Origin of the sequence: [Borrelia] turdi (assembly GCF_008828755.2) — a bacterium.
Classification (GTDB): Bacteria; Spirochaetota; Spirochaetia; order Borreliales; family Borreliaceae; genus Borreliella; species Borreliella turdi.
In genome coordinates this window covers 1-51,049 of record NZ_QBLM01000003.1, presented here as the reverse complement: position 1 = coordinate 51,049, position 51,049 = coordinate 1, and the positions used below count along the sequence as shown (strand labels likewise).

59 protein-coding genes are annotated in these 51,049 nt (G+C 26.6%); 42 read left to right on the top strand and 17 right to left on the bottom strand.

Annotation, left to right across the window (positions count from 1 at the left end; all coding sequences use genetic code 11):
• Positions 1–1,339: 1,339 nt before the first annotated feature.
• From DB318_RS04700 to DB318_RS04690, 3 genes are all read left to right on the top strand, one after another.
• Positions 1,340–2,170, top strand: a complete 831-nt coding sequence (locus DB318_RS04700) for a virulence associated lipoprotein (RefSeq protein ID WP_151073836.1) — start codon at positions 1,340–1,342, stop codon at positions 2,168–2,170.
• A gap of 710 nt (positions 2,171–2,880) precedes the next feature.
• Positions 2,881–3,366 (top strand): P13 family porin, encoded by a 486-nt coding sequence (locus DB318_RS04695; RefSeq protein WP_151060760.1) that lies wholly within the window; start codon positions 2,881–2,883, stop codon positions 3,364–3,366.
• A 235-nt stretch (positions 3,367–3,601) separates the two neighbouring features.
• Positions 3,602–4,120 carry a BBA03 family outer surface lipoprotein gene (locus DB318_RS04690; RefSeq protein ID WP_151060759.1) on the top strand — a complete coding sequence of 173 codons (519 nt, stop codon included), beginning with the start codon at positions 3,602–3,604 and terminating at the stop codon, positions 4,118–4,120.
• Positions 4,121–4,192: 72 nt separating this feature from the next.
• On the opposite strand, the gene DB318_RS04685 is transcribed toward DB318_RS04690, so the two are convergent.
• From DB318_RS04685 to DB318_RS04675, 3 genes are all read right to left on the bottom strand, one after another.
• Positions 4,193–5,038, bottom strand: coding sequence for a S2/P23 family protein (locus tag DB318_RS04685; protein WP_151073835.1), 846 nt, complete (start codon positions 5,036–5,038; stop codon positions 4,193–4,195).
• Positions 5,039–5,149: 111 nt separating this feature from the next.
• Complete coding sequence (locus tag DB318_RS04680; protein ID WP_151060757.1) at positions 5,150–6,406, bottom strand: hypothetical protein; 1,257 nt, start codon at positions 6,404–6,406, stop codon at positions 5,150–5,152.
• A 392-nt stretch (positions 6,407–6,798) separates the two neighbouring features.
• Positions 6,799–7,272: a BBA07 family lipoprotein gene (locus tag DB318_RS04675; RefSeq protein WP_151060756.1), complete on the bottom strand. Its 474-nt coding sequence runs from the start codon at positions 7,270–7,272 to the stop codon at positions 6,799–6,801.
• A gap of 171 nt (positions 7,273–7,443) precedes the next feature.
• On the opposite strand from DB318_RS04675, the gene DB318_RS04670 reads away from it, so the two are divergent.
• From DB318_RS04670 to DB318_RS04605, 14 genes are all read left to right on the top strand, one after another.
• On the top strand, positions 7,444–7,779 hold the full coding sequence (locus DB318_RS04670; protein WP_151060755.1) for a contractile injection system sheath initiator: 336 nt from the start codon (positions 7,444–7,446) through the stop codon (positions 7,777–7,779).
• Positions 7,776–8,648 (top strand): DUF276 domain-containing protein, encoded by an 873-nt coding sequence (locus DB318_RS04665; protein WP_151060754.1) that lies wholly within the window; start codon positions 7,776–7,778, stop codon positions 8,646–8,648. Before DB318_RS04670 ends, DB318_RS04665 begins: the two co-directional genes overlap by 4 nt.
• A 2-nt stretch (positions 8,649–8,650) precedes the next feature.
• Positions 8,651–9,256, top strand: a complete 606-nt coding sequence (locus DB318_RS04660; RefSeq protein WP_151060753.1) for a DUF735 family protein — start codon at positions 8,651–8,653, stop codon at positions 9,254–9,256.
• 84 nt (positions 9,257–9,340) lie between these two features.
• Positions 9,341–10,375, top strand: coding sequence for a DUF685 domain-containing protein (locus DB318_RS04655; RefSeq protein ID WP_151060752.1), 1,035 nt, complete (start codon positions 9,341–9,343; stop codon positions 10,373–10,375).
• A 23-nt stretch (positions 10,376–10,398) separates the two neighbouring features.
• Complete coding sequence (locus DB318_RS04650) at positions 10,399–10,578, top strand: BlyA family holin (protein WP_151060751.1); 180 nt, start codon at positions 10,399–10,401, stop codon at positions 10,576–10,578.
• Positions 10,575–10,994, top strand: a complete 420-nt coding sequence (locus tag DB318_RS04645) for a BlyB family putative holin accessory protein (RefSeq protein ID WP_151060750.1) — start codon at positions 10,575–10,577, stop codon at positions 10,992–10,994. The genes DB318_RS04650 and DB318_RS04645 overlap by 4 nt, the downstream gene beginning before the upstream one ends.
• Positions 10,984–11,349: a BBA14 family lipoprotein gene (locus DB318_RS04640; protein ID WP_151060749.1), complete on the top strand. Its 366-nt coding sequence runs from the start codon at positions 10,984–10,986 to the stop codon at positions 11,347–11,349. The genes DB318_RS04645 and DB318_RS04640 overlap by 11 nt, the downstream gene beginning before the upstream one ends.
• Before the next feature lie 207 nt (positions 11,350–11,556).
• The gene (gene ospA, locus DB318_RS04635; protein ID WP_151060748.1) at positions 11,557–12,378 is read left to right on the top strand and encodes an outer surface lipoprotein OspA; all 822 of its coding nucleotides are present in this window, start codon (positions 11,557–11,559) and stop codon (positions 12,376–12,378) included.
• Positions 12,379–12,387: 9 nt separating this feature from the next.
• Entirely contained in the window at positions 12,388–13,275 is an 888-nt protein-coding gene (locus tag DB318_RS04630; RefSeq protein ID WP_151060747.1) for a cell surface protein, read from the top strand.
• Between the two features lie 556 nt (positions 13,276–13,831).
• Positions 13,832–15,031 carry a plasmid maintenance protein gene (locus tag DB318_RS04625; RefSeq protein ID WP_151060746.1) on the top strand — a complete coding sequence of 400 codons (1,200 nt, stop codon included), beginning with the start codon at positions 13,832–13,834 and terminating at the stop codon, positions 15,029–15,031.
• 32 nt (positions 15,032–15,063) lie between these two features.
• A complete protein-coding gene (locus DB318_RS04620) occupies positions 15,064–15,648 on the top strand; it encodes a DUF226 domain-containing protein (RefSeq protein WP_151060745.1) in 585 nt (194 codons plus the stop codon).
• Positions 15,624–16,376: a ParA family protein gene (locus tag DB318_RS04615; RefSeq protein WP_151060744.1), complete on the top strand. Its 753-nt coding sequence runs from the start codon at positions 15,624–15,626 to the stop codon at positions 16,374–16,376. The genes DB318_RS04620 and DB318_RS04615 overlap by 25 nt, the downstream gene beginning before the upstream one ends.
• Positions 16,377–16,405: 29 nt before the next feature.
• Positions 16,406–16,951 carry a chromosome replication/partitioning protein gene (locus DB318_RS04610; protein WP_151060743.1) on the top strand — a complete coding sequence of 182 codons (546 nt, stop codon included), beginning with the start codon at positions 16,406–16,408 and terminating at the stop codon, positions 16,949–16,951.
• Positions 16,952–17,730: 779 nt separating this feature from the next.
• Positions 17,731–18,171 carry a DUF261 domain-containing protein gene (locus tag DB318_RS04605; RefSeq protein WP_151060742.1) on the top strand — a complete coding sequence of 147 codons (441 nt, stop codon included), beginning with the start codon at positions 17,731–17,733 and terminating at the stop codon, positions 18,169–18,171.
• A gap of 93 nt (positions 18,172–18,264) precedes the next feature.
• Here DB318_RS04605 and dbpA read toward each other — a convergent pair whose 3' ends face one another.
• The 3 genes from dbpA to DB318_RS04590 all read right to left on the bottom strand — a co-directional run bounded on the left by dbpA (position 18,265) and on the right by DB318_RS04590 (position 20,209).
• Positions 18,265–18,828, bottom strand: coding sequence for a decorin-binding protein DbpA (dbpA, locus tag DB318_RS04600; RefSeq protein ID WP_151074373.1), 564 nt, complete (start codon positions 18,826–18,828; stop codon positions 18,265–18,267).
• Positions 18,829–18,958: 130 nt separating this feature from the next.
• Positions 18,959–19,513: a decorin-binding protein DbpB gene (gene dbpB, locus DB318_RS04595; RefSeq protein ID WP_151060740.1), complete on the bottom strand. Its 555-nt coding sequence runs from the start codon at positions 19,511–19,513 to the stop codon at positions 18,959–18,961.
• 399 nt (positions 19,514–19,912) lie between these two features.
• Entirely contained in the window at positions 19,913–20,209 is a 297-nt protein-coding gene (locus tag DB318_RS04590; RefSeq protein WP_151060739.1) for a hypothetical protein, read from the bottom strand.
• A 126-nt stretch (positions 20,210–20,335) separates the two neighbouring features.
• On the opposite strand from DB318_RS04590, the gene DB318_RS04585 reads away from it, so the two are divergent.
• The 3 genes from DB318_RS04585 (at position 20,336) to DB318_RS04575 (ending at position 24,075) form a co-directional block, all read left to right on the top strand.
• The gene (locus DB318_RS04585) at positions 20,336–20,929 is read left to right on the top strand and encodes a DUF603 domain-containing protein (protein ID WP_151060738.1); all 594 of its coding nucleotides are present in this window, start codon (positions 20,336–20,338) and stop codon (positions 20,927–20,929) included.
• Between the two features lie 3 nt (positions 20,930–20,932).
• On the top strand, positions 20,933–22,285 hold the full coding sequence (locus tag DB318_RS04580) for a PBSX family phage terminase large subunit (protein WP_151060737.1): 1,353 nt from the start codon (positions 20,933–20,935) through the stop codon (positions 22,283–22,285).
• Positions 22,286–23,532: 1,247 nt separating this feature from the next.
• Entirely contained in the window at positions 23,533–24,075 is a 543-nt protein-coding gene (locus DB318_RS04575; RefSeq protein WP_151060735.1) for a hypothetical protein, read from the top strand.
• Between the two features lie 151 nt (positions 24,076–24,226).
• Here the strand turns inward: DB318_RS04575 and DB318_RS04570 are convergent, their stop codons facing one another.
• Positions 24,227–25,813, bottom strand: a complete 1,587-nt coding sequence (locus tag DB318_RS04570; RefSeq protein ID WP_151073828.1) for a peptide ABC transporter substrate-binding protein — start codon at positions 25,811–25,813, stop codon at positions 24,227–24,229.
• 613 nt (positions 25,814–26,426) lie between these two features.
• On the opposite strand from DB318_RS04570, the gene DB318_RS04565 reads away from it, so the two are divergent.
• From DB318_RS04565 to DB318_RS04465, 21 genes are all read left to right on the top strand, one after another.
• Positions 26,427–27,080, top strand: coding sequence for an Mlp family lipoprotein (locus DB318_RS04565; protein ID WP_151074372.1), 654 nt, complete (start codon positions 26,427–26,429; stop codon positions 27,078–27,080).
• A 107-nt stretch (positions 27,081–27,187) separates the two neighbouring features.
• Positions 27,188–27,796 carry a hypothetical protein gene (locus DB318_RS04560; RefSeq protein WP_151060732.1) on the top strand — a complete coding sequence of 203 codons (609 nt, stop codon included), beginning with the start codon at positions 27,188–27,190 and terminating at the stop codon, positions 27,794–27,796.
• Positions 27,797–28,154: 358 nt separating this feature from the next.
• Positions 28,155–29,399: an anti-CBASS protein Acb1 family protein gene (locus tag DB318_RS04555; RefSeq protein ID WP_236840933.1), complete on the top strand. Its 1,245-nt coding sequence runs from the start codon at positions 28,155–28,157 to the stop codon at positions 29,397–29,399.
• An 11-nt stretch (positions 29,400–29,410) separates the two neighbouring features.
• Positions 29,411–30,010: a DUF1357 family protein gene (locus DB318_RS04550; protein ID WP_151073827.1), complete on the top strand. Its 600-nt coding sequence runs from the start codon at positions 29,411–29,413 to the stop codon at positions 30,008–30,010.
• Positions 30,011–30,067: 57 nt separating this feature from the next.
• A complete protein-coding gene (locus tag DB318_RS04545; RefSeq protein ID WP_151060730.1) occupies positions 30,068–30,679 on the top strand; it encodes a DUF228 domain-containing protein in 612 nt (203 codons plus the stop codon).
• A 16-nt stretch (positions 30,680–30,695) separates the two neighbouring features.
• Positions 30,696–31,613 carry a hypothetical protein gene (locus DB318_RS04540; protein WP_151060729.1) on the top strand — a complete coding sequence of 306 codons (918 nt, stop codon included), beginning with the start codon at positions 30,696–30,698 and terminating at the stop codon, positions 31,611–31,613.
• A 3-nt stretch (positions 31,614–31,616) separates the two neighbouring features.
• Positions 31,617–32,063: a DUF3890 domain-containing protein gene (locus tag DB318_RS04535; protein WP_151060728.1), complete on the top strand. Its 447-nt coding sequence runs from the start codon at positions 31,617–31,619 to the stop codon at positions 32,061–32,063.
• The gene (locus DB318_RS04530; RefSeq protein ID WP_151060727.1) at positions 32,060–32,434 is read left to right on the top strand and encodes a DUF1506 family protein; all 375 of its coding nucleotides are present in this window, start codon (positions 32,060–32,062) and stop codon (positions 32,432–32,434) included. Before DB318_RS04535 ends, DB318_RS04530 begins: the two co-directional genes overlap by 4 nt.
• Positions 32,431–32,850 carry a hypothetical protein gene (locus tag DB318_RS04525; protein ID WP_151074371.1) on the top strand — a complete coding sequence of 140 codons (420 nt, stop codon included), beginning with the start codon at positions 32,431–32,433 and terminating at the stop codon, positions 32,848–32,850. Before DB318_RS04530 ends, DB318_RS04525 begins: the two co-directional genes overlap by 4 nt.
• Positions 32,847–33,386 carry a DUF764 family protein gene (locus tag DB318_RS04520; protein ID WP_151060725.1) on the top strand — a complete coding sequence of 180 codons (540 nt, stop codon included), beginning with the start codon at positions 32,847–32,849 and terminating at the stop codon, positions 33,384–33,386. The genes DB318_RS04525 and DB318_RS04520 overlap by 4 nt, the downstream gene beginning before the upstream one ends.
• Before the next feature lie 33 nt (positions 33,387–33,419).
• Positions 33,420–34,490 carry a DUF787 family protein gene (locus tag DB318_RS04515; protein ID WP_151060724.1) on the top strand — a complete coding sequence of 357 codons (1,071 nt, stop codon included), beginning with the start codon at positions 33,420–33,422 and terminating at the stop codon, positions 34,488–34,490.
• Positions 34,490–34,912 (top strand): DUF1463 family protein, encoded by a 423-nt coding sequence (locus tag DB318_RS04510; RefSeq protein ID WP_151060723.1) that lies wholly within the window; start codon positions 34,490–34,492, stop codon positions 34,910–34,912. Before DB318_RS04515 ends, DB318_RS04510 begins: the two co-directional genes overlap by 1 nt.
• A 41-nt stretch (positions 34,913–34,953) precedes the next feature.
• Positions 34,954–35,445: a DUF1473 family protein gene (locus DB318_RS04505; protein ID WP_151060722.1), complete on the top strand. Its 492-nt coding sequence runs from the start codon at positions 34,954–34,956 to the stop codon at positions 35,443–35,445.
• Positions 35,438–35,656, top strand: coding sequence for a DUF1322 family protein (locus DB318_RS04500; protein WP_151060721.1), 219 nt, complete (start codon positions 35,438–35,440; stop codon positions 35,654–35,656). The genes DB318_RS04505 and DB318_RS04500 overlap by 8 nt, the downstream gene beginning before the upstream one ends.
• An 8-nt stretch (positions 35,657–35,664) precedes the next feature.
• Positions 35,665–37,071 (top strand): hypothetical protein, encoded by a 1,407-nt coding sequence (locus DB318_RS04495; RefSeq protein WP_151074370.1) that lies wholly within the window; start codon positions 35,665–35,667, stop codon positions 37,069–37,071.
• Positions 37,072–37,091: 20 nt separating this feature from the next.
• Positions 37,092–37,655, top strand: coding sequence for a DUF792 family protein (locus DB318_RS04490; RefSeq protein WP_151060719.1), 564 nt, complete (start codon positions 37,092–37,094; stop codon positions 37,653–37,655).
• A gap of 39 nt (positions 37,656–37,694) precedes the next feature.
• Positions 37,695–38,528, top strand: coding sequence for a hypothetical protein (locus tag DB318_RS04485; RefSeq protein WP_151060718.1), 834 nt, complete (start codon positions 37,695–37,697; stop codon positions 38,526–38,528).
• Positions 38,529–38,621: 93 nt separating this feature from the next.
• Entirely contained in the window at positions 38,622–38,921 is a 300-nt protein-coding gene (locus tag DB318_RS04480; protein ID WP_151060717.1) for a hypothetical protein, read from the top strand.
• Positions 38,922–38,934: 13 nt separating this feature from the next.
• Positions 38,935–39,201, top strand: a complete 267-nt coding sequence (locus DB318_RS04475; RefSeq protein WP_172964384.1) for a hypothetical protein — start codon at positions 38,935–38,937, stop codon at positions 39,199–39,201.
• A gap of 86 nt (positions 39,202–39,287) precedes the next feature.
• On the top strand, positions 39,288–40,226 hold the full coding sequence (locus DB318_RS04470; RefSeq protein WP_151060715.1) for a DUF693 family protein: 939 nt from the start codon (positions 39,288–39,290) through the stop codon (positions 40,224–40,226).
• On the top strand, positions 40,216–40,782 hold the full coding sequence (locus tag DB318_RS04465; protein ID WP_151073825.1) for a DUF777 family protein: 567 nt from the start codon (positions 40,216–40,218) through the stop codon (positions 40,780–40,782). Before DB318_RS04470 ends, DB318_RS04465 begins: the two co-directional genes overlap by 11 nt.
• Before the next feature lie 61 nt (positions 40,783–40,843).
• Here DB318_RS04465 and DB318_RS04460 read toward each other — a convergent pair whose 3' ends face one another.
• The 4 genes from DB318_RS04460 to DB318_RS04445 form a co-directional block, all read right to left on the bottom strand.
• Entirely contained in the window at positions 40,844–42,043 is a 1,200-nt protein-coding gene (locus DB318_RS04460) for a hypothetical protein (RefSeq protein ID WP_151060713.1), read from the bottom strand.
• A 491-nt stretch (positions 42,044–42,534) separates the two neighbouring features.
• Positions 42,535–42,762, bottom strand: coding sequence for a hypothetical protein (locus tag DB318_RS04455; protein WP_151060712.1), 228 nt, complete (start codon positions 42,760–42,762; stop codon positions 42,535–42,537).
• A gap of 97 nt (positions 42,763–42,859) precedes the next feature.
• The gene (locus tag DB318_RS04450; protein ID WP_151074369.1) at positions 42,860–43,675 is read right to left on the bottom strand and encodes a hypothetical protein; all 816 of its coding nucleotides are present in this window, start codon (positions 43,673–43,675) and stop codon (positions 42,860–42,862) included.
• A gap of 353 nt (positions 43,676–44,028) precedes the next feature.
• The gene (locus DB318_RS04445) at positions 44,029–44,649 is read right to left on the bottom strand and encodes a hypothetical protein (protein WP_151060710.1); all 621 of its coding nucleotides are present in this window, start codon (positions 44,647–44,649) and stop codon (positions 44,029–44,031) included.
• 249 nt (positions 44,650–44,898) lie between these two features.
• Between DB318_RS04445 and DB318_RS04440 the strand changes: the two genes are divergently transcribed.
• The gene (locus DB318_RS04440) at positions 44,899–45,096 is read left to right on the top strand and encodes an Lp6.6 family lipoprotein (RefSeq protein ID WP_151060709.1); all 198 of its coding nucleotides are present in this window, start codon (positions 44,899–44,901) and stop codon (positions 45,094–45,096) included.
• A gap of 104 nt (positions 45,097–45,200) precedes the next feature.
• Here DB318_RS04440 and DB318_RS04435 read toward each other — a convergent pair whose 3' ends face one another.
• The 6 genes from DB318_RS04435 to DB318_RS04410 all read right to left on the bottom strand — a co-directional run.
• The gene (locus DB318_RS04435; protein ID WP_151074368.1) at positions 45,201–46,121 is read right to left on the bottom strand and encodes a complement regulator-acquiring protein; all 921 of its coding nucleotides are present in this window, start codon (positions 46,119–46,121) and stop codon (positions 45,201–45,203) included.
• 167 nt (positions 46,122–46,288) lie between these two features.
• The gene (locus tag DB318_RS04430) at positions 46,289–47,137 is read right to left on the bottom strand and encodes a complement regulator-acquiring protein (RefSeq protein WP_151060707.1); all 849 of its coding nucleotides are present in this window, start codon (positions 47,135–47,137) and stop codon (positions 46,289–46,291) included.
• Between the two features lie 169 nt (positions 47,138–47,306).
• Positions 47,307–48,563: a complement regulator-acquiring protein gene (locus DB318_RS04425; protein WP_151060706.1), complete on the bottom strand. Its 1,257-nt coding sequence runs from the start codon at positions 48,561–48,563 to the stop codon at positions 47,307–47,309.
• Positions 48,564–48,710: 147 nt separating this feature from the next.
• On the bottom strand, positions 48,711–49,433 hold the full coding sequence (locus tag DB318_RS04420) for a complement regulator-acquiring protein (protein WP_151060705.1): 723 nt from the start codon (positions 49,431–49,433) through the stop codon (positions 48,711–48,713).
• An 80-nt stretch (positions 49,434–49,513) separates the two neighbouring features.
• The gene (locus DB318_RS04415; RefSeq protein ID WP_151074367.1) at positions 49,514–50,233 is read right to left on the bottom strand and encodes a complement regulator-acquiring protein; all 720 of its coding nucleotides are present in this window, start codon (positions 50,231–50,233) and stop codon (positions 49,514–49,516) included.
• A 239-nt stretch (positions 50,234–50,472) separates the two neighbouring features.
• Positions 50,473–51,049, bottom strand: a 577-nt coding sequence (locus DB318_RS04410; RefSeq protein ID WP_151074366.1) for a complement regulator-acquiring protein, incomplete at its 5' end; no start/stop codon positions are given.

Below are 51,049 nucleotides of genomic sequence, written 5' to 3'. Positions count from 1 at the left end.
AGGTGTGTTGTTAAATCCCTTAGATTATATCGTTATGCCCTTTATACTAAAACAATATAAATTAATTTATATTGTTTTAGTATAAAGGGCATAACGATATAATCTAAGGGATTTAACAACACACCTAACTCAAAATTAGATTCATTTCTTAATAATCCCATCTATTAGATTTTAAATATCTGTATGGCACATTGCTTCATCTTTTTTTTTTATTTTACAAACTACTTGCCCCAATTATCTATTATATTATATCTACCTCCACTATTACTATGAGTAACCACATAATTTTTATTATGTCATGCCCACTATTAAATTTGTCATCTGGCTAATTTAAGATTATTATAATTAGCCAGGTTATTATAAGGCCATCGGCAGTTGACGACATTCCCAATAACTCATACAATAATTTTATTATTTTTAGAATTTACTTTTTAGATTAATTTTAGCCACATACGAAATATCACAACCTATATTAATCAATAGCTTTTAAACTAGATAGATCTCTTGATTCATTTTGAATTAATCTTACTAACTTAGGAATATCTTTTTTTCTATATTATTACCTTTATTATCCTTATTATGAAAATTAATGTCTTGACTAGATTTTTTAGATTTAGTCTTGACTTCATCTGCCAATTTTAAAAGCTATTCTAAGCTCAATGTATTATTTTTGATAAGCTGCTTAATCCTTTAATTTCATTCATATTGTTTGATTAATTATTTTAGAAACTGCTAATTAGCTATTATCTACTATTAATAGACACACATATTCCTTCCATTAAAGCAATAAAAATTTGAAAACATTTTCTTTTGCATTATCGTTAAAATACCCACTAGCTAAAGTTTTCACATATACTCCTCCTTTCTACATTACTGCTAAAATAATCTATTCGTCTATAAATATTAAAGTTTATCTAAATACTATTTTTACCAACCTTAAAAAGCTTTACTAGAATAGATTTCTCTAAAAGTAATAAACATAATGTGTAAATTTATGTCAATTTTATGTTTTCTAAAGAATTGTTAAATGCCAAATCGTAATATTGATTTATGGGAATTTAATATTTGAATAATATCCTTATAAAATAAATATATAAATACATACATAAACATTGGATAATAATAACGATTTTTAAAAAACTTAAAATATTATAAAACCTCTGACAATAGAAATATTACTATTTCAATAATACATATTTAATTAAATAAAATTTTGAATTAAATATTGTATTATATTAATAATAATTTTGAATTAATATTGTATTATATTAATATTGAAATATAATTAATATTGAATTATATTTATTATTATTATTATAAATAAGGAGAGTATTTATTTATGAAATATAAAATAATTGTAAGCATGTTTGTTTTTCTATTCTTAACTGCCTGCAATCCAGATTTTAACACCAATCAAAAAGATGAAAAGTATTACTCTAATAAAAAGAGTCCAAAATCTAATAAAAATAGATCAACCCTTAAAACCAAAGCAAATCAAGGAGTAAATCAAAATCAAAAGGCAAATCAAAATCAAGAAGCAGATCAAAATCAAGAAGCAGACGATCCCAAAAACACGCTGCTTAATGATTTAAGAAGTTTCATAGAAGAAGCTAACGCATACAGAAAAAAATATTTAAAAAAAATTGAAGAAGAATCTCCAGATCAATATGGAATATTAGCCTTCAAAGAATTAGGCTGGGGAGACGGACCAGGTGAAAAGGTATCTGCCAATACCGAGAGATCTATAAAATATAGAAAACAAACTTATGCGGCGCTAAATGATATAGATACTGATAAATTCAAGGAATTTACAGAAATTGTAATGTTATCAAAAGAAACAGAAGGCCTATTTAACACATTAAACTTATTTGGGAGTAATATAGACGCAATAATTGTTTACTTATATCCTAAAAAAGACAATCTAGACAAATTAGAGATTTCGGATTTAGAAAAGCTTAAAGATTTGTTTGAAAAATTATTATCTACAAAAGAAATCGTCTCAAAAATATTAAAACAGCTTTTATTAGATTATCAAAATGATACGAATTCTATAAAAACAAATACCACTAAACTTGAACTTTATGGAAAACAAATTGTAGAACAACTTGTAAAACAACGAAAACAAGTAGAAAAGCTAAAAAGTGAAATACTTTCAATAAATAACTTTTAAGCCATATTAAAATTGTAATAATATAAAAGCCTTGTCTTTAAGAAAGACAAGGCTTAATGTTTTAACTAAAGATTGTAAAGAGCTTTAACCCTAGATTTAACTTTAACTTGGAACAAGTAAACTATTTTTTCTATAATCTTTAATTTAATAATAGTAATTTAGAAATAGATTAATATTATTAATGGTATATAATTAAAAAATTATGTTTAAGTGTAATTAATTTACATTAATTACACTTTGCCAATTTTATTTTTAATAACTGGCGGTTACAAATAAAAATTATGCAACAAATTAAAGGTTTAATTATAAAGAAATAAAAATAGATAGCACCTGCTTTCAAACATACGAATTAATTTAATTCTCAATTAATTGAAAATGCTTTAAGCAATAAAGTTGTTTAAAATATTGTCTCTTGTATAACCACCTGTTAATGACTTATTATATCCAAAAATAAGCTTTCGGGCTTCATTAATTAACTTGGGGAATTTACTTTTTTTGTATTGACTTTTTAGTGTCAAAAAATTTCAACAAGCATGTATAACTGGTAGATAGTATATCGTCATAAAAGATTTTAAATGTCCCCCATTTGTACAACTCATTAAAGAATATTCTTTATCCTTTTTTTTCTTACAATAAGACGATATTAATTTGTTATTAATTGCGCTAATATTTTACTTATCAAAACCCATTATTAGGAGATAATAATCAATATGAAAAAAATTTTCACATTAATATTAATTTTTGGTTTAACAATTCAAAGCTTTGCTACAAAAGACAAACAAGATAAAATTGAAAAAGGTATTGAAATTTTCAATAAATATGATGAAAATAAAAAAAATCCAATAGGGCCATTTCTTTTGAATTTATTTTTACCTTTTGGAATAGGCTCCTTTGTACAAGAAGATTATATTGGTGGTGGTTCAGTGCTTGGATTTAATTTATTAGGAATAATCCTTTTGGGGACTGGAATGATTATTAACGCTCATGAAACAAAATTAACCGGATCCCTGCTAATAGGAATAGGAACAAGTATAGCTGTAGCATCATACGTAACCTCATTTATTATTCCATTTACATTTGCAAATTGGTACAATGAAAATCTTAAAAAAAAGCTCAGCTCTGAACTTGTGGGGTTTGAACCTAATTTTGATATTGGAATAAGCGGATTCCAGCTGTTGTTTAAAAAAAGTTATTAAATAAACGTAAGAAAATAATTTTTAAGATCTAATATAAAAATTAATAATCTTTAACCCCTTTTGAAAAAAGCAAAAAATATTAAAACTTTTACAATATTCAACCTAATTAAGAAATTGTTGTAAATATTAAATTAATAAAGGATTTTCAATTAATTAAAATATTCTAAACATTATATTAAAATGATATAATTAATAATTATTATTAATAATTAAAACTACTTTTAAGGAGACTATTTTGAAAAAAACGATTATTATATTTATCATATTAGCATTTATGTTTAATTGCAAAAACAAAACTAATGATGACAAGTCAAATAATGATCGGGATGAAGAATCTCAAAAATTACAATCTAAATCAAATCTAGTTAATGACGATAGAATTGAATTTAGCAAAACAACACCTTTAGAAAAATTAATAGCCGGATTAAATTTAAACTATTCTGAAAAAGAAACGCTAACATTTTTAATAAGCACATTAAAAGAAAAACTAACAGACCCAAATATTGGTTCAAATTTTAAAAATGCCGATGGAAATGAGAGCAAAATAGAAGAGACTATACATAAATTCCTATTAGATCTAAAAGAAACTGAAATAAAAGAAATGCTTTTAAAAATTAAAGAAAATAAAGACAAAAAAGAAAAAAATCTTGAAGAGTTAAATACTTATAAAACCACACTTGCTGCTGGATTTGATGCAATCTTTAATCAAGCAGATTCCAAAACTACACTCAATAACCTTAAAGACGCAATATAGCACAAACTAAATCTGAAGTTTACAATTAATTAAAAAAGCTAGTGGCTAACCTACTAGCTTTTAAACAATTTTTTAGTTAATCAACGAATTAAATGCAATACTTTCACTTTTTATTTTAGGATATTTTTCAATTATTTTTTTCATAGTAACATTAAAAAGCTTAGAATCAAGTGCAATTCTATAAACTTTTTCATTTTTTGGATTTTGTTTAGACTTAATGGTAATTTCGGCAATCATATCGCTCCAAACTCCATTACTATAAAGAGCAGTAAAAGCCTCAACCACTCTTTTAGAATCACTAGAACCAAAAGGATACGCGGTTACAAGCCCGGGCTCAACTGATTTTTCAGACATTGGAAGTATTCCTAAAAATCCTCCCCTGTTGTCATTAAAATTTATATCGCTTCCCTTGTTTATTAATTTAAATTGAGAAACAGAATAAAAAGGATCACTTTCAAAAGTAGTCTCAAAAATTACTATAGGCATAGCATAAGAAATGTAGGTCCCATCAATAGGAGAAACAAGATAAGAATACTTAATCCCCTTAAGCTCTTTAATACAATTTCCGTGCTCATCGCACAAATTTCTGGCTTTAATTTTAATCCAACGAGCATGAATTGACCAAAACCCCCAAGGGATTGTTTTTACTCCTTCTAAAAACTCTATTTGGGTGTAATCAATAAATTTATTTTTATTCTCAAGCGCTTTAAAAGTATCATAATTTTGAAAATCCGACACCAAACTAGAAGAATCTAAGAATGACTTAACATTCATTGAACCTAAACCATTTTTTCCTTGACTCAGTCTATCCGATCCATTTTTTCCAACAAGCCCACTGCTCTCTTTCTCTATTTCTGAATTATTATCTAAATAACAGCTAAAAATTAAAACTACAACGGATATAATGCTTCTTTTCAAAACACTCCCCCTTAAAACTTTTATTTAATTTTTATTTAATATTTAAAATTTTTAAATTATATTATTAGAAGCAAGTGTAGATCAATTAATAAAAAAAGCAAAATAAAAAAATTAACGTCTACTAATGTCTTTTATTAAGCTATTTAAAACACGATTTATATAATCATAAAGTTTTTTATTCTTGCCAATATTGTTGTAATAAAGTTTAAAAATTTCTAAAAGAGTATTTCTAACTTTAAGAATCAATACTCTTTTATTTTTATTCCTAATAGCGCTTGATGCTTGTTTGAAAGATTGTCGTGACTTCTCCATTTCTTTTAAAAATCCATTAACATCATAATTTAATGTTATTTCTTCTAGCTTTCTCAATATCAACCTAGAATATTCCTTTCCAAGTCTTTTAAATAAATCGTCAAGATTCTCAAAATCTAATTCTCCGTCTAGCAAAACCCTGCAGAATTGCAATGTCTCGTCTTCTTCATCTGTTAAATTACGTTTCCAATTTAAATACCAATCAAGCTCTGCTTTTGTAGTAAGAGAAAAATTTTTTAATTCAAGAAGCTCTTTGTTAACACTATTAATTTGTTGATCAACTGTTTTTTCAAGAGCAACAAGAATGTCTGCATTTGAACCACCAGCATTAATCTTGGTTAGATAAAATTGCTGGCATAAATTCATATCTAAAAGAGAAATTTCATCTTCTCTATCACTTTTATCAGAATAATTTTCAATCAATCTTACTAGAATACTTATTTTAGAAGACAAATCTCCCCACCTCTTTTTTCCTATGTCAATTAAAAATTGATTAACATCTTTTTCGCTGTACTTATACTTTACTAACACCTCATCATTGTTTAAAAGCCATCCACCAAGAGCATGTCTATTCTCATCGTTTTGCAAAGATTTCTTGAAAAACTCAAAATTTTTATCCTCTTCCAAGTTTAAATTGGGAATCCAAATCTCATCCTGAGCATTTTTCAGCAAAGCTTTACTGTACCTTGATTTACCAATACTGCGCTTTGAAGAGGGGTTTTGCAAAGTTTTAGAATTATCTAAATTAGCCAAATTATTGTTGGTCTGATCTAAGTCTGTAGGCATTAAATTTTCAGAATTTTCCAAAGTTTGTAAATCCTTTTTAAGGTATTTAAATTTTTTTGAGCTTGCTTGGCTATTCTTTTTACTTTCAAAATTACTTAAATTGGAATCTTTAAGATTATTATTTTTAAACTCTAAGGATTTTTTTTTATTGCCGATTAAATTTTGTTTATTATTAGAAGTGGTGGTTTTTAAATCTTCTTCTAAAGATTTTCTATTACAATTAACAAAAAATAGAAAGCTAATACCAAATGCAATTCCTATTTTATTCATAAATTAAATTACCTCTATTTAATTATAGATTTAAATAAAAATATAGCTCACTTTGCATACACTAAATGTATACACCATTTTAATTCTTACTACAAAAGGAATTAGGCTTATAATTATTTTAAAAATAATATTTTTAAAATAAAAAACCGAATTAAAATAATGTTAACAAAGCATTAAGCTTAAATTATTACAATAATACCTTTTAAAATAAATTGGTATTAATAATCTATATTATTTTAATATCTTGTAAAATTTCACAAGTAAATCACAATCATTAATATTTGAATTTTTAAATCCAAATATATTAAAAACGTAACAGGAAAAAATAAACACAAACAAAAAGATTAACCCTCTTTTAGGGGTTAATCGAGCAATTAATTAAAATAAAAAAGTTAAAACGAAGCAGATGCATCATAGTTTTTCACAAGATTACAAGCCTGTTCAATGGTTTTAGTAGTTATAAAAGATTGTCGCAAATTCTCTATGTAGGCTCTTTCAACCTGTAGCAACTGATGCTTAGCATTACCAGCATCTACATCATTTGAACGCTCAAGGGTTATTTTAGCCTTTCTTTTAGATTGCAAACACTTAACAACAGTAGCAAGCATTTCTTTTACTTTGTCTTCATTTAAACTTAAAATTTGATTAAACTTATCGGGATTACTATCAAGAACCACTTGTTTAAGAAAAAACAAAGCTTCTTTTTGATCATCATTTAAAGAGTCTACAAAAGACGTTTTAAGTTCTCCATTTAATTCACTATTAGAAGAGTTTAAAGACTTTGAAGTTCTTCTCTTAAGATCAGAATAATTAAATTCTTTACAAGCAAAGAATAATAAAATAATAAAAAATAAAAAATTTTTCATACAGTCTCCCACACCGTGATTACACGAATATTTAAAGTAAAAAATTAAATTAAACTTTTTTTAAAAAAAATATAAATTATAATATATCTCAACATTTAAAATAATAAACATTTTATAAAACTTTATAGTAATATCGAGTAAAATATGCTAAAATGACTTTGGTAGTTAAAAATGGAAATTAAAATTGACGAAAAATTTAATATAGTATTTGATAATGATCTTAAATTAATAGAAAACGTTGAAGAGCAAAAACAGCGTTTATTTGTTTATCTTAAAACACCAAAAGGCAGCTTAAAAGAAAATCCAAATTATGGATTTGACTACAACTTTTACTTTAAGCTTTGCAAAGCTAATAAAATAGAATCTATTAAAAATTTTTTTTTAAACCTTTCAAAAGAACTTAAAATAGATCTTATTAATGTAAAGCCAAGTATTAAAAACAATACAATAACAATAAAATTTTTCTTTTTAGGAAAAGACACTTTAAAAATGGATTTTAAAATATGAGTATAATTTTTGATAAAAAATTGGGAATATTAGAAAAAACAATAGAAGAAATTCAAAATGAAAAAAAACATATTTTGAGAACAAAATACGGCATAAATATTAATGACAATTCAGTTTATGACATAATAAACTTTCCAAGCTCAAGCATTGACAAACAAATATCAGAAATCTTAAAAGAGCTTTTTTCTAAAATAAAAGAAAATGGAAGCTATTTTAATGCACTCAAAGAAGATTTAAGCACCCCTAAAAGCTCAACCTACGAAGCAATAAGAAAGGCATTGTTAAATGTTGACGGGGTCAAGCACATAAATATTTTAAGTGGGCCTGGAACAATTAACCTTTACTTAATACTAAAAGACGATTGTTTTAAAGACAAAGAAAAAAATGAGATTAAAATTGAAACTAAACAAAATATTTGGAAAGCAATATACTACACAGCACCAAGCGGAACTGTTTTTAAAGGCAATATTGAGATTGAGTTTTTGAACAAACACAATCAAAAAAAAACATACAAATTCAGCTTAGGTAAGAAAAAATATGCATATCTTAAGGCAATCTACAAAACAGAAGCAAAAGACGCAATTTACAAAGAAATAGATGCTCAAATCAGAGACATTTACAATAAAATATTAACCGAAAAATACCTTGAAATGGGAACATCTCTTAGATATCAAGATTTTCTTGCGCCAGTTAGCATTATCAGAGGAATAAAAGAACTGAGAATTGGAACTTGCATTAAAAATGATAACACAAAAAAAATCACAGAACTTAGTGGGAGTGATTTTACATTTAATAAAGACGAAAATACTAAAGAGAATGAAATTATTATTTTTGATACAAACAAAAGACTGCTTATTAACAGGGAATAAAGATGAACAAAGAGATACCAAAATTTTTAGAAAATACCCAAATTGAAAAGTTTATTTACAGTGAGCTTGATTACAAAAAAGAAATCTTAAGAGAACTAAAAGAACTGCTTGAAAACTTCAAAACAATCAATGTTAAAGATAGCATTAACTCTAAATACGTTGCATTGCTAATGCTTTCAATATTTAACGCATTTCACTTTAAAAAAGAGCTAGATAAAAATCTTGTCAACTCTTTAGACGCCATTATTTTTGCAATCAAATCTATTGGCACTGATGAGAGCTTTATTGTGCTTTTTAGGGCCTTTTTACACGCAAATGTAGAAGTCAGCTCAAACGAAGATGCTCCAGGCGAGATAATAATAAAATTGCTTGAGAACATTAAATCTCCGATTGAATTTAATATTGCAGCAAACAATCAAAATAAGCTAAAAAAAATAATTGTAAAACACACTGGATTTAAAAAATCTCTAGTTTCCAACTATATGCCCAAAGATTACAAAAATTCAGTATATGAGTTTATTAAAATATTAATTCCTATAGGAAGAATAGTAAAAATTATAGACAAAGAACAAATAGAAATAAAAAGTACAAGAATAAAAAAATTTTAGACAGTAGATCATTTTTTAAAATCTACTATCTACTAAAGTTAAAAATATTAATTTAAAACTAAAAGAAATTTAAAAGGAGAATTTATGAATACCAACGAACCACAAGAGAGTGTCCAGATAAAAGATTTAAACAGAAAAACAAAAGTTAATCAAAGCGATCTTATTCCTATTGACGACATAGTAGAAGATACTTGTGCAATCACATATAAACATCTCCTAGAACAAATACAAAACGATACATTTTACAGCAGTGAATTTTCCTGCTTTAAAAAAGCAATAAAAGACGTAATTAGCCAGGAACTCTTAGAAAACAAAGAATATATAAAAAACATTTACATTAAGGTAATCTCAGAACTTTTAAAACTAAGCACGCCGCTTGAGAACATAGATTTTGATATTGTTTTTAGAAAAGTAAAATCTACGTTTATTTCAAGCTTAAAACATACAAACACGAAATTACCTTCAAATAAAATCTCAATTTACAACTCAGCAACAAAAGATCTTGAACTTATTCAATTTGAAATCTTTGTTGAAAGTTTAAAAGAAATTCTTGCAGAAAAATCTGAAATAAATCAACTCAAAAGTGACTTAATAAATTATTTACAAATAAACAATTTTAAAGATCAATTCAAAAACTCTTTTAAATTAATACCTAAACACACCTTTGATGTAAAAAGTGAACAAATTGTAAGTTGTTATAAAGACGGAATCCCACAAATTGTAGATATTCCTATTTGGTGGCAAGGAAAACCATATGGTTTTGGAGGAATGCACACAATAATTGATGACGGTGCAATATTAGAATTCCAATATAAAACCAAAGCTACAACTATTGTACTTAAAAATAAAAGCAGCACATCAATTGTAATAAACGAATCACACAAAGACAACTACATTTATTTAAAAATTGACGCAGAAATTAGGTATTCAAGCTCAACAGAAGATCACAATAAAAAATTTTACCTTAAATTTGAAAAAAGCTCTGCCAAAATACTAATAGCATCATTTTCTTCACAAAACATGCCTACACTTAGAACACCAATTTACAATGGTTGGTACTACGTTGGGGCAGGCAAACTAATCGAAGGTGAATTAATTCCAATACTAAACAAAGTATAAAAATAAATTAAAAGGAGATATTTATGGATACAATACTTATTTTTTTGTCAACAATTGACAATACAAAACTCATTATATTAGGGGGATTTATTGTACTGGCAATAATGCCAATGATTTTAGTAATAAACCCCCAGTTTAGAAAAAATTTAAACTCTCTTATAAAAAAACTCTTAAAAAATACAAATAAAAAGGAAATAGAATGAAAAGTAAAATAAATATCAACTCTGGCGTTGAAGCTTTAAATAATTTATATGACTTTCTAAAAAGTGGCGATTCTCCAACAGAAGTCAAGGTAGAAAAGGGAATATACTTAGGACTTAATCTTTACAATCTAATAATGAGCATCTACAAGGACACAATAAGCACTCTTGAGAAGGAAGAATCAATAAAAATATTAAATGACATTGAAAATGTTAATAATAAAATTACTCAACTTATATCAAGCATTAATGACGAGAGAGATGCAGGTATTATTGAACATTTGCGAGAAGAAAGAAACGAACTAATGACAATTAAAACCAAAACTCTCCAAGAACAAATAACAAAGTTCTCAAAAGATTTGCCAAACAGCACTACTAAAAAAGACCAAGTTTCAAAAGGAGATAAAATTGAAAATTAAAAATTTTGCTTTTTTGTTTTTATTAAACGCGCTTATAATCTTTTCATGCTCTACAATAGCAAGCCTCCCGGAAGAGCCAGCATACCCAAAAGAACCAACATTAAAGGCCTTAAGCTTATATGAAGCGCATCTTTCAAGCTATATTATGTACTTACAAACATTTCTTGTAAAAACTCAACAAAAAGTAAATAATAAAAATTATCCTGAGTTTAAACTTTTTGACACCAGTAAATTAGAAAAAGATCAAACTTTAAAATCAATCAAAACAAACATTGCTAATTTAAAAAATCACATCGACAAAATAAAACCAATTGCGCTGCAGATTTACAAAAAATACTCAAAAAATATACCTTAGGATCATTTAATTTTTCTTTTTCCCTAAAGTCCCAATTATGGGACTTTTTTTTTAAAAAAATAAAAAGTCTATGGTTAGTCTTTATATAATTTGAAATTTATTATCATTTCATTTTTTTTTAATTTTCTATTTGTTATTTATTGATCTTATACTATAATTATATTTGTATTAAGTTATATTAATATAATATAAAAAGGAGAATATATTATGAAAAAATATTTATTGGGAATAGGTCTAATATTAGCATTAATAGCATGTAAGCAAAATGTTAGCAGCCTTGATGAGAAAAACAGCGTTTCAGTAGATTTGCCTGGTGAAATGAAAGTTCTTGTAAGTAAAGAAAAAGACAAAGACGGTAAATACAGTCTAATGGCAACAATAGGCAAGCTTGAACTAAAAGGAACTTCTGATAAAAGCAATGGTTCTGGGGTGCTTGAAGGTGTAAAAGCTGACAAAAGTAAAGCAAAATTAACAATTGCTGAAGACCTAGGTCAAACTAAATTTGAAATTTTCAAAGAAGATGGCACAACATTAATGTCAAGAAAAGTAACCCTTAAAGACAAGTCATCAACAGAAGAAAAATTTGATGCAAAAGGTGCTGCCGTAACTGAAAAAGTAATAACAAGAAAAGACGGAACCAGACTTGAATACACAGAAATGAAAAGTGATGGAAGCGGAAAAGCTAAAGAAGTTTTAAAAAACTTTGCCCTTGAAGGAACTTTAGATACTGGTGGCAAAACAACATTAACAGTTAAACAAGACACTGTTACATTAACAAAAGAAATTGATAAAGATGGGAAAGTAAAAATCTCCTTAGATGATACTGCATCTAGTTCTAAAAAAACAGGCGCATGGGTTGACGCTACTAATACATTAACAATTTCTGCTAACAGTAAAAAAACTAAAGATCTTGTGTTCACAAAAGAAAACACAATAACAGTACAAAGCTACGACTCAGGAGGCACTACTTTAGAAGGCAAAGCAGTTGAAATTACAACACTTGAAAGCCTTAAGGATGCTTTAAAATAAGGAGAATTTATGAAACAATATTTACTAGGATTTACTTTAGTATTTGCTTTAATAGCCTGTGCACAAAAAGGTGCTAATCCAGAACAGGGGGGGGATGCAGCAGTTTCCGACGCTAACAAGGCAGAAGAAAATTCGAACAAAAATCTTCCTTCAAAAGCAGAAAACTTAGTAACTTTATTTAATGGTAGTAAAATTTTTGTAAGCAAAGAAAAAAATAAAGACGGTAAATATGAGTTGAAAGCAGTGATTGATACAGTTGAGATTAAAGGAGTTGCTGATAACGCTGATGGCACTGGAGGAGAGCTTGAAGAGGTAAAATCTGACAAAAGCAAAGTGAAAATGTCAATTAGCAAAGATGGAAATACAATAACTGTAGAAACACGCGATTCAAGCGATACAAAAGTTGCAAGCACAGTTTTTAAAAAGGAAGGGGCAATAACAATAGCATCCTACAAAGCTAGTAAAATAGACTCCAAAAAATTAACAAGATCAAACAAGACTACCCTTGAATATTCAAATATGACAAATGAGGAAAATGCTGGAAAAGCAGTAGAAACTCTAAAAAATGGTATTAAGTTTGAAGGAAGTCTAGTTGGCGGAAAAACAACATTAAAAATAACAGAAGGCACTGTTACATTAAAAAGAGAAATTGATAAAAGTGGGAAATTAACAATCTACTTAGATGATACTGCATCTAGTTCTAAAAAAACAGGCTCATGGAATGACACTACTAATACATTAACAATTTCTGCTGACGGCAAAAAAACTAAAGATCTTGTGTTCCTTGAAGATGGTACAATTACAGTGCAAAGCTACGACTCAGCATTAGGCACTACGCTTGAAGGCACAGCAACTGAAATTAAAAATCTTACTGAACTTACAAACGAATTAAAATAATAGATAAATAAACATCCTGCAAAGCATTAGCCAATGTGGGGTGTTTTATTACAACTTAAAAATTGAATTTATATTTTTCAATTTGTTACTTCTAGAAAAAGTCTCTTAGGGGGCTTTTTCTCTTTTAAAAAAGAGAATAAACATACTATACAAATCAGACCATTTAAGCCTTTAAAATCAAAATAAAAAGCTTTAATAAAACTAAATGCATAGCCAAAAATTAAGAAAACTAATGGGGCTAATTCCTTCACTCAAGCTTAACTCTTGAATGAAGGATAAATAAAAAATAATCTAAATTCTTAATAAAATTAAACCCATCGCTAATAAGCTCACTATTTTAAATAAAAATTAACACGTAAAAATAATTTACTCTTAATATAAGTTAAATACCTATATTATTTTATTACAAAAACTTACTTTTGTAAAGCATCTTTAACAAATATAAATTAAATATACTTTTTTTATCTTTTTTATATAAAAATACTTTACTTTTTTAAGAAACTGTACTATTAATTAATTTAGAATTAAAGAAATTACTTATATTAGGAGTATAAAATTGAAAAAATCAAAACAAAAATCACTAAACACTACAAAAAGGGTAAAAAAAACTACAAGAAACTTTCAACATAATTTAATTGTATTAATCTCCACTCTTAATTTTATAAACTTAAACTTTAAAAAATACACACAAAAAAACATACTTTATTTTCTAAATAAAAACCTTGAAAGAAATAAACAAAGCCCAATAAAACTCAAAACACTACAAAACTATTTATACAAACTAGAAAAAAAATTTAAAGTCACACTAAACTACTGCAAACATTTAGGAAAAAATTCTGGAAGTGAAACTTACTATAAACTTAAATATAAAAAAGAAAAATGTTATTCAATAATTAACACATACTTCAAGGAAAAAACAAATAATAAAATTAATGAATTTATGCAAAGAATAAAAACTTTTAATCAAATAAATGGGAGTGTTAAATGGGAGTGTACTAGTAATACTAATAATAAATATAAAGAATATAGAAATATACACAAAAATCCTAAAAAAACAACAAATAATGAAATATTAAAAAAATATTTAAGTAAATGTAATTTCAAAACCCAAATTCCAGCTCTAATAATGGATTTAGAAACCACAAATAAGATTAAAATATACCACTTAAGAAATCTAAAGCATATTGAAAATGAGCTCAAAGAAATAGATCCTCAAAAAATAGAAAAACACTTGTCAAACAAAATAAAAGAAAATAAAAATAATCCGGGATACTTATGTAAATTTTTCAAAAACAATGGATACAAAAAGCTAATAAATAAGATAAAAGAAACGAATAACAAAAATAAAAAAGAAATTCTAAAAAAAATACTTAAAGAAAAAATCAAAGAATTAGAAACTGAAAAATATAAAAAAGAAGATCTTGAAAAATTTTTTAGCAAAACATATGAAATTTATAAAATAAAGCCACATTTTATAATAGAACAAAAAAAGTACCCCGATTTAGAAAAATTGGTTAAAAGGGCAAAAGAAGAAATTCCTAAAATACAAGACAAAATGATAAAACTAAAAAGTATAAAAAACAACATTTTTAGTATATTATTAGAACAGTTAAGGCATAAAGTAGACAATGATAAACTAATTCCTACTTTAAAAAAATTCATTGAGAATGAGCCTGATCTTAAATATAGCAAGGTATTTGATAATTCCTACTATAATAATTTAATTAAAATAGTGAGCTTAAAAGAAAATGTATAGTTTAGCTCTACTATTAAGGAAAAAGGAAAAAAATGACGGCTTTACTTGAACGATTAAAGCAAAAACAAAAAGAATTAAAATTAAACACAGACAATAAACAAAAAATAAAAAAAGGGAAAAAGACTAATGTCTTTTCTAAGATTGAGGAGGTTAAAGGAAGAAGAATATATCACACTAAAATATTTAATGACTTTTATACATTTGGAATAAGCAAAAATGAACCTACAAAATTTTTCATTTCTTTGAGAGGGATTTTTAATATAGAAGAAATAAGCATGTTTCATTTATTCTCTTTAAGAGAAGATGATAAATTTATAGGAATTTCTTATGGAATAAGAAAGCTTGATAAAGCTTTTATTGTAAAGAATTTTAATAAAAAAGAAACCTATACTCTTAGAAAATGTGAATATATCGAATTTAAGTTTAAAAAAGGATCTGTTTTTTGTTATTTAAATGGCCTTCATATTTTACTTAAAAAAGACAGGACCAATAGCCCTTATTATAATACGCTTTTAAATATTATTTTAGAATTAGAAACTGAACTCTACACTTTTTATAATAAAGAATTGTCAAAAGGGGGAATTATTCCTGAATGGATAAAAAAAAGACAAAAGTAATAACAGTAGCAAGCATAAAAGGAGGTGTTGGTAAAAGTACAACAAGTTTAATTTTTGCCACATTGCTTTCAGTCAAATGTAAGGTTCTTTTAATAGATATTGACACGCAAGCTTCAACAACGAGCTATTTTTTTAATAAAATCAAAGATAATAATGTAAATTTAATAAATAAAAATATATACGAGGTATTAATATCAAATTTACACATAGATAATGCGCTAATAAAGATCAATAAAAATTTAGATTTAATTCCAAGCTATTTAACATTACATAAATTTAATTCAGAATCTATTCCTTATAAAGAATTTAAATTAAAAGAACAATTAAAGTTACTAAGCAAGCATTACGATTATATAATACTTGACACCAATCCTAGTTTAGATTTTACCTTAACAAATGCTCTTGTATGTAGTAATTATATAATAATACCAATAACAGCAGAGAAATGGGCAGTTGAAAGTTTAGATTTGTTTTCTTTTTTTATGAATAAGTTATTATTAACATTGCCAATGTATTTAATTAATACTAAATTTAAAAAAAATAATACACATAAAGAACTTTTAAAGGTTTTAAAGAAAAATAGTAATTTTTTAGGGACAATCTCTGAAAGAGAAGATTTAAATAAAAGGATAGCAAAAAACGATATATTTGATTTGACGAAGGATTACATAATAGAGTACCAAAACACGCTTAATGTATTTTTAAGTAAATCCGGTTACGTACACTAAGTGTACTCGATTGTAAAGGAGGAGCACAAGTGGATATAAAGATAAATAAAAGAAATTTATCTGAGAGTGTTAGAGAAGAAGAACAAGCGCTTATTCATTATAACAAGCTTAAAGAAAAGTTAAACATCAATTTTCAAAAAGAAATTTATTGTAAGCTAGAGGCAATGAAGGTTTTAAAAGAAATTAAAGATAAAGAATATTATAAGCTTGATAACTATTCTAGTTTTGATGATTTTGCAAAAGACTATAGACTTGCTAGAACTCAAACATATAAGTATCTTAAAATTGCAACAGCAATAGAAAAGGGTTTAATTGAAGAAAAGTATGTAGTTAAAAACGGGATCAACGAGACAATTTGTTTGATTAAAACAAAAGAAAGTTCTAGTTTTAAAAAATCTAACCAAAACCCAATAAAACCACTAAGATTTCAGCTTAAAAAGGAAGAATCTTATTCTTTTTATAAAAAAAATGCTAAGCTTACGAGCTTTCTTTTAGAAAAAATTTTTTTTGAGGAAAAAGATTTTTTATTAAAAATAATTGAAGAATTTAAAGCTTCAAGAAACAAACAAAAATGAAATATTTATTTGCAAAACTTAAAAAGTTAGTGTATACTGTATAGGTACAGACTGACACGCAATGTGTCGCTCTTAATATAAGGACCTGTTACCTTAAAGGGTTTATTGGAGATTCTTCGGAAAGAAATTCCAATAAACCCTTTAATTTTTGATTTAAATTATTTTTTTTGTAAGAGGAATTTTAGAAAAATTTAGAAAAGTATTTACAAAACATATTTTTTTTTATACTATAATATTAGAAAAAACTTATATTAGGGGTTAAGATGAAAGGGCTTAATAAGATTAAAAGGAAAGAATGCTACAAGTTTTTAATTAAAGCTTTTGCCATTAAAAGCAATTTTTTGATTGACTTGGTTTTAGCAATATTAAAGATTGTTCTTAAACTAAATATTTTCTTATTGGGCTTTTAGATTCTAAATTGGGATTTATTATTATTACCTAGATCCTTAAAATGTACAAAAAAATATTAGATTTTTAATGTTTGAGAGATTTTAAGGGCATGTCTTAATAAAAAGATCCCAAATGTGTGTTCCTTATAAGCAAAAATGGAGCAGGCATGTTTACTTATTTAAAAATTATATTTAAAAATTGTTTATTTTAAAATATATGAAAAACAAATTGCAATTACAATTGCAATTTGTTTTAAGTCTTTTGTTCGAATATGATCAAATGAAAAGTATTAAAATCCATATTTTTAGTGACTTGATTAATGGAGTTTGAGAAATTTTATTTTAAATAATAAACATTTTTGCAATTTAAAGTTTTAGGAGAATTAAAAAATGTTTATTGAGAAAATATTACAAAGCAATGAAGAGCTGTTTAAAGACATTCAAAAGTCTGGATGTTATTTTTTATCTTTGCATTATTGGATATTTATCTTGACGGGTTTTGATTTTAAAGCAAAAGATATTAATTTAAATTATCAGCGGTTTTTAAAATTGGGTTACATTAGAAATAATTGTTATATTTTAAATCCATGTAAAATTCTTAGTTGTTATAAAATCTTTTCTAAGGTTAGATATGAAAGTTCTCTTTATTTACCTGTGGCTGGCAAAGAATTTGAAATAACAGCTATTAAGTTGAAAGGCCAAGATTTTGTTCATTTTGTTGCAATGGATAACAATAAGATGCTTTACGACAGTCTTAATTTAAAGTCTAAAGGAAAAAAATTTGAAATAATATCAAAAAGAGTATTTAATTATTTTGTTTTAAAAGTGTAATGTTTGCCAAATTACATTAGCCTAATAAGGCCAAGCAACCCAAAACTGGTTTTAAGTTGCTTGGTACATTGTTTTAATTAGGTATAAAAATGTTTATTTAGTTTTAGCAGTAGCAGCAGCGGCACTATTTTCCTTTTTTTTCTTAAGAGCCTCTTTATTTTTCTTATTAACATTTTGTAATTTTTTGCTCATTTCTTCTGCAATTGTAATCACCCCTTCAGCTGTGGTTGCAGGAGTTTTTTCAGCTGCCTTTGAGACTGTTGCCGTCATGGCTTGTATTCCAATTTCTTCTAGCGTCTTTGAGACATCAACCATTAAATCATACATTGCCGAGAATGTACCACTACCGCTTCCTTTAAGCTTTAAAGCCTCTTCTTTTATTGCTGTTACGAATCCTTCTGCCACCTCAGTAGCTTTTATTTTCGCTTCAAGTATGAATTCAGGGCTTCCTGAGACCTTACTACCTGTTTGTTTATTTGTAAAAGCATCAAAATTCACACCTTTGCCTTTAGCAGCAGCTTTAAGTTTATCTATTTCATCTTTAATTTTTTTAACTGATGATTCTAATCTAATTTTAGTTTCTCCTGTTAAACCACATGCTGTAAACAGGCTAGCAAATAAAGTTAGTTTAAGTAAAATTTTATTATATTTATTCATATGATATCCTCTTTTTTTGATTTTAAGTTTAAATAAAAGCAGTAAATAAATATTAAATTGTAAATATTAGGACTAGCTAAAATTTTATTTTTAGTCAATTCTTTAGCTAATTCTAATTACAATATTAGATTTATTTTTTATTCTTGCTTTTATTTATTTTTTTATCCCCATCGTCAAGTTTTTGTCTTTTCTTGACGCCTTCTAGTTTATTTTCTATTTTAGCTTTAACCTCAACCAATCTGTCAGCTGTGTTTACAGGGCTACATTCAGCTTCCTCTAAAATATAGGTTTTTACGCCTTTTATTCCAATTGCATCTAATGACGCTGTAACTTCAAGCATTAAGTTAAACATAGCCAAGAATTGACTGCTATTCCCATGTCCTTTAAGCTTTAAAGCTTCTTCTTCTATTATCTTGAGGAACTTTTTTACTTCGCCAATGGCTTGTACTTTTGCTTCTCTTAAAGCCAATCCCCCAGATGTCACTTTAGAGCCGGTTGCAGTATCTGTAAAAGCTACAAAATTTACACCTTTTTTGGCAGCTTCTTCTTTTATTTGTGAAATTTTGCTTTTTACATCTGCAGAAGACGATTCAAGCACTGCCTTTACTTTTCCTGTTAATCCAAAATTACAGGCTACAAACAGAACAATAAACAAAGATACAATTATTAAATTAAATTTTTTCATTTTGTTACCTCCATACTAAAAGAGTAATTAATTTTAAATCTAAATTTTAGCCCATTTTATTGGAAATAAAATAAAATAAGTTAGTCAATAAAGCTAGCATAATTTTTGAATTTTCACCGAATTTTAAAATTTTTATTTTTAATACCCGATTATTTTGAGTTTTATTGGGGTACATAAATTTGTTTTATGTAAATATAGCAATAATATTATTTGGAAGCTATAAGCTAGCTTTTGATCTTAAGATTCAATACCAGTTTGTCAAAGTTTTGTAAATTGGTTATTTTATAAATTAGATTAAAGATCTAAATTCTTTTAGATCTTAAAAGCAAAAGAGAAGCCATGCTCCCGCAATTTATTGGCTTCTCTTTTGACTATTTTGACTATTTTGACTACTTACTCTTAAGGAGAAGAAGTAGCAGGTTTAGAAGGCATAACAGCATCTTTTAAACCTTTAAAAAATGCTTCTGTTTTGTGTGCTCCAGAAACTATTTTATTTTTTCCTTTAATTATTATGTCTAGTAAACTTTCATTAGATGTATTGTTACCGGCAGCTTCTATTAATTTTTTTAATGCTTCATTTTGTTCGGTAACAACTATTTCTCTGATTTTTGTTTCCTGATCTTTGGTAAATCCCTTGCTGTCCATATTACAGGATAAAATTAGTGCTGGTAGCAAAACATATTTTACTTTAAACATTTCTTTCTCCTTTACCATTTATTAATTTTGTTCTATTTAAAAATATATCTCTTTAAATTAATTATTCACAATAAAAAACATTTAATTTTTCTTGAGTTTTTAAAAAAACTTAATTAAAATAAAATAATGATATTTAAAAATAGAAAAGAAGAATATATTTTTTTATTTAAAAAAGGTTTAGAAGATTTAGATATTGCTCAAATTTTAGGTGTTGGTGAATCTTTTGTAGCAAAAGCGCGAAACAAATACTTTAAATCTAATGATTCTGGTTGTAAAAAGACCCCTTTTCCTATGGACTTAGCAGTAGAAAATATTTCTAGAACATCTTTTAATGAGGATAATTTAAATCAATTAGTACTAATTGCCACAAAAAAGGCTTTTGATTTAGAAAATGCCAAAAACGAGACTGAAAGATTATTTTACGAGATAGCTTGTTCTTTTATTGATTCTCATTGTAGATATAAAAATCTCAGTTTAAAATCAATAAAAAAAGATATATTAATCTTAGATTTAAAAATTAGCAAGCTTCAACTCAAGATTGACAGCAACAAAAAAAGAGGTTACAAGGGAAATGAAAGCCTTGAAATAGAGCTTGCTGCTAAAATTAAAGAAAGAGAAGATCTTGAAAAAAAGCTTATTAATATTTGTATGAGAGAAGATTATGATATTCTTGTTAAGCTTAAATCGGTTTTAAGTAGTAAGAATTTAAAATTGGAGTAAAATTTGAAATTCTTAAAATCTTTAATATTTCTTAATCTTCAAAAAAAGTTTAAAAATAGGTTGAATATTAACATTTTAGATTATATTAAGCCAAAGTCAACTAATATTTGTTTTGAAGATTTTGAAAACAAATATTTAACCACTAAGCAAAAGGAAGTGCTTTTTGACATAGAAAGTCATGATTATTCAAAAGTAATACTTAGTGGTGGGATTGCAAGTGGTAAGACGTTTTTAGCCTCATATTTGCTTGTTAAAAAACTTATTGAAAACAAATCTTTTTATGAGCGAGATACTAATAATTTTATTATAGGCAATTCTATTGGTTTGTTAATGACAAATACCATGAGGCAAATAGAAAAGATTTGTGGGTTTTTAGGGATTGATTATCAGAAAAAGAAAAGTGGACAATCTTTTTGTAAAATAGCAGGGCTTGAGCTTAATATTTATGGTGGTAAAAACAGAGATGCTTTTTCTAAGATTCGAGGAGGCAATAGTGCTATAATTTATGTAAATGAAGCAACCGTAATACATAAAGAAACTTTGCTTGAGGTAATAAAAAGACTTAGAAAAGGTAAAGCAATTATTATTTTTGATACAAATCCTGAAAGTCCAGCTCATTTTTTTAAAACAGATTATATTGAGAATAAAGACGTTTTTAAAACATATAATTTTACAACCTATGACAACCCTTTAAATTCAGCAGATTTTATTTCAACTCAAGAAAAGCTTTACAAACATTTTCCCGCATATAAGGCTCGTGTGCTTTATGGGGAGTGGATTTTAAATGAATCTTCATTGTTTAATGAGATAATTTTTAATCAAGATTATGAATTTAAAAGCCCAATAATGTACATTGATCCTGCATTCTCAGTAGGTGGAGACAATACAGCTATTTGTGTTTTAGAGCGCGCTTTTGAGAAATTTTATGTATATATTTATCAGGACCAAAAACCAGTAAGTGATAGCTTAATGCTTGGCTCTATTCAAGTTTTAATAGAGAATTTTAATGTAAATACTGTTTATATTGAGGAAAGAGATAGTACTAAAGGAGATGGAATTTTAACTAAAACAATTCTTTTTCTAAGAAATAAGAGTATTAACTATTTTAAAGTTGCGCCAATAAAACCCTTGAGCAATAAATTCAAAAGAATATGTGCTTTAATTCCTTTGTTTGAAAGCCGGAAAATAGAGTTTTTAAAAATAATAAGTAAAAATGTAGTAGCTGATATTTACAACTACAAAGGAGACGGCAAAACAAAAGATGATGCACTTGATTCTCTTGCAAACGCTTATCTTCTTTTAACATTAAATTATAAGGAAAAATTATTTCATTTTGGTAAGTTTAAATATTTATAATTTAATCTAAGTTTTTAGTTATTAATTTAATTTTTTGATTAAACTTTATTTTAAAATTTTTTATTTCTTGTGTTAATCTTGATTAAGATTTGCCTTGCTTTAAGCCAAGTTGAGATTTAATAAATTTAAAGCAATTGAGATGTTTTTAATAAATTTAATTTTTTATAAATAATAAAAAGGCCAAGATTCAATCTCTTAAAAGTTTTGAAAAATTATTTTTTTAATTTAATTTTTTGTGAAATTTTATGGATATGGTTTATAATTGAATTTTTATAAATTTTTATTTTAAAGGAATTGCAATGATAAACAGATTTTTTTATGTATTTCTTTTCATCTTTAATTTTTCTGTTTAGCTTTAATGCCTTTTAGGAGATGAAGAGAAAAAAAAATTAGAGGGTAATAATGGAATAAAATTAGATTTTACAGACTAATAAAGGTTAAAAGCCTTAAATACTACTAAAGGCCAGCTTGGTGGTGATGCTGAAAAAATAGCTAGAGTTGATAAATATTTTAAGCAATTTGGCGATTATAAAAGAGATGCTATTTTGTAGTTATTTTCGTCTGGATTTGAATATATAAAATTTAAAGAAGCAGAACTTTAAGAATCAGAAAATAAAAGTGCTAATTTAGTAGATGCTTAAAAAAGTGATTTTGAATCTAGGCTTAAATAGTTTAATTACACAAAAAAGGATTTTGAAAAATTAGTATACGAATTGAATACGCTTATTGACTCTAAATGTCTGTGTAGCGGAATTTATTTAATTTTAAGAAATTTTGAACAAGTTTATTGTAAAAATGTATTATTTAAGAATTTTTAAATAATAAAAGACCATTCAGGGCTTTATCTATTCAAATGTATTTCAAGGAGAGAGAAATATGAGAATAGCCTTTTTTCTTTTTTTTTTAATATTGCTTTTTGGTTGTAGTTCTGTTAATAAACAGAGCAATAAAGATTTATTGTCCCACAATAAGAAGAGGACCTCTAATTATAACAGAGAGTATTATCAGAAGAATAGGGAAAAACTTAAATTAAGAGCTAGAGAGCGATATCGTAGAAACAGAAGGACTTAAATTAAATAGATAGGTAAATATAAAAAATTAATCTTTTTAAAAATTTAAAGTAATTTTAATATTAAGTAATATATTTAAGTTGATTGGTGGATTTATGTAAAAGATGTATGTTTATCAGCTATTTAAAATATTTTGTAGTTTTTGAAATAAATTAAATTTTAATTAGGAGAATATACATGAAGAGATATATTTATGTGTATATATTAGGAATATTTGTAAGTTCTTGTTATTTAAATGATTTTTCTAGTAGTATGAATAAAGGTAACCTTAATAAATATGATTTAAATTTTACTAAACTTTCTTTAGCCGAAAGGGAAAGCGCTATTTTAAAAATTCAAAGAAAATTTAAAAGTCTTACTGATAAAATAAGTTCTAGAATCTCTAATTATAATGAGATTAAAGTTAGCAATTTCTTTAGCGAATCTAGCGAACAAAAAATTAATCTTTTAAACAAAATATTGGAGATTTTAAAAATACAGTATGGCTTAATGGAAAAAAGTAGCAATAGCTTAAGCAGGCTTAGTGTGTTAAGTGGCGGCAATTATGCTGTTCTTGATCCACAGCCAGAATTACGGCTTTTAAATCAAAAATATTCAGATATAGATGAAAAATTAAGAGAAATATGTAATTACATTCTTAGTAACAGTATTGACTTTGACAAGGTTTTAAAGGATTTAGCTCTTTTAAAAGAGAGTTCTTTATCACTAATGCAAAAATAATCTTTAATTTAGTATTATTATGTCTTTAAAGGATTCTTTTTTTTAAAAAAAAGAGAAGATTTATAAAAATAAATTTTATTAATTTATATTTTTTAAAAAAAGTTTTTTAAAAATAGAGTCATTTTCCGACTCTATTTTTAAAAAAAATCATTTATTCTTCTAAAGGTTTTATATCTGATAAGGCAAATCTTTCTGAGCTGTTTGTGCTCCACCCCGTCCATTTATCATTTCTGAAAAGATAGTTTCCCGCAACGCTGTATAATGGGATTATTGGATAATCAATTTCAATGATTATTTCTTCAGCCTTTTTAAATAGTTCTAATCTTATTTTTTCATTCGGTTCAATCTCAGATTTTAATATCAGTTCGTCAAAGTCTGGATTTGAATATCCATAAGATGAAAGATGTGCGTTTTTAGTTTCAAATATATTAAAGAATGCCATGGGATCTAAATAATCTCCTTGCCAGGACCTTACTGAGATCTCATACTGTCCTTTTAGAATGTTTGATATGTGATTATTCCATGTGTCAGGTTCAATTTCTACATCAATATTTAAGACTTTTTTCCATTGGCTTTGAATAAAACTGGCAACTTCTTTTTCAAGGTCGTTTTTATTGTATTTTATTGTAAGAATTGGAAATCCTTTCCCGTCCGGATATCCAGCTTCGGTTAAAAGTTTTTCTGCTTTTCGCGGGTTGTATAGTTTTAATTTTTTCCCGTAATTATAATTGTTAATATTAGGACTTACTTTTCTTGTTGCTTTAAAGTTATTATCAAGCACTCTGTAGGCCAATGTTTCTCTGTCAACCGCAAGAGTCAATGCTTCTCTTACTTTTTTATTGTTAAGAGGTTTAATGTTTGTGTTTAATGATAAAAGCCCAATTTGATTAATGTCAGTTGAATAAAAGTCTTCTCTTAAGATAAGCTCATTAATAAGGTTTAAGGGGATGCTGTTAAAAATAGCGTCTATTTCGTCATGCTCATACATGCTGTAAATTCTGCGGGCGTCGTTTACAGTAACAAATGTAAGCTCGTTAATAGCAACGTTTTTAGCATCATAAAAATATTTATTCTTCTCAAGGGATATTTCTTCGTTTAAAGTTCTTCTTTTTAGTTTAAAAGGCCCGCTTGTAACCATATTTTCTGGGCTTGTCCATTTATTTCCAAACTTTTTAACAACGTGAGTAGGGATAGGTATAAATATCGGGTTTGTAAGCATATCAAGAAAATATATTGTTGGTTGAGAAAGAGTTATTTCTAAAGTTTTTTCATTAATTACCCTTATTCCAACTTCTTCTGCATTTAATTTTGTTGTGTGGAATTCTTTTGCATTTTTTATTTTTGATGTTAATAAGTTAATGCCCGGTATATTCGCTTCAGTTTCTAAGGCTAGTATGTATGAGTTTTTAATGGTGTCTGCCGTTATTTTAACACCATCGCTCCAATAAATGTCATCTCTTAAATGGAATATATAGCAAGTGTTGTCCTGGGAAATTTCCCAATTTTTAGCAAGTCCGGGTCTGTATCCGCCCGTTTTAGGGTCACCTCTTAAAAGCCCAATAAATAGCTCATTTATAATTAAATTGCTCAATTTGTCACTGCAAAATTGTGGATCAAGCGATGTTGGTTCGTTTCCAATTCCAATTCCAAAGACAAGATCGTCTTTTGCTTTAGAAATTGTGCAAGAGATTATAACTATAATGAGCATCACCAAAAGTAATAATTTTTTTGTTTTCATATCATTTTTCCTTTTTTTATTTTCAATAAATAATTTAATTTATAGCAAAAAATATTTCAATATATTATTTAAAATAAATTGTATGCTTTTATTAAATACCTTAAAAGGCGTATTGCTTTTTGTTTGTTTAAGTTTACAGTTTAATTAAAATGAAATTGAAGCTTTATTGAAGCTTTAAATAAAAAGCAAGAAGTATTCTTTATTAAAAAAAATATGAAAAACATACGGTTTAAAGATGTGCTTTAGAGTATGAAAAGTTTTAATAAAAAAATAGTCGAAAAAATAATTAAAACAGGCTACTTAGTAAAACTAAAAAGTTTAAAATGTATTAATTTTATTATTGGGTTTAAAACTACAAATAGGGCCCTAAAGCCCTATTTGTAGTTTTAAAGAAGTTTTCAATGAATTGTTGATTTATAACAATAAACAAGTATATATCTCTCTTTTATTTTTTCAAATAAAATCTTAACCTTTATTTGGAGTTTTAAGGTCTTTTTGAGCTTATATTTTTTATTTTTAAAAAGTAAAGAAAAAAAATAAAATTGATTTTTTATATTCCTTGAGAATGATAGAAAATGAACTATAATGGCGACTTATTTTATGGGAGGTTTTAATGGGAAGGATAAGTATTTTATTGATGCTATTGTCAGTATTTTCTTGTAAACAGTATGGCGATGTTAAGGCACTAAAAGAAATTGCTTTTGAGGATGACAATTTTTCTGTTGGTAGCGATATTGCAGCGTTTAAAGATCTAATTATTGAGAAAGAGCTCGCTTTAACATCAGAAGAGTCTAAAAGATTACAGTCTTTAAAAGACTTTTTAAAAACCGCAATAGAGGCTAATGGTAGAGAGGAAGAAAATGTAAAAGATGAGTATGACAAATCTTATAAAGAATTTTTTGATTGGCTTTCTAAGGATATTAACAAGCAGAAAGAGTTTATAGATTCTTTTAGCAAAATTTTTGGCATTGTAGCTAAAGCAGTGGACGCAAGTAGACGAAGTTCTCGCGACAATCAACAATCTTTAGGCTTTGAAGAATATGTTTGTTATAAAATTAAAATAAGCAAAGGCGAGGCTTTAAGTTTATTTTTCCAAAAAGTAGCTGATGCATTTGGTCCTGATGGATATAAAAAGAAAGATGATAATAATAGTAGCCAAAAACCTGAGAAATGCAATGAAGAAATTTTTAAAGCAATTAAGAGAGTCTTTACTGAGGGCAATAATAATAATGAATTAGAAGATCTAAAAAGTTATGGGAAAGTTTAACATTTGGGTTATTATTCCTTATAAGGCAAGTTCTAGCTAGAACTTGCCTTATTGTTTTTTCAACGGCTTTTAAATGGCCATTAAATAGTATATCTTTTTATTGGGTTATGGGTGATAATAGTAACGAGAAGATCAATTTTCAGGATTTTAAATGTAATAATATTGAATTTGCCCAAGAGTTGTCAACTCAAGTTATTGAGTCTTCCTTAGCAATAGAGGCTAATTTAAATAAAATTTTAAATACAAAAAATTTACAAGATGCTTATTTAAAGGCCCAAAAGTCAAAATCAAAACTTGTTTCTACTATTAATCTGGCTAAAAAACTAAACAACCATTTACTCTTAGAGTGCGATAAAATTCCTTTTGATTTTGATATTCCTGTAACATTTAGCATTGTTGATAAAATTTTAAAATTATTTTATTGGACAATAGTTAATTTTGATTCTCATACAGTAAATGAAATTGAATCAATAGGGCTTAAAGAGATTGATTTTTTATATAAAGGAGAAGAAGGAATAAGATCAGCAGAAGAAGAGATTAGTAGCATTAAAAATTTCAAGGAAAAAGAATTTCTTTGCCAGCTACTTTTAGTTATTAAGTTTACATTTCAAGCAGACAAGGCCTTAATGAAAGCAATCAGAGCATCTCTTTTAGCGACATCTTTTATTGCTCAACGGGGAATAGAAGGCAAACAGATTTTATTTTTTTATATTTAGATTTAATTCTAGTATTAATTTGATTTTTAAGCGTTGAATATTAAAAAGGCAGAGAAATGAATCTCTACCTTTTTTAATATTTATTGGGATTGGATAAAGTATTAATTTAATATTCTTTTTAATGTTATTTTATAATGTTTATTTTAAACAATGTGTGTAACAGCAATTATGAATAATTTTGTAAATTTTACTTATATTCTTAAGTTAATATTAGCATAAATATTTTAAAACGTATTAATTTTTTATAAAATTTTAAATGAATCCTAGTATTTAAATTTTATAAATCATTATTATTTGATATTTATTATTAAATAATAATGATTTGCATAAAAAAATGTTTTTGATATAATAATGTATAATGATATTTAAAAAAATGATTAATGAATTTAAAATGGAAATAAAAAATAATAAATCCCAAATCAATCCTATTGATGTTTACCGGTATTCAATTTTTTTTAGAAATTACATAGAAAGTACAGCAGAAGACGCACTTAAAAATGGAATTAATTTAAGCTTACTTGAAACTTCTTGTTTAACAAAAGGCAAAGAGTTTCTTTTAAGTTTAAAGGTAGAATTAAAAGAGGCTCTTCTTGAAGCAATGATAAGCTATAGATTTAATGGAGCAGGGTATATTTTAATAAAACCTAAAGGCGAGAATGAAGATTTAAGCAAAAAGGTTAACAGCGAATTACCCACAGGCTTTAAATATTTAGATTTTCAAAAAATTATTAACAAAAGAGAATCTGATTACATAGAGTATCTCTCAAGCTCAAAAGACTTAAATAGTGTTAACCAAAAGGCAAGGGTTTTAAAAATAGATAAAAGCAGAGTAATAGTTTATGAAAATTATGATTATGTTTTAGGCTCACACGAGCCTGCTTATACGCAAAGTTTACTTCTTAATATTTGCCTTTTAGAACAAATTTATTTAGAGATAGAAAAAAGAATAAGAAATTATAATTTTTTGTTTTACAAAGACGAACATTTAGTAGGACTTGTTGAATCTTTAGAGCTTGCAAAAGAAGAAATTAGCGTTTTAACAAACAATAAGGGCAAAATATTTTCTACTTTTTTTAAAGGTCAAGAGCCAAACAAAAGTTTATCAGCATTAAGTAGTGTTTCTAGTAAGCTTAGTAGAGAGCTTAGCAAAATTAAAAGTACTCTAAACAATGATGGAATTTTTTATACTGCATCGGAGAATGCACGCATTGAGGTAATAAAATATGACTTAGAGTTTTTAAAGGATGCATTTGAACTTGTTAAGGCTAAAATTGGCGCTGATACTAAAGAACCTCTTACTAGAAGTTTTAATGAACAAGTCAAAGGACTTGGTAGTAGTGGCAAGGGAGACAAAAGTAATTATTACGACTATTTAAAAGGCGTACAAGAATCTGTTGCTAATGCTTGTAATCTTAAGCTTAACAAATATTACAGATTAAATTTAAAGTTTAATGAGCTTGAAGTTTTAAGCTATGAGCAAAGACTTGAGAGAGATAATTTGCTTCTTAATGTTTATTCTAAGTATTTAGAGTTAATTAAAAATGAAAATCTAAGTCACAAGGCAAGAGAAAATTTAAAAGAACAATTAAGTTTGGTTATTTAAAAGGAGTAATTATGGAAAAAATGGATTTGAGTGTAGATTACAAAACTAAAAACGACCAAGAAGATTTTAAAAAGCCAAGTACAAACAGTGAAGCTTTGAGCAATGATTTGATTCAGGAGTTTTTAGAATATAAAAATCTTAAAAGTGCTAATAATAATTCAGTCAATTTTTCTCACAATGATCTAAGAGAATCTGTTGAGATAAATAAACTTGCAAATGATAATTTAAGCTCTGAGTATAATACAGAGAATCTTTTAGCAAAAGGATTTTCTTTTAAAGAGGTTGTAAAAGGCCAAGCCGAAGAGCTTATTAGAAAATATGTAAAAGCAACTCAAATCTTGGCAATAGCTGGAACTAACAATCTTGATGAGATTGATTCATCTTCTCGTGCAATACTAATAAGAGTCGCAAAGACCAATATTGATCAGAATAAAAATGAAGAAAATTCATACAAAATAATAAATTTTGAAAAAATAAAATCAAATCAAGAAAATAATTTAAGAAACAAAAACGCTTTCTTTAGTACATATAGCGATTTAAGAAAAGCAATGCTTAGTGAATGGGAAGAGATTAAGCGAGAATTTTATTGTAATAAAAAAGTATTAGCTTAAAAATTTGTAATTTAAGCTAATAATAAAAAATTAATTTAAAAAAGGAGATATTTATTAATGAGCGATTCAATTGATTTTCAAAAAGAGATAGAAAAACTAAAAGCATCAAAAGCAGAACTTGAGAGCCAGCTTGAAGGTTTAAAAAAAAATCAAACTCAAAAAAATGTTTTAGATAAATTACAAAGTATTAATACCACCAGTTATCCTGTGTTTGAGAGCAATTGTAAATTTCAAGATGAGGGATTTTATTTTGCTCAAAAAGGCGGACTTAAAAGCTCCACTGTTGATAAGTTTGAAAATTATCAAGCTCAAGATTTTTGCTACAAATGTGGAGTTAAGCTTATTGTCAATGGATCACATTTACAAATAGCAAGAGGAGGCGGCAGCGATCTTTATGGGATTTGTGTTGACTTTGATGATTTTTCAAGAACTGGTACGGTTGTTCCAATGACTTGTAGTTTTGAATGTGTTTTGATTGCTAAAGACAAAACTATTAAAGCAGAAGATAAATTAATAATAAACAGCGAAGGGTTTTTAGAAAAAGCTGGCAAGAGTACATCAGTTATTCACGCTTTAGCATTAGGATCTGCTAAGGAATTTAAAGACAGAAGAGATATTTATGGGGTTAGAGTTCTTTTTTTAGTCAAGCAAATAAAAGATGCAATTTAAAATAGGAGTATTTAAAATGGATGAGAATATATTAAATAACGATGAATATTTAAACACGGTAAGGGATGTTTTACTAGGGGAGTGTCCAATTCCTGAATATTATCATTTTTTAGATTCACAGCAAATACAAAGTAGTAATATTTCTCTTGGAAGCGACAGGATTATAAAATGGTATTCTAATTTAACAGACGTTCCTACGCTAAAGGTTAATGATTTTAACACAGTCTCAACAATAAAGTTTCAAAGACAAATAGTAAAAATTAATTATTTACCTTTTCAGTATGCATTTAAGTACTATGCGCCAGATGGAAAAGTTAGTGTAGAGGCAAACACAAATATTACAATGAGAGAAGGACTCTTAGGATCAATAATTGAGATACAAAAGTTAATGAGCGCTCATTATTTAAAGGGCGGACTTGCGCTCTCAAAAGGGAATAAAAGAACTCTTCTTGTTGATGAGTTTAATAATGAAACTATGTATGGACTTTTGAATCTTCCAAACCAAATAGACAAAACAGTTAAACAGCCAAACATATTAGATCAAATAAGATCAATAAATGATGATCTTTTAAAGATTAATTTAGAAGATGAGAGAAGAGTGCCTTTTAAAATACTTACAACTAGCAAAATCAAAGGTCGTTTACTTGAAAGGCTTCCAAACAATAATTATTCATACAAAGACATGCTTTTTGATTTTATAAGCGCAATCAATAATGATGCAAATATTGAGCTTGAGACTACAAATTTATTAGACAATGAAATTTTAATATATCCAAGAAGCAGTAAACTATTGCTTTTAAAAGATGGCCATCAGCCGATATTGAATTCATACACAGAAGTTTCAAGTAGTAATTTTAGAACAAGTTTTCTTGATTTTTCTATTGGAACAATTTTGGCAACAAAAAATTCAATCCTTAGAATAAAATTGAGCTAAAAAATGAATGACAGCAAAATAAATGCCAATCAGAGCACGAGCTTAATAAAAGACAGTGAGAATCTAGAACCGGCTTTAAAAACAGTATATGAGCAAATACTTGAACTTTTAATGCTTGATTTTAAAGATCTCAGCATTAAAGAATTTTGTTTATATTTAAATTTACTTGAAAACATTTTAATTTTTAAAAGAATAAGAATTAAAAGCTTAAATGATTCTACAATGTTTGTTTTAATTTATTATTTTGTTGGTTGCGAGTTAAAAAAACGAAACAGATTGAAAGGCTTTAATTTAAATTGTATTAAGTCTGAAAAATTCAAAGAGATATCATTAGAATATTTCCCCACAGCTCTTGGTAGTAGCAGTTGTGGGGGTGATTTTTGTAAATATTTAGACAGCTTAATAGAAGAGTTAAGAGTAAAAGGCTCTTTAATAGGGGTGGCTAAATGAATTCTTTGGAAATGATTAATACAAGTTTAAGTGATATTATAAGTACATATTCGCAAGATCTTTTTTTCTGTAAATTAAGAACAATCAAAGACCCAATTAATGCATCTTATGAAACTAGATTTAAAAGTTCTGATTCTATTGCTTTTAAAGGAATGTTTTTATTAATAAGTCCAGAAGAAGTAGTTGAGGTTGAAGGTGTAAATATTTTTGATAAAAATAGTTATGCCAAGGTATATACTCTTTGTAATTTGGAATTTGAATGCGGAGATTTGGTTAAGGTCTTTAATGATTTTTATTTAATCTTAGGAATTAAAAAGAGCTACAAAGAAGGTCTAAATTACATCACGTTAGTTTTAAGGAGTTATTGTTGAGTTTAAAAATTGGATTTAAAGATATTTATTTTTTGAATAAAAAAAATAGCATTAATATAAAATCAGAAGAGTTTGATAAAGAGATCTCTTTAAAACTAATAAAGGCTGCCTACAAAGAGTTTTATTCTAATATTTTTTCAAACAAAGGAATAAAAATGGCTTTTAGGGAATCTATTAAAAAAGGACTTGTTGAAATAAAAGAGCAGTTTAGAGTATTTTCTAAAAATTATTTACTTAGCAGGCAAGCAGACCTTAAGCCAAAAAGAGCTTTCAAGGCTAAAGAATTTAAGGCTAAAGAATTTAAAAGCGTAAGTAACAATATTGAAAAACTCAATCTTTTAAAAGCAAAAGCAAAAGCAAAAGCAAAAGCAAAATTAAAAGCAAAATTAAAAGCAAAAGCAAAAGGACAATTATGATTGTAGGGCTAAACGAATCTGTACAGTTTTTAATAAAAATACTTACAAAATTTAAACATGATTTAAGGTTTAAAGAAATAGAATTAGAAATTTTAAATACCTACAATCACCCTTATTTGGAAAAGTTTGCCACAAATACTAGTAATTTAATTGTATTAAAAAGCGAATCTTTTGAAGGGCTTACTCCTAGAAATCTAAGGGGTAGAAATTTTTGTAAAACATCTAATGAGTTTAGATTAAGGTTTTCGCTTTACTTTTTAAGTTTTACTTTATTAAATGCCCACAGGGATTCTTATGAGAACATTTGTAAAGTGTATGAGCACTTTTTGGAATTTTTACATGAGAATAGATTTAGGTTTAAGTTTACAAAAAAGCTTGATGATGGTTCTTATTTGCTTTTAACTTATTATCTTTGCTCTATTAGTAATTTAAATAATGATGGGCTACTTGGTGTTTCTAATATGAGAAGCAATATGTGTTTTAGTTTTAATCAGATTTTTGTTGCAAATATACAAGCTTTAAAACAAGAAGGGTAAATATTTAAAAAAAGAAATTAAAAAGGAGGATAAATGCCAAAAGATACAATAAGCGTTAGTTTGGTACAAAACAGACTAGTTGCCAATAACATTAATTATTACAATCCGCTTTTAATCTACAAAAGCAGTGTTTTAGCAAGTAAATACTTAGCATTAAGTGTTACAAATTTTGAAGAGCTTTTAAAAAAACTTGAGATACAAAAGGGTAAGGAGTCTGATTTTTCTAATAAGAAAATAGCAGAAGACCAGTTAAGCGCTTTACAAAAATCAATGGGCGATTTTTTTGGCCAAGACGGACTTAAGTCTGTTGATTTTTATGTTTACAATCAGATTAAAGAGATTAAAGACTTTTTAAAATCTAATTTACATCCGTTTATAGTTTTTGTAAATGAAGCAGGAGAAAATATTAGTAGTGATTTTGAAGCTATTAAAAAAACTTGCAATTTCATTGTAATTTCTACTAAAGAGAATAACTTGCCAAATTTTTTAAAAGGTAAAGACAAAAGTGAGTTTAAAAGTATTATTGCTTTTTACAGTGGTAATGAAAATTTGCATCTTAAGTTTGCAGCAATGTATTTACATCAAGCAAGCATTTTTCATGCTGTTAATCCTTATGGGATGATTTTAAATTGTACTCCTATTTATGATGATTCTCTAATTGATTCTCTTAGAAAATCCAATATTAATTTTTATTCTCTTTTAAATGAAACCGGTAATGATGGCATTTTAGCTTTAAAAGAAGGTGTTAGTCTCTCAGGCGATCCGATTGATGAGGCTTTTACACTTTATTATATTAGAAATGAAGCAATAAAAGAGCTTATTAGGATTTGGAATAAAAATAGTAGAGCCAATAGTAAACTTAGTGCTTTAAATTTGGACGGTAATTTGCCAAACGAATATACAGCAGGGCTTGAATGTTTTTTCCACGAACTTAAAGAAAGAGGTCTTATTGTCTTTTACAAAGAGATTAGACTTAAAATTAACTCTTCTCAAGGTTTAAGCTTAAGCTTGGAAGTTGCGCTTAAGTATAATGACAGCTTTAATAGTGTTAATTTAATAATTACTGCACAAGAGATAAATGAATATTTAAGGAGAGCATCATAATGAGAGAATATTATTCATTAGATTTAATATTTTTTAGTTTTAATGACAATTTAATAGAAAGAGGTACTGTTGAGTATAGCACAGAGCCTAATGTAATGGCTAAGGCAAGCACAGAAGACAGAAATTTTCCAATTCCAAGCTTTAGAGATCCAAGAACCGTTGTTCATATTTTTGATTTAGAAGTAAGCAAAGGGTCTTTTGATTACAAGCTCTTAACAAAGCTAAGCAATGAGCAATTTTACGAGAATGTCCCAAAAACTAAAAAGTTGAAAAGATTAGTGTTTAACGATCAAATGGGTTTGAAAATTATTTCAAATAGTGCATTTTTTGCAGAAATTCCAACTAGAAAGTATTCATCTGATAATGATACGGTTAAGTTCACAATTCATGCAATAAATTGTGATGTTGAAAAGGCAAGTTGATTTAACAGTAAAAATGTTTTATTAAAGGATAAGAATTTAAAATGAGATATAAGTTAAAAATATTAACTAAAGTTAAAACACATACATACATTTTAAAAGATATTCCCATGTACGAGTGGGACAATGTTTTAGGGTTTGATGTTGAGCGAGATGAACTTATTAGCAAACTTAACAATCTGCAAACATTAAAAGAGATAACCAAATTAATGATCTCAAGAGGGTTTTTAGATGAATTTTATGAAATCCTAAACAAAGAGAGAAGATATTCTGAGCTTTATAAGTATGCTCTTCCCACAATTCTTTTTTCAGTTCAGTATTCACTTTTTCAGACAATAGAAGGGTTTAAACAGCCCGGTTTGGTTTACATTGAGAGTTTTCAAGATAGAAACGGCGATTATATTAAGTACGACTACATTGATCAAAGGTGGAGTTATGATTTTATTATTACAAGTAACAAGCCTTTAGGCTTTGATCAAGAAGATTCTTTAGACAATAATCTTGAGTCTTTCTTAAAAGAAGGTTTTAATGAATAAGTCAGAGATTGCAACAAATTATTTTAAATACATAGACTATTTGACAAGAGAAGTTAATAAATATTATTTTCCTATTGTAATGGGCATATGCACATACAAAGATGTTAAAAAAATGAGATACAAAGAGCTTTTAGAGGTTAACCGAGCAGCTAACTTAAAGCTTAACAAGGAAATGTACGAACGGGCTTTGTCTTTTAGTGGTATGCTTTAAAGGTTTTTATGTACGAAGAAAACAATAATGATGATAAATTTACAATTACATTAGAAGGCGTGCTTGACAGAAATGCCACTAAGAGTAATTTAAAAAAAGAGCTTTTAAGTTTAAAAAAAGAAAATTTTTTTAAACAGACTGGTTTGAGTTTAAAAAGCAGTAAGGATTTTTTATCCTTAAGCGTTGAAAGACTAAAAAGTCTTAAAAGGCTTAAAAACGATAATCTTCAAAAACCAGGAAGTTTTAAATCGAATGTTTTTAAAAGTAATCCTTTTAAGGATTACTTTAATCTAGATTTTAAGAAAAATAGCCTTGAAGGTGTTTTAAAAGATTTAGATTCTTTTAAAGACAAAAACAGTTCAGCATTCAAGCATTTGCCTTCTTTGAAGAACAATATTGGCTCTTATTTTAATCTAAAAACAGATAATTCAGAAATAGATGATCTAAAAACAGATAAATTAGATTTAAACCCTAAAAGGCAATATTCATATTTTAAAACTGAAAATATTAAAAATACTTTTAAACAAAATTTTATTCGCAATTCTAGTAAAGATCAGACTAATAAAGCATTTAAAGATTTTAAATTAAATTCCAATTTTGACAAGATTGAGCGCAATCCTGCCAAGGATAATTTTCAAGAACTATTAGGTTTTAAAAAAGAAAATAATCAGTTTATTTTGGAAAATTTAGTGTCTTTTAGAAATCTTTTTAAAGATGCAATTTTGTTTGATTTTTTAAATAATGGTTTTGATGATTCTAAATTATTTTTAAAGGAATTTCAAAATTTAAAAGACAAAAAGATTCCCCAGCTAAGTCTTGAAAATTTTATTTTAAAAGATAATCAAATAGAAAGTGTAAATAAAATGCTCAAAAGGCAGAGATCTTTTGAAACAGAGTTTGAAAGAAATGATTTTTTAAAAAAACTTTATGTTCTCAAAAGTTCGCAAAATTCAAATTTAAATGATTTTCCTTTTATGGTTGAGCTTGCTCAGAAATTGAAAAATGAAGGCTACGCAAAAAATGATTCAAAAGTTTTTAGTCTGATAAGCGATTTTCTAAGCAGTGAGAATAATTTAGAAAAATTTTTAACTTTTAAAAGACCAACAACAAGTTCTTTAAATGATCAGTTAAAAGCTGAGCCTGAGTTTTTAAATAGCAATAAAATAATAAATAGTGTTTTTGAGCCCAAATTAGATCCACTCTTAGAAAAAACTTTAGAACTTTTGCAATGGGCTAAAAGTTACGATTTTACTAACAGTGTATTGGAGCCTTTAAAAAATACTTTTTCAAATTTTGGTAATCTTTTAGTACAGGCATTTGAAAGTTTGCCTTTGGTTGAGTACATGACAAATGTAATTAGAGATGGCGGAGCATTTAATTCAAGAGGAATTGATGATGATTCTAGAATGCCTTAGCAAATTTAAAGAGGTTTTAAGTGATTAAAGAGCAAACTACTAAGTTAATAGAAGATGTTGTAAATCAAATTTCAAGCTTAGCAAGCAGTTCAAATTTTGTTTTACTTTTTCCAAGGCTTGATTTTAAAGGACTCGGATACATTCCTCAACTATTTTTTATTTTTGTAAAGCATGATCTAATAGAAGAAAATCTCTCAAGCATAAGCTCAGATCGTGCGGTAATTGATTTTACAAATACAAAAAGTGAATATGTTAACTTTAACATTACAACAAGGCCTGAGATTGTAACAATTAATAAAGGAATTTTGTCATCTATTTATGACAAAACTTTACTAAGAGCGCTAAAAGAAACCCCTTTTATGAATAGTGCTTTAGAATTTAATAGCAACTTTATAAAAATGCAATTTAGACAGAGGTTTAACTTAGGGGTTTATTACAGTATGTATAGCCCTTCAATAGGATTTCACGAGGTGGTAAGCATTAATTCATTGAAACTTAAAGACACAGTTTATTTAGAAGAGGTGGAAGTTAGTTTGCAAGTAAAAATTTGCAAAACATTTAATATTTTAACTTATAAAGGTTAAAATATTAAATAAACACAACTTAGTATTGGGAGAATATTAATGAGACAATTTAAGCTTATTTTGATATTTTTTTTATTTATTGTTTCAACAGTATATGCAAGTGTTGCAAGGCCATTTGATTTTAAAAAATGGAATTTTAAAAAAGACATAGATTTAGCTTATGTATTAATGCATGATATTGATAATGGAGTTTTAACCAAATCTCAAGATAAAGCTGGTAGCATTAAAAGTCAAGAAATACTTTCTAAGTTTAACAAGTTAAATGTTTATTCTGAGAGTTTGCAAAAAATAATAAAAAAAAGACTTACTAGGAGTAAATTCCAAAACGAGGTGGAATTGCCGTTACTTAAGATCTTTAAAAAGTATAAATCTTTAACAAGAAATTATAAAAATAAAAGGTTTATTGAAAATCCAGAATATACAAAACTTATTGTAGAGAGAAATATTAAAAAAATTCTTTTTCTAGAAAACTATTTTCAGTCTAGACTTAGGGATTTAAAATCCCGTGAGGATGTTGTTGAAAAAAGAATAGATGCTAATCGAAGCAGTTTAAAGCCTTCAAAGGGTAGAACTAACAGCAATCTTAGATCAAAGTTTTCAAACCCCAAAGCTTCAAAAAGATCAAATGGGTTAAAAGATGGTGTAAAAGAATGCAGCAAGAAACGAGCCTTAAATAGCTATAATTTTAACCGGGCAGATGGCGAGTCTTTAGATGAGCTAGATCAAGATCTAAATAATAAAGACAATTACTCAGACGATTATGAGAGTGAGTATGCAGACGATTATGAGAGTGAGTATGCAGACGATTATGAGAGTGAGTATGATGGGTATGCTGAGGCGGTTCAAGGCGAAGATGAGCTTTTTGATTTATAAGAAGATACTTTTAGCTAATTTTTTTAATTAGAATATTTTTATTTGATTTATAAAGCTTTTAAAGCTAAAATAATTTTTATTTGGAGAATATTTATGAGACAATTAATTTTAATTTCTTTTTTTGTTTTAAGTTTTAATTTATATTCTTACAATCTCCAAGATGATGAAGAGATTGCAGTCAAGTTTTTATACGAAGAAGTAAAGTTTGTTGGCGATTTAACCAATGATCATTCTGTTTCGTCTGTTGAGAGTTTAATACAAAATGCAATTAATAAAATAGGGTCTGAGAATATTTTAGGCATTGAGCATAATATAACTTTTAATGGTATTTCTGTAATGGTAATTTATAAAGCTAAAAAGCTTAAAGTTAGTAAGGTTTTTAGTTTAAGTTAATTTGGTAGGACTTGTGAGAAAAGTTTTTTTAATTTTTATTTTATTTTTTTATTTAGCTTTTAATTTACATTCTTATACTGTTGGAAATGATGAAATTGTTAAGATTAAAATTTTTAATCTTAATCTTAATCAGCAGAGATCTTTTGAAGAATTAGAAAAAGATATAAGGCTTTTTATTCAAAAAATAGGCTCAGAAAATGTTTTAGACATTAATCATAAAATCTTATTCACAGGGGTAGAAGTTGTAGTAATAGTGATTTATAAATCAAATCAAGATTAAAAGATTAAATTTTACTGATAATGTTGATTTTTTAATTAGTTTTTTAATTAGTTTGTTAATTTAAAAAGGAGTTTTATTTAAAAAGGATGTTAATATTTCAATACGATTTTAAGATTGAATTTTACAATGCAGTCGATTCTAAGAACAGCATTGGCGGGAGACTTGCGGACTTGAAGCCCAGAGTTGTTATTGTAACTCAAAATGGCGCTCCTGATTTAAATATTGTTATTCAAAATACATATTCTGAGAATGATTTAATAATTGGGAAAAAAACTAAACTTCAAATTTTCAATGTGCCTTTAAATTTTTCTTATTTTAAGACTTCAGATATTGTAAAAATTTATTATAAGAAGTTTACTAATCAACAAGATTATCAATTTATTATGGCTGGATATTTGGGAGCGCCTGTTGAAAAAATTGGTAGCTTTGAGAATTTTAGTTTTGAGTGTGAACTTTATCTTTTGTCTAAGGCTACCTTTTTACAGAGAAAGTTTGAGTATAAAAATTTTAAAGGAAGTACTGTTGCTGATGCAATAAATTATGTGTTTAAGGACAAAGCAATCTTTTGTATGAATGAGCTTGAAAAAACAAGAGTTATTAGCAAGAGCTTTGCTTGCAACTCACCAAAAGGATTAATAGAATACTTAAGGCGACAAGGATACGTTGATTTTGTTGTTGTTGATATTGGAAATCTTGGGCAAGATGTTGATTCTAAATTTATTTTTACTAATTTTGGACAATTTATTTCTGGTGAGTGCAAAAGACTTGAAGATTATGGGCTTTTATTTGTACCTCAAAAAGATGCTTTGGGTGCTGAAAATGTTGGTTTAAGTTTGTATCAAGCGCAAGTGATGTTTACTCACAATATTAAGATTGGAGATAATCTAAGTTTTAAAGACAGGCATGGGAATAATATTTATTGTAAGGTTAAAAATACTAGTGCTAGACTAAGTAGTACTAGAGAGTGTGTTTTAAACCTTGAGCTTTACTCTGAGGATAAAAAAGGAATGTATTATGAATCATAATGATTTTTGTGGATCAGGCAGTTTAAAGAGTTCTTCTGTTAGTGCTTTTAAGCAGTATTTTTTTGAGAATGTTTTTATTTGCAGAATAGGTGTTATTGAAAGTTTTGATTATGAAACTCAAACAGGGGTTGTTACTATTAAAGAGTACAAAGGATTAAAGATTAGTACCAGGAATATATCTAACTTTAATCTTGATTTAGAAGAAGAAGATGAAGTAGTTTTACTTCAAAGTAATTTTAATATTTTTCAAGAAAGTGATAATAATCATTTTGACAAAAATTATTATTACATTTTAAGTGTTCTTAATCCTAAAAAAATTGGTATTAAGTTTAATGAGCTTAAAATGAGTTTACAAGAGCTTAACACACAAAGTGAAAATATAAACTTCAAAGGGAAAAAATTGATTATTAATGTAGATAATATTGAAATTAAAGGTAATTTAAAAATTAATGGAACTAAATTCGAAAATCATATGCACAGTTCCGGCACCATAATGTATGTTAATAGTAGCGGTGTTCCAACAACTACAACTGGGAAAACGGGTCCTCTTGCTTGAGGAGATGCAAAATTACCAATTCACAACTTCTTAGTAGTTTGGCATAAGCTTGTTAACAGGTCTAATGATTATTTTCTACCAATAAGATTAAATTTCTTACTTGGTTTGTAAACTCTATTGTTGCGTCAATTATTTTACTGATATTGTTAGTTGTTAATTGGGATTGAACTTTTAGTTGTTCTAGTTGTTCTTTTGTGTTTTTGTATTCATTTTTTACTTTGATAAATTTTTCAGCTAAAACTTTATATTCCCGAGCCACTGATTCGTTGTAAAGCTTTAGATTTGGATGAAACCTTGATCCTAAGTTCCAGTTTATTTGACTTAAGTTTTCTTTTTCTTGCCATTTATTAGCGGCATCTATTATTTGCTTTATGGAGCTTGTTCCTAAGGGATCTTTAGTGTCTTCAAAAATAAGCTCACTTTTTTCCAGCTCTTTAAGTAGTCTGTTTTTTATTTTTTCCATGTTCTCAGTATTAATGATATTAGCAATTGAGCTGTTTGCTGCTGCTAAATTCTCAATCTCAATCTCAAAATCCAAAAGATCTTGAGATTTTTCTAAGCTTTTTATTGCATTTAGTGCTTCATCTAGAGATTTTCTAACTTTTTCTGCGTATTCTTTTGTTATAAAGTTTTCATCTTTACCCAAATGTGTGTTTTGATTTTGAAATTGATTTTGAGGGGTGTTTTTTTCATTTGCTTTTAAAGTGTTGTTTTCTTCTTTTTGATCAAAAATTTCTTCTTTGTAATTAGCATTAATCTCTTTTTCAATCGGATTGAGTGTTGCTTTTTCATCGGAGGTGCTTGAAATTTTGAATTCTATTGTAGCTGGATTTAAAAATTTTTGCATATTTGAGCCTAATTCTCCTTCTGCAGGTTCATCTAAAGAAGCGCCAATTAATAATAATTTTTCTTGTATTTTTGCAATTTCTTCTTCTGATTTGGCCATATTTGCTTCTTTTAGTAATTCTGGTGGTATTAAGCTTTCAGATTCAGATTTTAAAGAAGATTCTTGTTTCTCAGGCTCAATTTTTTCAATTTCTAAAATAGGAGGTGTATTTTGATTTGTGTTTGAATCTAATTCTTTTTGAAAATCCAATTCAATTTGTAAGCTATTTTTAATAACTTCTGAAATATTTTGTAATTTCTGTTCGTTTAAGGATTTGTTTTTCTCATTAGTATTCATATTAGCATTACAGCTAATAATCAGTAACAATGCAAGTATTGAAAATTTGTTTAAAATTTCTTTAAGCTTGTCTTTCAAAGCTTTAAGCTCCTTTTAAAACAAGAATATCCCAACATTATACTACATTTTACTCGATTTTGATTTAAATTTTAATTTTAAAATTTAAAAAATCCCCTTAATAGGGGATTTAAGGGGGTATCATAAATTTTGCATTAATTGTTTTTAAATTTTTTATTTTTACTATCTTACAGAAATAGCAATTTAATACTTTTAGTGTTTTGCCTTTGGTTTATTTATAATATGGTGTCGAAGTAGTGGGGCTGTTTTAAGTAACTTTTCTAAAAGTTCCAGCACCATTCTTCTTTTTTTTTATATTGATGCAAAATATTTGCTTTGTACTAAGTGTACAGCATCCTTTAAAATTTTCAGATTTAGTAATAAAGGAGAACATCGGGTGATATTCGATGTTCCTTTGAATATATTAATATATTTAAATGTAAGTTTAATATTTTAAATATTAATCTAGTAAAATCTTTTCAATACAAGATATTAAAAAGATTTTACTGCCCCTAATCAAACTCTTCATCATCATCATCTTCGTTTTCTTCATGATCGTTATTAACTTTTTCTTTGACTTTGGAGTTTGGGTGTGAATTTTTATTTTTTTCTTCTTTTTCTTCTTTTTGTAAGCCTTTTACCGCATTCTTAAGAAGAGAATCTATTAAAACCCCGCGACCAATTGCGCTACAAGATGTTATAAATACTAAAAACGAAATAAGTATTAATTTTTTAACCATTTAATCATTCCTTTAACCTGGGCAATTTAATTTTAATTATATATCATTTAATTTAATTAATCAATTAAATGATATATAATTACAAGCTTAATATATCTCAGATATATTCTTTTTGAATTATTGATTTTAGACCGTTTATGTTTGTTATTATTTCTAAGAGTTTAATAAAATTTTTATTCATTTTAAAGATTTGATTGTGAGGCAGCAGGTCTAATTCTATGCTTTTTTCGGTAATGGACACTTTGTTGTAATCTATTGAATGGTAATCTTTTTTATTTTTTATTTGAAATCTATAAATAGGATTTAAGTACTCCTGACTTATACCTTTTTTAATTATATCTTTAATGCCTAGTAAAACATAATCTTTAGGTTTAAAGATGTCGTTTGGAGGATTGAGCATAATGTTAATAACATTGTTATTATTTTTGTTTTTAAGGTTCAAAACAAAAAATAGTTCTTGATTTTGGAAAAGATTTTCAATATTTTTTATCTCTTTAAGTTTTTTAAAAGTTGGCGGTACTAAGTTTTTTGAGTCTAGCAATTTTTTATTTATTAAGATGCTCAAAGACTCTACTTCTCCTTTTGTAGACAAGATTTTATCTTCTTCTTGTTGGAATTCATTTTCTCTGTTGATGCTAAAATTAATAGTGAATGTTTGAATTGGATAATTTTGTTTGTAGTAATCTTCAATGCTTGTTGGGTTTTGATTTGATTGTCTTATTTCTACTTTTTGAATTGATACTTCAGAGATTGGTGTTTTTTTGGCTATGTCTTCTACAATTTGTTGTTTTATAGTTTTTTTGGCTATGTCTTCTATAATTTGTTGTTTTATAGTTTTTTCTTTTTCATGTGTAAACAGACTGCAGGATAAGATTAAAATTCCTAGTAATATTAAAATAACCTTTTTACCCATTTATTGCTCCTTATCCTTTATATATTTATTATACAATATTAACAAATTATTAATAAGCAATTTTTAAGTTTTATTAGATTAATTTTTTAAAAAAAGATTAGGTATTGATCTTTATAAAAAGAAGTTCTCTAATAAAATAAAAGAACTTCTTTGGAGGTAGTTAAAAAGTAGTATATTTTTATTTCTTAATACGCTACTGTTTTGATAATAGAATTATAAATATTTTTAAAGTATAGTTCATATTTTAGAAGATGAATTTTTATGTTTATTTAAATTTATACAAAGAGGACTCGCAGTAGAGAGCCTCTTTGAAACGTGTGTGGGAAGTGTTTGATAAATTTAGTTTTTTAAAACTATTTTATGAATTCTTTTAATTTTAAAGCATTGGTTAGTATTTTTAGCGTATTGTAAATGTTTTGGCTGATTTTAATGTAATATTTTTTATTAGAATAAGGAGAGTAAATAAGTTTAACTTTGTTTAAGCTTTTTTGAAATTTACTAAAGCTTAGATACTTCCAACTGTAGTTGGTTGACACGTAAAATGAGCTTCCAAATTGCAAATCACCGGATTTATCTTTGTTTAGGATTGCTTTGTTTATGCTTAATAGACTGTGGTAATGAAACAAAGGCATTAAATTGATTTCCCTTTTATATTTATCTTCAAAATTTAAACAACATCTTATGTAATTATTTTCATATAAATAAATAAAATCTTTATGGGTTTTTAATTTAAGTAGGTTTTTTAAACCCCTTTTATCCATACTATTTTTGTGAGCCAATATGCTTATTGATTTTAGCTTACCTTTTGTTAGTGTAATTTTGTCGTATTGGTCTAAATATTGTGCTTCTGATTTTATTTCAATTGTTGCATTTGAATCTATGTTATAAGTTCTAATGTAAAATTGTGTACAAAAAATAGGGTTTAAAGGCTTTGTATATTCACTTTTGTAAATTAGATTTTTAATCGCATTCATATTTATCTCTTGTAATATTTAAATAGCTTAAATTCTTTTTTAAGATACTCAAAGTTGTTTGCATATAGTAATTTAATTATTCCTCAGTCCAAATTTATTTACATAGAATATCATTTTATACATATTTTATCAATAGTTTCTAAATCGTTTTAGAATATTTTTTATTTAAAATAAAAAACTAATTAATATTGATTATTTTAAAATTATATTTTAATATGATATAAATTTTTAAATAAGGAGAATTAAATAATGACAAAATTAATGTATGCTATGTTTTTGAGTGCAATATTATTTGTTGCTTGCGAAACTACAACAATCTCAGATGAGATGGAAAATGTTATTGATGAGGATTCAAAAGTTACAACTCCAATGTCAGACAAGTCTATGAAATCAACTAAACAACCTATGAAATCAACTAAACAACCTATGAAGTCAATTAAAAAGTAATAAGCTTTACCTTTAATTAATCAAGAATTCAATTCTAGCAATTTATTTAAAAAAAAAAGAAAAAGACCAATAAGGCCTTTTTCTTTGTGGATATCAAACCAATATTACTGAATTGGGGCAAGAATATTGGTGATTTTATTTTTTAAATTTAAAATTACACTACGCATATCTATTAATAGGGCTTTTGGATTTTTTGAATTTAAGTAGTCATTTAATCTTGCAATGTTAGTTTTTAGTTCAGGATTATTATTGTATTCAGTAATCATGTCATCTACATCTTTTATCCAATTTTCTTTAACTTGTATAAGTTTGTTAAAATCATAGTAGAGTGCTTTCAAGTTAGATTTGTTTAGTTGTTGTATCTTGTCTTTTACATCCCATATTTTAAAGTTGGTTTTTTCTATTGCTAATTGGATGCTAAAGCCTCTGTTTATAAGTATTTCTTTAGCTAAGCCTAGGTAGTTTGAATCTTGGCTGAGTTTTGATAAAATTTTTCCAATACCAGAAATTGCGGCTTTTTGGAACTTTAAAGATGTGTAAATCATTCTTCTTTCAGCTAGATATTCGTTTTTATCAAGAGTTACTGTTGCATTTGAACTGAAAAATATTTTACTAAATACGTCTTTTTTCATTCCAAATTGGTCATCAGGTTCGTTCCTGTTAGAATCAAAGTCGATTATTTGATTAATATCTGCAGCTCTTTCTAATATTTTTCTTATTAACTCTTGAACCTCAGGATCTATTATTTGCTTTGAATTATTAGCATTATGTTGATTTTTTAACTTACTAACAGCAACAGGACCCCCAACAGGCAGATTGTCCGCTTTTGAGTTTTTATGTTTACTGCTTTTAGACATTTTTTTAATCTTTGATGATTTATTTTCTTTTTTAGTTATTTTTATATTTGCTTTTTCATTTTTTTCTTTTTCATCATCGTCATTGGTAACTTCTAGCGAGCAAGAAAGCAAAATTAGCGCACTTAATATATGCAATAAAAATATTGCAAATAATTTATTATTTTTCAAAATAGTATCCTTCAATAAAAATTTTAAGTAATTAATTTTTAATTAAAAATTTTAATTACCTAATTAATAACTTTAATTCAAAATTATTATTGTACAAAATAAAATTCAAAAAAAAAGAGAGCAAAAGCCCCCCTTTAGGTTTAAGGTTTTATTTTTATATAAATTTTTTAATTATTATTGAGTTTAAATAATGTGTCTAAGTAAGTTAATGCTTGTTCAGACTTAAAGCAAAGAGAAACCATCTTATCTTTGTATGTCTTTTGGATATGGTCATTAAGCTTTTCTATATTGTTTTGCAGCTCTAAAGTAGCGTTTGAACTTACAATTAATCTTTCTATTGTATTTAGCCATTCTTTTTTTATTTTGAGTAAATCAACAATTGTTGTGTAAATTTCTTCTAAAGTTTTTTTATTAAAAGTATTTTCTTTTAATCTCTTCATGTTAATTGCTAAATCTTCAAGCGCAACTTCAAATCTTTGTTGAATTTGCATGCCCCCCAACATTTTTTTTATTGTTTCATGGGTTTTTGGGTTCTTGTAAAGCTTGTTTACAATCTCTGATAAATTAAAAATGTCAGTAGTGTTGTAGCTTAATGATGAATAAAATTGCCTTCTCATTCTTTGAGCGTCTATTAAGCTTGAGTTCATTTTTTCTCTGAGTTTTGCTCCAGTTTGAAGGTTTGTTTTGTAAACATTGATTATTTCAAACATGCTATTTTTTAGTCCAAATTGACTAGGTATTTCTTTTTGAAGTTTGTCTTTTTTTATTATTGTCATTTCTCTTTTTAGGATTTCAAAAAGCTTGCAAACTATGTCTTTTTGCTCTTTTGGGGTTTTTGAGTCTTTTGTTGATCTTTGATGTTCTTGTTTTTTTATAGTTTGCTGAGAATTTAATTCATCGTATGTTGTTTCTGTAAAACTTGCTAATTTGCTCTGATTATCTTCATAGTGTAGCTTACAAGAGAAAAATGTTATTATTGCCAATGTTATAAATATTGATAATTTTTCCGCATTCAAAATTTAATCCTTTAATAAAAATTTTAAGTAATTTTAATTATTTAAAAATAATACTTAATTATTTAAATTTAGTTCAAATTTTAAATTGAACAATAAAAAAAAGAAAAGGTTAGACCTTTTCTTTTTTTAAAATTTTTGTAAAATAGTTTGTTTTCTTATTTTAAATAAACTATTTGAAATTTGTTATGTCAATGTATGTGTTAAGAACAAACCGACGAATATCTTTCATTTTATCTAAATATTTAGCCTCAATATATTGCGCTAAAGATTGAGGATCTTTTAGGTTTGAATTATGTTGCACATTGCTAATAAGGGTGTCAACTTGTCTAGACCATTCGGTTTTTTTATTTAGTATTGAATTTAGTTTTGATTCAAGATCTTGAATCTTATTGCTAAAATCAAAGCCATTAGTTCTACTTCTTAAATATTCTTGGAAAAAGGTTTCAGTTTTTTTCTCTATTTCTTCTATTGCGAAGTCTAAAGATATTTGTATTCCAAGCCCTGATCTTATTAATGATCTGATTAGGTCGTGATTTTTATCCTCCTGGAAAAGGATTTCCATCATTGATCCAAATTGTGTGATTTTAGATTGATCAAAATCCATCATCGCATAGAATTTATTTCTATTATTTTCTGCTTCTGGTGCGTAAGAGCTAAGTTTTGGTGCGTAACTTCGATCAAAAACTTGAGCATTTGAAATAACATCTAATAGAGTAAATGCAGAATCTTTCATTTTAAACTGATCGTAAGTTTCTCTAAATCCGTTGTTGTGTATTTTGTTTTTTTCCTCAGAAATTCTTACAAGAAAGTCATTTTTTATCGTTTGAAATCTAGTATCACCGGAAAATGCTTGGACAGCGCTTGGTTGAGCTTGTCTGTAATTTGCAGAAAAATTGTTGCTTTGTAAGTCGCTAAAGCTTGTCTGGCTTATTGGTTGACTATCTCCAGAATAAAGGGCATGTTTTCGGGGAATATTAATTCTTTTGCCATGAGTTTTTGTTGTCTTTCTAGACACAGGTTTCACCGTTCGTGTAGATGCTATTTGTTTTGGCGGCGTTACTACTTTTACTTGTGTGTTTTTATTTGATGTAGCCGTATTAACCGGAGCAACCGGATTTTTTGATTTAGGCAGATTAGCTAGATTAGCTAGATCAACTTTTTGTTGCGAGAGGTTTTGCAATCCTTTATTTTTTATTGATTGTGCTTGTTTTTGCACGCCCGCTGAATTTGCCACTTTATTGGTGTTTGTTTGATTTTTAGCAGCATTTGAATTTGTGTTAATACTTAGTTCTGCTTGATCATTTGTTGTGCTATTTAGAAGTTCTGCCACTTTATTTTTATAATCTTCGTCTAGGTTGGCCTCAACCGTGCAAGAGAATAAAAACAAGGTTATGCATTTTAGATTTATTAATGGTTTAATTTTCAAGATATTATTCCTTTATTTCTTTTTAATAAATTTTAATAATTAAAATTAATTACTAATTAATAAAAAGATAGTTCAAATTAAGAAATAATTAATACATATAAATAAAAAAAAAGAGCAAAAATCTTTTGCTCTTTTTTTGAAGCCTACTTATAAGTTTTCTTGCAAATCCCTTCCAATTTCTATCATTAAATCGTAAATTTCATTTGAGTCCGGCTTTAATGTATTTTCATAGGTTGTTTTCAGATAAGCTTCTAATTTTTGAAAATTGCCTTGAAGTTTTACATTATCATTGTAAGTAATAATAATTTTGTCTATATTTTTAATCCATTGTTGCTTTATGCTCAGAATTTTGTTTATTTTATCTTTAATCTCTTTTAATTTTTCTTTGTTATGAAAATTAATAAGATCGTCTTTTCTTTTATATATGTCAAGAATAGCAATTTCTAGTGGATTTTGAATAAAAATTGACCCCCTGTCGATTATTAACCCAATTAACTTTAAAAGTTCAAACCATCGTGTTGAATCGTTTTCCAGTTTAAAAGCTACTCTACTAACATTTTCTAATGTTAAAGCTCTATATAAAATTTCTAATATGTTTTTAATTCTTGTTTTATTGTACTCAAGAGATGAATAAAATTGTCTTTTGTACTCTTTAGAGAATTCATCTTTTCCTCTAACAAGAATAAAAATACTTTCTATTTCGCCAAGGCCTAATTCATTTTCGTTTTTGTCGCTTTCTATTTTTTCTACTACAGGTTTTATTATTTTTTCTATTTTCTCGGCAATTTTTTGATTTGAGTCAAATAAATTACATGAACACAAAAGTAATGTTGTTGCTAGTTTAATAAACTTTATTTTGTACTTTTCCAAAGTATTCTCCTTTTAAAAAATGTATTAGATTGTTTGATTTTAAATGTATATAAAATCAAAATGCTTAAGTCTTAGCATATTCAATTTTGACTCCCAGGTATTGTTAAGTTTGGTAAATTATAATTAGGATTTAATATTTCTTTTATTTTTGCAATTGCATCTGTTGTGTCATATTTTTCCGGGTTAATTTTACATCTAATGTGTTCTGCTAGACTTTCAACATCTTCTTTAATTTTTTTTAAATTTTCGTTGTAGTAGAGAATAATCTCATCTACCTTTTCGATCCAATTTTGTTTTATTTCAAAAAGTTCTTTTATTGCAGTCTCAAGAGTTTTTAAGTTTTCTTTGCCTAGTTTTTTTAATTCATCTTTGTCATCAGATATTTTTAAAATTATCTCTTCAAGGCTTTTTTGAATGTTGGAATATCCCACTTTGACAACTTCTTCAATTAGTTTATGGTGTTCTTGTTGTTTGTAAAGTTGTGTGAGTATTTTCCCGAAGCTTACAATTCTTTCTTTATTGTAATTCAAAGAAGAGTAAAATAGTAACCTTTCCTCTTTTTTTGAGTCTGAGCTGAGCTTTGAAAGCTTAAGGACAGTTGTATCTGTATTAAAGACCGAATATTTCATTCCAAACTGATCAGAGTCTTCAGTTTGGTCCTTGTATTGTTCTACTTCTTCTTTAAATCTTTTTATTTGTGTTGATATTCTTTGTGTTATTGGTCCTTGAAACAAACTACAAGAACACAAAAGAAATGTTGCAATGACAATATTAGTTAATATTAAATCATTTTTTTTCAAAATATTCTCCTTTTATAAAAATGTAATAATGTAATACAAAATAATTCTTAGTACATATTACAAATGTATATCAAATTATTTAAAGTTTAAATTTAAACTTTTATAAAAATAAAAAGACATTATTGTTTTTGGCTTGAATTTAAATTAAGTGCATAAAAAAAAAAGAGAAGTTAATTCTTCTCTTTTGAAAAACATTAAGTGCAACGTATTAATTTTTTTTTGTTTTATTAATAGGTGATCTACATAAAATCAAGTTCTTTATTATAATTTTTATTTATGTGTTTTAATAGTTTTTCCTTACTGGTTTTAATGCCGCCTAAGTCTTGATTGTAAGCCCTAATAGTGTTATTTAAAATTTTCTTATATTTTTGTTTTGCCTTTAATCTACTTTCTAATTGTATTAGTAGCCTTGCGGCTAGCTCTTTGTTTGGAGAGTGTAATTCATCTTTTTTTAATGTGGCTTGTAATGATTTTATATCTTCTATAAGCCATTGAATCCTCCGTGCTGTCAGAAAGAAAAATTTTATAACTGTCTCCCTGGTTTTAAGATTTTTTGTAATTTTTCCAGTAATTTCTTTTAATGTATTTATTTTGTCTGTTTCGTAATTTAAAGATGAGTAAAATATTCTTTTCAATCTCATTTGCTCCTCTTCTTCAAGAGTTTCAAAAGGCTCAACTAGAGAAGAATCTATAAAATCAAATCCCGCATCAGCAATTTTAGCTATTTCTGTATCTTCTTTTTCTTTTTCTTCTTCTATTTTCTTAGGAATTGTTTCTAATTTTAAGTTTATATCTTCTATATTATCTGTTTCTAAA

Bases quoted from the DNA above. Each gene is read 5' to 3' on its own strand.
- DB318_RS04515 (WP_151060724.1), top strand. From the start codon at position 33,420: ATGCCAAAAGATACAATAAGCGTTAGTTTGGTACAAAACAGACTAGTT.
- DB318_RS04520 (WP_151060725.1), top strand. From the start codon at position 32,847: ATGATTGTAGGGCTAAACGAATCTGTACAGTTTTTAATAAAAATACTT.
- DB318_RS04590 (WP_151060739.1), bottom strand. From the start codon at position 20,209: ATGTTTAAAGTAAAATATGTTTTGCTACCAGCACTAATTTTATCCTGT.
- ospA (WP_151060748.1), top strand. From the start codon at position 11,557: ATGAAAAAATATTTATTGGGAATAGGTCTAATATTAGCATTAATAGCA.
- DB318_RS04605 (WP_151060742.1), top strand. From the start codon at position 17,731: ATGTTTATTGAGAAAATATTACAAAGCAATGAAGAGCTGTTTAAAGAC.
- DB318_RS04670 (WP_151060755.1), top strand. From the start codon at position 7,444: ATGGAAATTAAAATTGACGAAAAATTTAATATAGTATTTGATAATGAT.
- DB318_RS04615 (WP_151060744.1), top strand. From the start codon at position 15,624: ATGGATAAAAAAAAGACAAAAGTAATAACAGTAGCAAGCATAAAAGGA.
- DB318_RS04550 (WP_151073827.1), top strand. From the start codon at position 29,411: ATGGAAAAAATGGATTTGAGTGTAGATTACAAAACTAAAAACGACCAA.
- DB318_RS04485 (WP_151060718.1), top strand. From the start codon at position 37,695: ATGAGACAATTTAAGCTTATTTTGATATTTTTTTTATTTATTGTTTCA.
- DB318_RS04450 (WP_151074369.1), bottom strand. From the start codon at position 43,675: ATGGGTAAAAAGGTTATTTTAATATTACTAGGAATTTTAATCTTATCC.
- DB318_RS04650 (WP_151060751.1), top strand. From the start codon at position 10,399: ATGGATACAATACTTATTTTTTTGTCAACAATTGACAATACAAAACTC.
- DB318_RS04465 (WP_151073825.1), top strand. From the start codon at position 40,216: ATGAATCATAATGATTTTTGTGGATCAGGCAGTTTAAAGAGTTCTTCT.
- DB318_RS04675 (WP_151060756.1), bottom strand. From the start codon at position 7,272: ATGAAAAATTTTTTATTTTTTATTATTTTATTATTCTTTGCTTGTAAA.
- DB318_RS04645 (WP_151060750.1), top strand. From the start codon at position 10,575: ATGAAAAGTAAAATAAATATCAACTCTGGCGTTGAAGCTTTAAATAAT.
- DB318_RS04585 (WP_151060738.1), top strand. From the start codon at position 20,336: ATGATATTTAAAAATAGAAAAGAAGAATATATTTTTTTATTTAAAAAA.
- dbpB (WP_151060740.1), bottom strand. From the start codon at position 19,513: ATGAAAAAATTTAATTTAATAATTGTATCTTTGTTTATTGTTCTGTTT.
- DB318_RS04565 (WP_151074372.1), top strand. From the start codon at position 26,427: ATGGGAAGGATAAGTATTTTATTGATGCTATTGTCAGTATTTTCTTGT.
- DB318_RS04655 (WP_151060752.1), top strand. From the start codon at position 9,341: ATGAATACCAACGAACCACAAGAGAGTGTCCAGATAAAAGATTTAAAC.
- DB318_RS04470 (WP_151060715.1), top strand. From the start codon at position 39,288: ATGTTAATATTTCAATACGATTTTAAGATTGAATTTTACAATGCAGTC.
- DB318_RS04440 (WP_151060709.1), top strand. From the start codon at position 44,899: ATGACAAAATTAATGTATGCTATGTTTTTGAGTGCAATATTATTTGTT.
- DB318_RS04695 (WP_151060760.1), top strand. From the start codon at position 2,881: ATGAAAAAAATTTTCACATTAATATTAATTTTTGGTTTAACAATTCAA.
- DB318_RS04630 (WP_151060747.1), top strand. From the start codon at position 12,388: ATGAAACAATATTTACTAGGATTTACTTTAGTATTTGCTTTAATAGCC.
- DB318_RS04480 (WP_151060717.1), top strand. From the start codon at position 38,622: ATGAGACAATTAATTTTAATTTCTTTTTTTGTTTTAAGTTTTAATTTA.
- DB318_RS04540 (WP_151060729.1), top strand. From the start codon at position 30,696: ATGGATGAGAATATATTAAATAACGATGAATATTTAAACACGGTAAGG.
- DB318_RS04555 (WP_236840933.1), top strand. From the start codon at position 28,155: ATGATATTTAAAAAAATGATTAATGAATTTAAAATGGAAATAAAAAAT.
- DB318_RS04575 (WP_151060735.1), top strand. From the start codon at position 23,533: ATGAAGAGATATATTTATGTGTATATATTAGGAATATTTGTAAGTTCT.
- DB318_RS04660 (WP_151060753.1), top strand. From the start codon at position 8,651: ATGAACAAAGAGATACCAAAATTTTTAGAAAATACCCAAATTGAAAAG.
- DB318_RS04530 (WP_151060727.1), top strand. From the start codon at position 32,060: ATGAATTCTTTGGAAATGATTAATACAAGTTTAAGTGATATTATAAGT.
- DB318_RS04500 (WP_151060721.1), top strand. From the start codon at position 35,438: ATGAATAAGTCAGAGATTGCAACAAATTATTTTAAATACATAGACTAT.
- DB318_RS04445 (WP_151060710.1), bottom strand. From the start codon at position 44,649: ATGAATGCGATTAAAAATCTAATTTACAAAAGTGAATATACAAAGCCT.
- DB318_RS04665 (WP_151060754.1), top strand. From the start codon at position 7,776: ATGAGTATAATTTTTGATAAAAAATTGGGAATATTAGAAAAAACAATA.
- DB318_RS04560 (WP_151060732.1), top strand. From the start codon at position 27,188: ATGGGTGATAATAGTAACGAGAAGATCAATTTTCAGGATTTTAAATGT.
- DB318_RS04535 (WP_151060728.1), top strand. From the start codon at position 31,617: ATGAATGACAGCAAAATAAATGCCAATCAGAGCACGAGCTTAATAAAA.
- DB318_RS04620 (WP_151060745.1), top strand. From the start codon at position 15,064: ATGACGGCTTTACTTGAACGATTAAAGCAAAAACAAAAAGAATTAAAA.
- dbpA (WP_151074373.1), bottom strand. From the start codon at position 18,828: ATGAATAAATATAATAAAATTTTACTTAAACTAACTTTATTTGCTAGC.
- DB318_RS04510 (WP_151060723.1), top strand. From the start codon at position 34,490: ATGAGAGAATATTATTCATTAGATTTAATATTTTTTAGTTTTAATGAC.
- DB318_RS04700 (WP_151073836.1), top strand. From the start codon at position 1,340: ATGAAATATAAAATAATTGTAAGCATGTTTGTTTTTCTATTCTTAACT.
- DB318_RS04495 (WP_151074370.1), top strand. From the start codon at position 35,665: ATGTACGAAGAAAACAATAATGATGATAAATTTACAATTACATTAGAA.
- DB318_RS04545 (WP_151060730.1), top strand. From the start codon at position 30,068: ATGAGCGATTCAATTGATTTTCAAAAAGAGATAGAAAAACTAAAAGCA.
- DB318_RS04505 (WP_151060722.1), top strand. From the start codon at position 34,954: ATGAGATATAAGTTAAAAATATTAACTAAAGTTAAAACACATACATAC.
- DB318_RS04680 (WP_151060757.1), bottom strand. From the start codon at position 6,406: ATGAATAAAATAGGAATTGCATTTGGTATTAGCTTTCTATTTTTTGTT.
- DB318_RS04455 (WP_151060712.1), bottom strand. From the start codon at position 42,762: ATGGTTAAAAAATTAATACTTATTTCGTTTTTAGTATTTATAACATCT.
- DB318_RS04570 (WP_151073828.1), bottom strand. From the start codon at position 25,813: ATGAAAACAAAAAAATTATTACTTTTGGTGATGCTCATTATAGTTATA.